The sequence below is a fragment of the Rahnella sp. NRRL B-41462 genome, assembly GCF_003263525.1.
Lineage (GTDB): Bacteria > Pseudomonadota > Gammaproteobacteria > Enterobacterales > Enterobacteriaceae > Rahnella > Rahnella aceris.
Map to the genome: position 1 here is coordinate 1 of NZ_JYDF01000081.1, position 57671 is coordinate 57671.

Below are 57671 nucleotides of genomic sequence, written 5' to 3' on the forward strand. Positions count from 1 at the left end.
ATTGGTGGGCCGTGCTGGATTGACTCGGCTCGAACTCATCCTGCACTGCTTCACTGCATTTTCCACTTTAAAAGTGGTGGGCCGTGCTGGATTCGAACCAGCGACCAATTGATTAAAAGTCAACTGCTCTACCAACTGAGCTAACGGCCCATCTAAACCTGCTGCATATTGCCTAAATCTCTGACAGCGTTAGCCGTTTGGAGTTGTCTGGGCAACGGCGGCATATATTACTTATTTAACTTTTCAGTGCAACTTTAATTTTCAGAAAGAGTGCTAACTGATGGTGTTTCACACACTCAAGCCCAGAAAATGCACGATATGTACATTTTCCGGACCTGAACGAGGAACTATTTTGCAGATAAACGTTTTTGAGCTTGTTTTGCCGCATCGGTATTTGGGTACTGTTTCACGACCTGTGCGAAGACGGCTTTGGCTTTATCAGCCTGCCCTTTCTCCTGCATGATCACCCCAACCTTGAACATTGCGTCAGAACTTTTTGGAGACTTAGGGTAGTTTTTGACCACAACCGCAAAATAATAGGCAGCATCGTCTTTTTTACCCTTGTTGTAATACAACTGTCCCAGCCAGTAATTGGCATTAGGCTGATAAGTTGAATCAGGATATTTTTTTACGAAACTCTGAAAAGCCGCGATGGCTTCATCATACTGTTTCTTTTCCAGCGCCAGTGAAACTGCAGCATTGTAGTCACTGTTCACGTCACCGGTGCTTGCCGGGGCTTGTGCAGCACCCGCATCAGGCGTTGTGGCAGCAGAACCGGAAGCGTCACCTGTGGCTGCTGCAGCACCCGTGCTGGCGGCTCCGGCAGAACTCTGGCTTAAGCTGTCCAGTTGATTAAAAATCTGCTTCTGGCGATCACCAAGCTGACTCAACTGATATTGGTTCTCCTGGATTTGACCACGAAGAGTATCCATATCACGTTGGGTATCAGAAAGTTGTTGCTGGAGTTGAGTTAATAGCTGGCTGTGAGCGTTAGAAATACGCTCCAGAGAGGTGACCCGATCTTCAATCGAGCCTGAGCCGACATTACTGATTGGCGCTTGGGCAGTAGCGGCCCATGGGACCGCTACGCCAACCAGTAACGACAGACTCAACAAGTGAGTTCTGAAGTTACTGCTCATACTACTCTCTTAGTATACCAGTACGGCACGACGGTTTTTAGCGTATGCCGCTTCGTCATGGCCCAGTACAGCTGGTTTTTCTTTACCGTAAGAAACGATAGAGATTTGGTCAGCAGAAACGCCTTTGCCTTGCAGGTACATTTTAACAGCAGTAGCACGACGTTCGCCCAGGGCGATGTTGTACTCTGGAGTACCACGTTCGTCAGCATGACCTTCTACAGTCACTTTGTAAGACGGGTTGCTACGCAGGAAAGCAGCGTGCGCGTCCAACATCTGAGCGAATTCAGAAGACACATCGTATTTGTCCAGGCCAAAGTAAACGATGTTGTTTTTCTGCAGTTCTTGCATCTGCAGACGAGCTTGCTCTTCTGAAGACATGTTTGCGTTTTCAGTGCCTGCGCCAGAGTTCAGACCCATACCGTTGGATTGGTCGTTGTCTGCGTTCTTGTGAGAACTACAAGCAGCTACTGCCAGTACAGGCAACGCCAGCATCAGCCCTTTCAGCACTTTATTCAGTTGCATCTATTCGATCCTTTTATAATTTTTTGCCATACATAGTTTTTCTATGCATTACAGATACGGCGACCAGGCAGGAAATTTGACCTGTCCATCAGTTGCCGGAAGACGCGCTTTGAAGCGCCCATCAGTCGATACCAACTGCAATACGGAACCCAGTCCTTGAGAGGAACTGTAAATTACCATGGTGCCATTTGGTGCGAGGCTAGGCGTTTCATCCAGGAACGTGTCCGTCAATGTTTGAACGGCTCCCGTTGCCAGATCTAGTTTAGCGATGTGCTGTGTACCGCTGGCGCTGCTCACCATAACCAGGAACTTGCCATCTGTACTTACATCAGAGTCCTGATTCTGCGAGCCTTCCCAGGTCAGACGCTGAGGCGCACCGCCATTAATGTTGACTTTATAAACCTGCGGACGACCGCCCTGATCCGACGTGAATGCCAGATTCTGGCTGTCCGGGAACCAGGTTGGTTCCGTATTGTTGCTACGTCCGTTAGTCACCTGACTAATCTGGCCAGAAGACAGATTCATCACATACAGGTTCAGGCTACCGTCTTTAGACAGTGCGAAAGCCAGTTTGCTGCCATCCGGAGAGAAAGCAGGTGCACCGTTGTGACGAGGGAATGAAGCAATCTGCTTGATTGCACCGTTTGCCAGCGTCTGAACCACCAATGCTGAACGACCGCTCTCAAAGGTGACGTAAGCCAGTTTGCTGCCGTCCGGAGACCAGGCCGGAGACATCAGAGGCTCAGGTGAACGGTGAACGACAAACTGATTGTATCCATCGTAATCCGCTACACGCAGTTCATACGGGAATTTCCCGCCGTTAGTCTGCACGATATAAGCGATACGGGTACGGAATGCGCCTTTAATACCGGTCAGCTTTTCAAACACTTCATCGCTGGCGGTATGGGCGGAATAACGCAACCATTGTTTGGTCACTTTGTACTGGTTTTGCGCCAGCACGGTACCTGGTGCGCCAGAGGTATCCACCAGTTGGTAAGACACCACATAGCTGCCATCGGCTGCAGGCTGAACCTGACCGATAACAACAGCATCAATACCCAGCGCGGTCCAGGCTGCAGGGGTCACTTCTGCGGCGGAGGTTGGCTGCTGAGGCATACGTGATGCATCAATAGGATTGAATTTGCCACTGTTACGTAAGTCAGCAGCAACGATACCACCCACATCTTCAGGTGGTGTACCCGGGCCAGCCCATTTGAATGGCACAACGCCAATCGGACGAGCTGTATCTACCCCTTGGGTAATTTCAATGCGAACTTCTGCATGAACCACAGATGCCCACATCATCAAAAGGCCGAACGCTACTCGAAATGCCTGCTTCATTGTATCTCCCTTATCTGGACGTATCTGCCCGCGATAATTTAGCAGAATTTTAACAAACCAACGCACACAAAACTAGAATTACACCCTGCAAACCATCGTAAAAATCTGAAAAGTTATCATTTTCATCTTTTATTGAGGTTTGAAATCTATCGGAGCATTTTTAAATACTTCATAGACGGCTTCAGAAGGCGGTTTCGGGAACTTCGCCTGTCGGGCTGCGGCAAGCGCCGCCTGACACAGTGCAGGATCCCCACCTTCTGCCGACACACTGATTAATGAGCCATCAGGGTTCATTTTAACGCGCAACGCACAGGTTTTGCCTGTATAAGATGACGCGTCATAGAATCTGCTCTCGATGGCAGCCTTAATCTGGCTACCATAGTTCGCAATATCAGCCCCGGATGCCCCCGCCTTTTTCTGAGTCCCCTTCCCTGAAGGAGCAGAAGCGCCGCCACCTGTTGCGCCTTTCGGTGCATTTTTGGAGTCGGCAAGGCCATCAAATAAGTTATTCGCATCAGCGGCTTCTTTGGCTGCTGCGGCGGCGGCAGCTTTTTTATCCGCTGCAGCTTTCTTGGCAGCAGCGGCAGCTTCCGCTTTTTTCTCTGCGGCAGCGGCAGCTTTTGCATCGGCGGCGGCTTTGGCATCGGCGTCAGCTTGTGCCTTCGCATCAGCCGCGGCCTGAGCTTTTGCCTCAGCAGCAGCCTGTTTTTTGGCTTCTGCGGCCGCTTCTTTCTTAGCGTCCGCTTCGGCTTGTTTCTTCGCTGCGGCAGCGGCGGCGGCAGCTTCAGCCTCTGCTTGTTTTTTAGCATCAGCTTGTGCTTTAGCCGCTTCTTTCGCAGCATCTGCTTTCGCCTGAGCGGCCGCTTTGGCCGCTTCAGCCTTCGCTTGTGCGGCAGCAGCTTCTGCCTGTTTCTGCTGTTCTTTCGCCTGCTCAGCGGCTTGTTCAGCCTGCTTCTGCTGCTGGGCCTGTTCCTGAGCCTGCTGCTTGGCATTTTCCTGCGCTTGCAGACGCTCTTTCTCAAGTTCTTTCAGGCGTTGCTGTTCTGCGGCCTGTTTCTGTTGCAGCTCTTCAGCCTGTTGTTCTGATTTTTTCTGACGCGCTGCGGCAGCACGTTGGGAATCAGCCTGTTGCTGCTGCTGACGGTTGTACTGATCGACCACGGCACTTGGATCAACCATTACGGCAGAGATATCGCTACCGCCACCGCCGCCACTCATGCTGGTATCTTCGTCCAGCGATCCCCAAATCAACAGGGCTATAATGATGATATGCAGAACGACCGAAACAATAACGGCGCGTTTGAGCTTATCGTTTTGTTCAGTTGCAGTTGCCTTTACCAAAATAGATTTCCCAAGACAGGATTACTAAAAACCCGGTTTCCTGTATTGCCTGTCATACTTTTAACAAGCCAGAGAATGCCGGGTTTCAAATAAGTGTTACAAATTACCTATCCTCAGATAGGTTGTGTCATCAATCCGACAGACTTCACGCCAGCCTGATGCAGCATGTTCAGCGCCTTAATAATTTCATCATAAGGCACATCTTTCGCACCACCGATCAGAAATACCGTCTTCGGATTGGCCTGAATACGGCTGGTCGCTTCCGCGATCACCTGCTGTTCAGGCAATTGTTCCATACGCTGATGGTCAACCACGATGGTGTATTGACCCACGCCAGACACTTCAACAATCACTGGCGGATTATCATCGCTGGACACCGTTTTAGAATCCGTTGCGTCAGGCAAATCAACTTCCACACTCTGGGTAATGATGGGCGCTGTTGCCATAAAAATCAGTAACAGAACCAGCAGTACGTCCAGCAGCGGAACGATATTGATCTCCGACTTACCTTCGCGACGGTTACGACGACCTCGTGAACGAGCCATACTCTCCCCCTTTAGTTACTGCTGGTTTCGCGAGAGAAAGCCTGACGGTGCAGGATAGCCGTGAATTCTTCCATGAAGTTATCGTAGTTTTGCTCAAGCTTGTTCACACGCTGGTTCAGGCGGTTGTACGCCATAACAGCAGGGATAGCGGCAAACAGACCAATCGCGGTGGCGATCAGTGCTTCTGCGATACCCGGAGCAACCATTTGCAACGTTGCCTGTTTCACAGAACCTAAACCGATAAAGGCGTGCATGATCCCCCAGACTGTACCGAACAGACCGATATAAGGGCTGATAGAACCGACAGTACCAAGGAACGGAATGTGAGTTTCAAGTGATTCGAGTTCACGGTTAAAAGAAATACGCATCGCACGTGAAGAACCTTCAATCACGGCTTCTGGCGCGTGGCTGTTGGCACGATGAAGACGGGCGAACTCTTTAAAACCGGAATGGAAGATCTGCTCTGCCCCGCTCAGGGTTTCGCGGCGGCCCTGACTTTCCTGATACAGACGGGAAAGTTCGATACCGGACCAGAATTTATCTTCGAACGCTTCTGCCTCGCGGGTGGCGGCATTCAGCACCTTGGTGCGTTGAATGATGATCGCCCAGGACGCGATAGAGAAGCACACCAGGACAAGCATAATCAGCTTGACCAGGATGCTGGCCTTCAAAAATAAATCAAGAATGTTCATGTCAGTCACTGCTTAAACTCCGCGACAATAGACTTAGGAAGCGCTCGGGGCTTCATTTGGTTTGGATCAATGCATGCGATCAACACTTCTGCAGAACTCAGAAGGTTTCCATGCGAATCAAGAATTCGTTGTGCAAAAGTAAGAGAAGCTCCGCGAATGGACGTAATCTCACTCTGAACATCCAGCAGGTCATCTAAGCGAGCTGGTGCAAAGTATTCGACCGTCATGCGGCGGACAGCAAAAGCGACGTGTTCACTCAGCAACTGCTGCTGGTGAAAATTGCGTTGGCGCAACATCTCTGTGCGAGCCCTTTCATAAAAGGCGACGTATCGGGCATGGTAGACCACACCTCCCGCGTCTGTGTCCTCAAAATAGACACGAACCGGCCATCGGAACAACGAATTACTCACTGTACATCCCGTAATGCAATTTGACGGCACTACTATACGCAAGAGAATTGGGGTTGGGAATGGGTAGGATTGCTGGAATGAAAATAATTATGGGCCAGCACGGCCCATAAGAAAATTACTGTAAATTTGTCTTTTTTTTATGCAAAAAATCAGCTGAAAAAGTAATAAAGTCCTGCAGCTAGCGCAATCATCGCCAGCAATGGCGAGAAGAAAGCCTTCCAGACTGATTTATTCGGGCGAAAACCCAGGCCGTGGATCACGCCACTGCACACAGCCCATATCAAAATGAGCCCATGCCAGACTTCAAGCTGACTGGTCGACGAGGCAAACATGCCCGGTTTCCAGAAAACGCAACCGGCCAGTGCCAGTGACATCACAAGCGAAAGGGCCCGCAAGGGGCCCTTGTCTGTGATGGCGTAGAGTTTATCCACGATCACACTCATTATTACTTCTCTTCTTTAGCCGCTTTATTGGCTTCGCTGTGTTCAAACGCCAGCGCGGTAATGATACCGAATGAGCAAGCCAGTAAGGTGCCGAGGATCCAGGCAAAATACCACATGGTGTTCTCCTTAATACAACGAATGCTTGTTGTTCTCGATGTAGTGTTTATCGAGGCGCCCGAACATCTTGTAATACGCCCATGAGGTGTAAATCAGGATGATTGGCACAAAGATACAAGCGACAACGGTCATCACTCTCAGCGTCAACAGCGTAGATGTTGCATCCCACATTGTCAGGCTGGCATTCGGTTCAGTGATAGAAGGCATCACGAACGGGAACATAGTGATACCGGCAGTCAGGATCACACAGGCGATAGTCAGTGAGTTACTGATGAACGCCAGCGCGGCTTTATTCATGCGCGAGAACAAAATGGTCAGCAGCGGCAAAATCACACCTAACGCAGGAATTGCCCACAGGCCCGGCGTCTTGTTGAAGTTCGCCAGCCATGCACCCGCTTCATGAGACACAGTTTTGCGCAGCGGGTTAGACGGACCCGCGTGATCCATAACGGATGTCACGGTGAAGCCATCAATCCCTTTCACTAACCAGATACCCGCCAGCAGGAAGCACACCATCATCACCAGCGCAGAAATCTGCGACGCGGTACGGGTACGCAGGTGCAGTTCACCCACAGTACGCATTTGCAGGTAGGTAGCGCCCTGGGTGATCAGCATAGTCAGGCTCACCAGACCGGCCAGAATGCCGTACGGGTTCAGCAAGCCCAGCAGATTACCGGTGTAGAACAGACGCAGGTCGCTGTCGATATGGAACGGCACCCCTAACAGAAGGTTACCGAAGGCCACACCGAACACCAGAGCGGGCACGAAGCTGCCGATAAAGATGCCCCAGTCCCACATGCCACGCCAGCGAGCGCTCTCGAGTTTTGAACGGTAATCAAAGCCCAGCGGACGGAAGAACAAGGCGCACAACACCAGCACCATCGCGGCATAGAAGCCGGAGAAAGCCGCTGCGTAGACCATCGGCCAGGCAGCGAACAATGCGCCACCGGCCGTAATCAGCCAGACCTGGTTGCCGTCCCAGTGCGGGGCGATGGCGTTAATCATCACGCGGCGGTCAGTATCGGTTTTACCGATAATGCGCACCAGGATGCCTACGCCCATATCAAATCCATCGGTGACGGCGAAGCCGATAAACAGCACGCCAATCAGCACCCACCAGATGAACCGTAAAACTTCATAATCAAACATAAGTGGACTCCCTATTACCGAGCTTGCTCAAGTGGCGCTGAAGTTTGTTCATAATGATAACGGCCAGTTTTCAGGCTGCTTGGGCCCAGGCGCGCATATTTGAACATCAGGAACATTTCAGCGACCAGGAACAGGGTGTACAGACCGCAGATGAGGATCATCGAGGACAGTACATCACCCACAGTCAGTGAAGAGTGTGCAACCGCAGTCGGTAACACTTCACCAATCGCCCAAGGCTGACGGCCATATTCAGCCACGAACCAGCCCGCTTCGACAGCAATCCACGGTAATGGCAGGCCGATGAATACCGCGCGGTGTAACCAGCGTTTCTGACCAATCTTGCCGCGCAGGACAGTATAGAAGGACAGCGCAATCAGGACGAACATCAGGATGCCGCAGGCAACCATGATACGGAATGCGAAGTACAGAGGCAGAACGCGTGGAATAGAATCTTTGGTCGCTTTCTGAATCTGTGCGTCAGTCGCTCCCGCCGGGTTGTCGGTATAGCGTTTGAGCAACATACCGTAGCCCAGATCCTGCTTAGCATTTTCAAAATCGCTGCGGACTTTCGGGTCAGTATTGCCCGAACGCAGTTCTTCCAGCAGGGTGTACGCTTTCATACCGTTGCGGATACGCACTTCATGTTGCGCCATCAGGTCTTTCAGACCAGTAACCGGCGTATCCACGGAACGCGTAGCAATCAGGCCGAGCAGGTAAGGAATTTGAATGGAATATTCATTTTCCATTTTGTCCTGATTAGGCATGCCGAACAGCGTGAAACTTGCCGGTGCAGGTTGGGTATCCCACTCTGCTTCGATAGCCGCCAGTTTGGTTTTCTGTACGTCACCCATTTCATAACCGGATTCATCACCCAGTACGATAACGGAGAGCACTGCGGCCAGACCGAAGCTTGCAGCGATAGCAAATGAACGCTTCGCAAAACCTACGTCGCGGCCTTTTAACAGGTAGTAAGAGCTGATAGCCAGAATGAACATCGCGCCAGTCACATAACCAGACGCTACGGTATGAACGAATTTAACCTGTGCGACCGGGTTCAGAACCAGCTCAGAGAAGCTGACCATTTCCATACGCATGGTTTCGTAGTTGAAGGTCGATGCAATCGGGTTTTGCATCCAGCCGTTCGCCACCAGGATCCACAGTGCTGACAAGTTTGAGCCAAGGGCAACAAACCAGGTCACTGTCATATGCTGAACTTTAGAAAGACGGTCCCATCCGAAGAAGAACAGGCCCACTAAAGTGGATTCCAGGAAGAACGCCATTAAACCTTCAATCGCCAGAGGCGCACCGAAGATATCACCGACGTAATGTGAGAAATATGACCAGTTAGTCCCGAACTGGAATTCCATGGTTAAACCGGTTGCAACGCCCAATGCAAAGTTAATTGCAAAAAGTTTGCCCCAGAATTTGGTCATATCTTTATAGATTTGTTTGCCGGAAAGCACATAAACCGTTTCCATAATTGCCAGTAAAAACGCCATACCCAGCGTTAATGGGACAAATAGGAAATGGTACATGGCTGTTAAAGCAAACTGTAAACGCGACAGTTCAACGATATCAAACATCTTGACCCCTTGCTCCTCGGAGGAAGACCCCAAATTGCGATCTCTGACGAACCGGTTGCCGGAACGCCTCATGACTACCAGTATTCAAATGTGTGCAGAACAGAGAGCCAGCATTCAGTGCGAGTAACGCTGTCAGCGGGACACTCTGAACCCGGAAAAAGCGCGATCAGCGGGCCTGTAACAGGCTGATGAACGGGCAAAATCACGGGAAAAATAATCATACAAAAAACGGATGGTTACAGGAGCATTATGTTACGCCAGTAATCCCACACATTAAATAGGTTTTTTAGTGACCCAAAGCGGATTTCCGTGTACAGGTCAATTTAAGAACAAAACAGTGATAATCGCTGTAATTGATCTGACGCAATTTAAGCCTATCTCATTGTTTATTTCTATAATGTCTTCATCAATTTCGAAAAAAATATTTCAGGATGTTAACCGTTGGTTTCATTGAGCTTTAAGGGTGGCCTTTATGTTAATTAATTGTGTTTATATGGTTATCGTTAATATTTATTTTGCTACCTGTTTAAACCTAATTATTAACCTTTTATTTCCAATGAACCTATCGTGCTGTGTTAATAAATATAGCTCAATTCAGCGAATGTTAACTATTTCGCTTAAAATAAAAAAGGCCACCCGAAGGTGGCCAACATGTCGAATCTTTTTCTTAAATAAAATGGCTTCACCCGCACCGTAATTTCACCGGTGCGGGTGGGGTAATACTTATTGCGGAAGCAATGATTTCACGGCTTCGCCGATATCGGCCAGGCTGCGAACGGTTTTCACGCCTGCCGCTTCCAGCGCTGCAAATTTCTCATCAGCAGTGCCTTTACCACCGGCAATGATGGCGCCTGCATGGCCCATACGTTTGCCTTTAGGCGCAGTCACACCCGCGATATAGCCCACAACCGGTTTGGTCACGTGTGCTTTGATGTACGCGGCAGCTTCTTCTTCCGCGTTACCACCGATTTCACCGATCATCACGATCACTTCAGTCTGTGGATCTTCCTGGAACAGCTTCAGGATATCGATGAAGTTAGAGCCCGGTATCGGGTCACCGCCGATACCGACGCAGGTAGACTGGCCGTAACCGTAATCAGTTGTCTGTTTAACGGCTTCATACGTCAGCGTACCGGAACGGGAAACGATGCCCACTTTGCCTGGCAGATGAATGTGGCCCGGCATGATGCCGATTTTGCATTCGCCCGGCGTGATAACACCCGGACAGTTTGGCCCGATCATCACTGCATCGCTCTGATCCAGTTTCACTTTAACCACCAGCATATCCAGCGTCGGAATGCCTTCAGTGATACAGATGATCAGTTTAATACCTGCATCCAGCGCTTCCAGAATAGAGTCTTTACAGAACGGTGCCGGCACATAAATCACAGACGCCGTTGCGCCGGTAGTTTCTACCGCTTCACGCACGGTATTGAACACTGGCAAGCCCAGATGCTCGGTGCCGCCTTTGCCTGGCGTAACGCCGCCAACCATTTTGGTGCCGTAAGCGATGGCTTGTTCGGAGTGGAAAGTCCCCTGGCTACCGGTGAAACCCTGGCAGATAACTTTGGTGTTCTTGTTGATTAAAATCGACATTATTTCCCCTCCACTGCCGCGACAACTTGTTGAGCCGCATTCGTCAGGCTGGTCGCTGCAATGATGTTCAAACCGCTGTCTGCCAGTTTTTTGGCACCCAGCTCGGCATTGTTACCTTCAAGACGCACCACAACCGGTACGCTGACGCCCACTTCTTCCACCGCGCCGATGATACCGTCGGCGATCAGGTCGCAACGAACGATACCGCCGAAGATGTTAACGAAGACAGCTTTGACTTTTTCATCGGACAGGATGATTTTGAAGGCTTCGGTCACGCGTTCTTTGGTTGCGCCACCGCCAACATCCAGGAAGTTAGCCGGTTCGCCACCGTGCAGTTTCACGATATCCATGGTACCCATTGCCAGACCGGCACCGTTCACCATGCAGCCGATGTTGCCGTCGAGTGCAACGTAGTTCAGTTCCCACTGCGCTGCCTGAGATTCACGGGCATCTTCCTGGCTGTAATCGCGCATTTCACGCAATTCTGGCTGACGGAACAAGGCGTTGCCGTCTGCACCCAGTTTGCCGTCGAGGCAGATCAGGTCGCCAGCGGTAGTCACCACCAGCGGGTTGATTTCGATCAGCGCCAGATCGCGCTCAAGGAAGATGTTCGCCAGACCCATGAAGATCTTGGTGAACTGCTGAACCTGCTTACCGGTCAGGCCCAGTTTGAAAGCCAGTTCGCGCCCCTGATAAGGCTGCGGACCTGCCAGCGGATCCAGTGCCACTTTATGGATCAGGTGTGGCGTCTCTTCTGCCACTTTCTCAATTTCCACGCCGCCTTCTGTAGACGCCATGAACACCACGCGACGGGAGCTGCGATCCACTACCGCACCGAGGTACAGTTCCTGATCGATATCCGTTGCCGCTTCAACCAGGATCTGGTTAACCGGCTGACCGCTGGCGTCTGTCTGGTAAGTGACCAGACGTTTACCCAGCCAGTGCTCAGCAAAAGCGCGGATCTCTTCTTTGCTTTTGACCACTTTCACGCCGCCCGCTTTACCGCGGCCACCGGCATGAACCTGACATTTCACCACCCACGGACCGGCACCGATTTTCGATGCAGCCTCTTCCGCTTCACGCGGGGTGGAACAGGCGAAGCCCGTCGGTGCTGGCAGGCCGTAGCGCAGGAACAGCTGTTTCGCCTGATACTCGTGTAAATTCATGATGTTCTATCCATTCTTAGTAGGAAGGCTTATCAGGGCACAGCGAACTGTGCCGCAGATTTTTCGATCTCTAATCTTTCGCAGTGCCGGGACTAGACGTCCAGCAGCAGACGAGCCGGATCTTCCAGCATCTCTTTAATGGTCACCAGGAAGCCGACCGATTCACGGCCATCAACCAGACGGTGATCGTAGGACAGCGCCAGATACATCATTGGCAAAATCACTACCTGACCATTGACCGCCATAGGACGATCTTTAATGGCATGCATGCCGAGGATCGCACTCTGTGGTGGGTTGATGATTGGCGTGGACATCAGGGAGCCGAAGACGCCGCCGTTGGTCACAGTAAAGTTACCGCCGGTCAGTTCTTCCACTTTCAGTTTGCCGTCACGACCTTTGATCGCCAGCTCTTTGATTTGCTTCTCGATATCCGCCATGCCCAGCGTATCGACATCACGCAGAACCGGGGTCACCAGGCCGCGTGGCGTGGATACCGCGATGCTGACATCGAAATAGTTGTGGTAAACCACATCCTCGCCGTCAATAGAGGCATTCACTTCCGGGTAGCGTTTCAGTGCTTCAACCACGGCTTTCAGATAGAAAGACATGAAGCCCAGACGCACGCCGTGACGTTTTTCGAAACCATCACCGTACTGCTTACGCAGATCCATGATTGGCTTCATGTTGATTTCGTTGAAGGTCGTCAGCATCGCAGTGCTGTTCTTCGCTTCAAGCAGACGCTCAGCAACACGCTTACGCAGACGGGTCATAGGCACACGTTTTTCGCTACGTGAACCCAGAGCCGGAGCGGCGCTGGTCGCTGCCGGAGCGGCGGCTGGCGCGGCTGCCGGTTTCGCGTCTTTGGCTTTCGCCAGATGCTGTTCGATATCTTCACGGGTCAGACGACCACCAACACCGCTGCCTTTAATCGCGCTGGCATCCAGAGAATGTTCAGCAATCAGGCGGCGGATAGCCGGGCTGAGTGCGTCGTTGTTCTCTTCTTCCAGTGCTGCTGTGTGGCGTGCCGCAGGAGTCGCTTCTTTATCGGAGCTTTTCTCAGTGCTTGGCTTACCGCTGCTGTTACCCGGACGAATACGCGCCAGGATCTGACGGGAAATGACCGTCGCACCTTCGTCTTCGATAATGCTGTCCAGGATACCGGCTTCACTCGCCGGGACTTCCAGAACCACTTTGTCGGTTTCAATTTCTACCAGTACATCGTCACGCTCAACACTGTCGCCCGGCTTTTTGTGCCAGGTGGCAACCGTCGCATCCGCAACGGATTCAGGAAGGTCAGGGACCAGAATATCTACGCTACTCATTATCAATCCTTCTTATGTTCCATATAGTTAACTGACACCGACGCGGTTATTTAACGTTCAGCGCATCGTTAACCAGATCTTGCTGTTGCTTCTGGTGAACGGACATGTAGCCCACTGCCGGAGAGGCAGAGGCCGGGCGTCCTGCGTAACGTAAAGAAGCCCCGAAAGGAATCACTTCACGGAAATTGTGCTGGCTGCAATACCACGCGCCCTGGTTCAGTGGCTCTTCCTGACACCAGACGAAATCATGAACGTGTGAGAATTTCTCAAGCACTTCCTGAATTGCCTTGTGCGGGAACGGGTAAAGCTGTTCGATGCGGACAATCGCCACATCGGTTTGCTCGTTTTTGCGACGTTGTTCCAGCAGGTCGTAATAAACCTTACCGGAGCACATCACCACGCGCTTAACCTGTTTCGGATCCAGTTCGTCGACTTCACCAATCGCTGGCAGGAAGCTGCCGTCAGCCAACTCCTCAAGCGTAGAAACCGCCAGAGGATGACGCAACAGAGACTTCGGTGACATCACGATCAGCGGACGGCGCATACCGCGCAGTGCCTGACGGCGGATCATGTGGTAAACCTGCGCCGGGGTAGACGGGATACATACCTGCATATTTTGCTCAGCGCAAAGTTGCAGATAACGTTCCAGACGCGCGGAGGAGTGCTCCGGCCCCTGCCCTTCGTAGCCGTGCGGCAGCAGCATCACCAGACCACACATGCGGCCCCATTTCTGTTCGCCGGAACTGATGAACTGGTCGATAACCACCTGTGCACCGTTGGCGAAGTCACCGAACTGCGCTTCCCAGATGGTCAGGGTGCGCGGTTCAGCGGTCGCGTAACCGTATTCAAAGGCCAGCACCGCTTCTTCGGAAAGCACGGAATCCCAGACATTGAATTCGCCCTGGCTGTTATGAATATTGGCCAGCGGCACGTACACGGAACCGTTTTTCTGGTTATGGATCACCGCATGGCGATGGAAGAAGGTGCCGCGGCCGGTATCTTCACCGGACAGACGAATCGGAATACCTTCATCTACCAGCGTAGCGTAGGCCAGATTTTCCGCGCCACCCCAGTCGAACTTCTTATTGCCTTCGGCCATCTCGTTACGGTCGCCGTAAATCTTGGCAACGCGGGATTGCATTTCGATAGCATCAGGCACATGGCTGACACGACGCGCCAGTTCCTGCAGGCGTTTCAGCTCGACCTTGTTCGGATAAGCCTCATCCCACTCATGATTCAGATACGGTGACCAGGTGAAAGTGTGCATGTCATTCTGACGCCACTCTTCCACCACGCATTCACCGGCATCCAGCGCATCGCGGTACAGGTTGACCATTTCCGTGGCATCTTCGAGGCTGGCTACGTTTTGCTCAGTCAGGACATCAGCGTAAATCTTGCGTGGCGTCGGGTGTTTCTTGATCTTGTTGTACATCAGCGGCTGGGTTGCGCTAGGTTCGTCGGCCTCGTTATGGCCGTGGCGACGGTAGCAAACCAGGTCGATCATGACGTCACGTTTAAAGGTGTTACGGAAATCCAATGCCAGGCGGGTCACGAAAGCCACCGCTTCAGGGTCATCGGCATTGACGTGGAAAATCGGTGCCTGCACCATTTTCGCGATATCGGTACAGTAATCGGTAGAACGCGCATCTTTCGGATTCGAGGTGGTGAAGCCCACCTGGTTATTGATGACGATACGCACGGTACCGCCCACTTCATAACCGCGTGCCAGCGACATGTTCAGGGTTTCCTGAACCACACCCTGACCGGTAATGGCCGCGTCACCGTGAATGGTGATTGGCAGAACCATGTTGCTGCGCGCTTCGTCCAGACGATCACGACGGGCACGAACAGAACCGATGACGACCGGGCTGACGATTTCCAGGTGCGACGGGTTAAACGCCAGCGCCAGGTGAACCATACCGCCTTCGGTTTCCACATCAGACGAATAACCCATGTGGTATTTCACATCACCGGTGCCCAGGTGTTCTTTATGCTTACCGGAGAATTCGTCGAACAGGTCCTGAGGTTTTTTGCCCAGCACGTTGATCAGCACGTTCAGACGACCGCGGTGCGCCATACCCAGCACGACTTCGCGGGTTCCGTTTTTGCCGGCATGACGGATCATTTCTTTCAGCATCGGAACCAGCGCATCGCCACCTTCGAGTGAGAAGCGTTTTGCACCCGGGAATTTCGCCCCCAGATAACGCTCCAGACCTTCTGCAGCGTCAGCTCTTTAAGAAACGTTTTCTTCTCATCATTGGTGAAACTCGCACGACCTGCCACGGATTCAATTCGCTGTTGGATCCAGCGTTTCTCTTCAGTGTTGGTAATGTGCATGTATTCCGCACCAATGGAACCGCAATAGGTTTGCTTCAGGGCTTTATACAGCTCGCCGAGCTGCATGGTTTCCTTGCCAATGGCAAATGAACCGACGTTGAAGGTTTCCTGGAAATCAGCTTCAGTCAGATGGTGGAACGCCGGGTCCAGATCAGGCACGGCGTCCAGCTTCCACAGGCCGAGGGGATCAAGGTTTGCGTTCTGATGACCACGGAAGCGGAAGGCGTTGATTAACTGCAGCACCTTGACTTGCTTGGCATCCGTTTCCGGATCGCTGATGGAGGAGTTATAACGTGACGCGTCTTTCGCCAGGCGGCGGAAGTAGTCCCGAGTTTGAGAATGGAGTTGCTCTGGTTTCACACCCACTGTTGGTAGCTGTTTAAAAATCGAACGCCAGCTATCGTCAACGGAACCAGGATCGGTTAAGTAGTCTTCATAGAGTTGCTCTATGTAAGACTGGTTTGCACCCGCCAGATAGGAGGAATCCAGCCAGGCCTTCATTGCGCCGTTCTGCATCGTGATCCCTTAAGCTTTGAAGCTTTAGTTTTCGCCGTGGTTAATAATAATGACCGTGATACACCGCGGTAAAACGGTTTTCCATACTAAAACAGTTCGTTGGTTGAGCGGTTGGCTCTTCAAGGAACCTTCAGAAATCCGCCATGCGCGTGACTGATTTTTGAAGTTACCCTGCTTATTTCTGCTGCCTTTCGGGGGATTTTTATCTCCCGGTTTTTGACCCGGCTATCTTACTCCAGTCAGGCGCAACTTTGTTGCACTTGTTGCTACTTTGTTATTAAAAAATTAATTATTTGCTATCCCCACCTCAGTTACCACATTTGTAACTAAAGAAAGCGAAAAACCGGTGGTAACTAAATAACAGCGGGAACCTGAGTTCCCGCTGTGCGTGGCTTATCAATCAGGCACCGCGTTGTAGCAGCATCGATTTAATATGGCCGATAGCCTTGGTCGGGTTCAGCCCCTTTGGACATACACTCACACAGTTCATGATGCTGTGGCAGCGGAATACGCTGAAAGCATCATTCAGATCGTCAAGGCGCGATTGAGTCTCGGTATCGCGGCTGTCGATCAGGAAACGGTAAGCGGCCAGAAGGCCTGCCGGACCGACAAACTTGTCGGGATTCCACCAGAAAGACGGGCAGGACGTTGAACAGCAGGCGCAGAGAATACATTCGTACAATCCGTCCAGCTTTTCGCGGTCATCCGGCATTTGCAAATGTTCACGCGCCGGAGGATTTTTCCCATCATTCAACAAGTAAGGCTTAATCTTCTCATACTGCTTATAGAATTGTCCCATGTCTACTACAAGGTCACGGACAACCGGTAACCCCGGCAACGGACGGATTACAATTTTCTTGCTGCCGTTACGCAACGTCGAGACTGGTGTGATACACGCCAGGCCGTTTTTGCCGTTCATGTTGACGCCATCTGACCCGCAAACACCTTCACGGCATGAGCGGCGGAAAGCCAGCGTCGGATCCTGTTCTTTCAGCAAAATCAGCGCGTCGAGCAACATCATATCGCGCCCTTCTTTAGCTTCCAGCACGTAATCTTTCATGTACGGCACGTCATCAACGTCCGGGTTGTAGCGATAAATCGAAAATTCAATTTTCATAATCTGTCTCCGCTCCGCCCTAGTAAGTACGCGCTTTCGGCGGGAACGCCGCGCGAAGCTTAGGCTGCATGTTCACCTCACGGCGGGTCATGCTTTCTGTTTCTGGCTGATACAACGTGTGGCACAACCAATTCGCATCATCACGCTCAGGGAAGTCGAAACGGCTGTGAGCACCACGGCTTTCAGTGCGGTAGTTTGCAGAGACAGCGGTGGAGAACGCAGTTTCCATCAGATTATCCAGTTCCAGACACTCAACGCGCTGGGTGTTGAACTCTGAGGACGTATCATCCAGACGGGCAGATTTCAGACGCTCGCGGATCACTTTCAGTTCTTCCAGACCTTTCGCCATCGCATCACCTTCACGGAATACCGAGAAGTTGTTCTGCATGCACGATTGCAGGTCTTTACGGATAGCCACCGGATCTTCACCTGAACGGGTGTTGTTCCAGCGGTTCAGACGCTCCAGAGATACATCAATGTCGTCCTGAGAAGCATCACGGCTTTCGCCCTGCTCAGTGATAGATTCCTGCAGATGCATACCCGCTGCACGACCAAACACCACCAGATCCAGCAGTGAGTTACCACCAAGGCGGTTAGCGCCGTGAACCGATACGCAGGCGATTTCGCCGACCGCGAACAGCCCAGGGATCACTTCATCCTGACCCTGCGCGTTCACACGCAGCGCCTGACCGGTCACTTTGGTCGGAATACCGCCCATCATGTAGTGGCAGGTTGGGATAACAGGGATCGGTTCTTTCACCGGATCGACGTGTGCGAAGGTACGCGACAGTTCAAGGATGCCCGGCAGGCGGGATTCCAGAACGTCTTTACCCAGATGATCGAGTTTCAGTTTAGCGTGCGGGCCCCACGACCTTCGCAGCCACGGCCTTCACGGATTTCGATCATGATGGAACGCGCCACCACGTCACGACCCGCCAGGTCTTTGGCATTCGGCGCATAACGTTCCATGAAACGTTCGCCGTCTTTATTGAGCAGATAACCGCCTTCACCACGGCAGCCTTCTGTCACCAGAACGCCTGCGCCGGCGATACCGGTCGGGTGGAACTGCCACATTTCCATGTCCTGCACCGGAACACCTGCACGTAACGCCATGCCAACACCGTCGCCAGTATTAATGTGGGCGTTGGTGGTGGACTGGTAAATACGGCCTGCGCCGCCGGTCGCCAGTACGGTGGCTTTGGCTTTGAAATACACCACTTCGCCGGTTTCAATACAGATTGCGGTACAGCCGACGATCGCGCCGTCCTGGTTTTTCACTAAATCCAGTGAATACCATTCAGAGAAAATCGTGGTGCCTTTTTTCAGGTTTTGCTGATACAGCGTGTGCAGCAAGGCGTGACCGGTACGGTCAGCGGCGGCCGCAGTACGTGCCGCCTGCTCGCCACCGAAGTTTTTCGACTGGCCGCCAAACGGACGCTGATAAATGCGGCCATCTTCAAGACGGGAGAAAGGCAGCCCCATGTGTTCGAGTTCCAGAATCGCTTCCGGCCCGGTTTTACACATATATTCAATGGCGTCCTGGTCACCGATATAGTCGGAACCTTTTACGGTGTCGTACATGTGCCATTCCCAGTCATCCTCATGGGTGTTACCCAGCGCGACGGTGATACCGCCCTGCGCGGACACCGTATGGGAGCGGGTCGGGAAGACTTTTGAAATCAGGGCGCAAGACAGCCCCATTTGTGAAATCTGTAACGCGGCACGCATACCGGCGCCACCTGCACCGATGACGACAGCATCAAACTCTCTGACTGGCAGATTCATTTACTACGCTCCCCAAACAACAATTGTTCCGTAAAGTAGGTAAACCACTAACACCACGACGATAGCCAGTTGCAGCATCAGCCGGACAGCCAGCGGTTTCACATAGTCCGTTAACACCTGCCACATGCCGATCCACGCGTGTATCAGAATTGAGAGCAGCGCCAGCAGTGTGAATACTTTGGTGATGGAGGAAGAGAAGAAGCCATGCCAGACATCAAATGTCAGTTCCTGAGCCAGAACCACGAAGCCCAGAATATAGAGGATATACAGGGTGAGGATAATTGCGGAAGCACGCAGTAACAGCCAGTCGTGCACACCATTACGCCCTAACGCAGAAACGTTGCTTACCATACGAGAACTCCAGCCAGAATTGACAGCACGACGGTCAGCCCGATTGCCACCTGGGCAGAACGGGTACCGGCAGCCAAACTCTCTTCGATATAGCCAAAATCCATCAGCAAATGGCGTACGCCACCGCAAACGTGATAGGCCAGCGCAGTGAGTATTCCCCAAAAGATGAATTTGACGAAGAAGCTATTCATGATGGCGGCAGCATGCGCAAACCCTTCAGGAGAAGAGAGAGACAGGCCTAACAGCCAGAGGAGGATACCGACGGCGACGAAGGTAATTACGCCAGAGACTCGGTGTAAGATGGACGCTATCGCAGTAACAGGAAACCGGATCGTTTGCAGATCCAGATTGACAGGTCTTTGTTTTTTCACGGTTTTGCCCACACAGCTCTTATTATTTTTCCTCCGGTCCGGAGCAGTATGTCAGACAGCACCCTTTCCTTCGTTCTTGTCGTTGTGGATGCGTTGACTTACCGCCTCCCCACAGAACCAATAACGTTGGAAAGCTGAGCTAAAAGCCCAACATTTCACGCGCTCAAACAACGACATCCGATGTGCTTAAACGGCGCAGAAATGTGTTTTCCTTTAAGTCCATTTTCATAAAATCTGAGACAAAAAAGAGAGTGCTGGGTGCTCCTACTTCGGATTGCCCGGAGACCTTGTAGGAGTATAGGTTGATCACATTCCTATTACAATTGCCCTACAAATGCTTTATTCACATTTCTCCGAAACAGTGAGTTAGCTCCCATTTTTCACAAAAGACACGAAATAAATTATCCAGTTTGACATTTGATCAACATTTCCATTACAAATGAACTATCCCTATAGGACTGTGATTCTGCGCACATACCGGCTTCGCCTTCACGCACCAAAATGGTGAAAGTTTCTGAAGAATCAGTGGATCACACAATCGCAATGCAGGGTCTTCCCTGACGGCTCAAGTTATGCAAAAGTGGTGATTGTGTAAATCCTCATACTCTTCACAGGTACTGAGCGACAGAACAGTAATGATTTACCGAATCGTTAACAACGATGAAACGCCGCTTGTTTGTCACAGAGCAGTCTGAGACTGCACTTCGACTCAGCTCTACGTTCCCTTCCCATTCGATCGCAGAGCTAAGGCTGACAATAATAATGACCTTACAAGGCGTCGCTTCCAGGCATTTCTGTTGTTACTGATTTTTAAAAATAAGGCGCTAAGGAGACTGTAAATGGCTGATAAGAAAGCGACACTTACCCTACAAGGTCACGACCCGATTGAACTAAACGTGCTGTCCGGCACACTGGGCCAGGATGAAGTGGATATCCGCACCCTCGGTTCTAAAGGTCTTTTCACTTATGACCCCGGTTTCACCTCTACTGCATCCTGCGAGTCCAAAATCACCTATATCGACGGTGACGAAGGCGTTCTGCTGCACCGTGGTTTCCCGATTGACCAGCTGGCACAGGAGTCCACTTTCCTTGAAGTGAGCTATTTGCTGCTGAACGGCGAAGTGCCGACTCAGAAACAGTACGATGAATTCAAAACCAATGTCACCCGTCACACCATGGTGCATGAGCAAATCACCCGTCTGTTCCACGGCTTCCGTCGCGACTCTCACCCGATGGCGGTCCTGTGTGGCGTCACCGGCGCGCTGGCCGCGTTTTATCACGACTCCATCGACGTAGAAAACGAACGTCACCGTGAAATCGCAGCTTACCGTCTGCTGTCTAAAATGCCGACCGTCGCTGCCATGTGTTACAAATATTCTATCGGCCAGCCGTTTGTATATCCGCGCAACGACCTGTCCTATGCAGGTAACTTCCTGCACATGATGTTCGCCACCCCATGTGAAGAATACAAAGTGAATCCGATTCTGGAACGCGCGATGGATCGTATTCTGATCCTGCACGCTGACCATGAGCAAAACGCCTCCACGTCCACCGTGCGTACCGCCGGTTCTTCTGGCGCTAACCCGTTCGCCTGTATTGCTGCCGGTATTGCGTCCTTGTGGGGACCGGCTCACGGCGGCGCGAACGAAGCTGCACTGAAAATGCTGGAAGAAATCAGCAGCGTTGATCACATCCCTGAATTTGTGAAACGTGCAAAAGACAAGAATGATTCTTTCCGCCTGATGGGCTTTGGTCACCGTGTTTACAAAAACTACGACCCGCGCGCAACCGTGATGCGTGAAACCTGTCATGAAGTGCTGAAAGAGTTGGATCTGAAAGACAACCTGCTGGAAGTAGCGATGGAGCTTGAACATATCGCACTGAACGACCCGTACTTCATCGAGAAGAAACTGTACCCGAACGTCGATTTCTACTCCGGCATCATCCTGAAAGCCATGGGTATTCCCTCTTCCATGTTCACCGTGATCTTCGCGATGGCGCGTACTGTTGGCTGGATTGCTCACTGGAGCGAAATGCATCAGGAAGGTATCAAAATTGCCCGTCCTCGCCAGCTTTATACCGGCTATGACAAACGCGATTTCCATTCTCAGCTGAAAAAATAATTCCCTCCTGTCCTAATATACAAGGCCGATGAATAATTCATTGGCCTTTTTATTTATTCAACCCAAAGAGACCTTAATTATATATTAAGCATAAATTAACGATTCAATATATCAGTACCAATATTTGACGCTTATCCTTCCGTGATATACCATCCCCCCGAAATTCATATGACAATAAACTCATAGTCATCAACAATATGATTCATTGCAATCCGCCAATTAAAAAAGCGTATTAATGAAACATGTAAGATAAACACGCCATTATTAAAACAAAGGACATTTTGACATGGAAGAATATCGGGAACACCCGCATTCATTTAAAAAAACATTATTATCGAGCGCCATCTTTAGTCTTTTATTACCGTCATCTATTGCACTTGCAACAACCACATTTTCAACGGGCATAACCCCTGCTGATGCCTTGAGTTTCGCTACGACGGGTACGGGCGATCACGCTTACACCATCACCGGCGCGGGTACAGAAGTTATTGTTGATGGTGAAATCACTATTCCCGGAATACCTTCGCCAGTGCCCGTTCAATCCGTGGTTTCCACGACCGGCAGCGAAGCTTATGCATTCAATATTATTAGCGGAGGTAAGTTAATCCTTAATTATGCTGATGTCAGCACAACAGATTCCAGCAAAACATTTAACATTATTACTGGCGCATCAGCCGAAATTAATAATACCGACATCCGTACGGGTAAAGATGACAGCAGTGTTATTTATGTCTCAGATGTCGGTTCAACATTAACAGGTAATGATATACGTATCACCAGTGATGCCGCTCAGGCACAGGGAATTAATATCCAGTCGGGTGCATCGGTGAACCTGAGTAATGTAAACATAGAATTAACTAACGCAAAACATGCGCTCACCGTTTCTGACGCCTCATTGAGCATTGAAAATCTCACGGTTAAACAAAACTCTGCAGGTTCCCAAAATGTCATTTATGCGTCAGGTTCCAGCGATGCCAAAAGAACTACCGTTGACATAATAAACGGCAACGTCGAAATGACCGGCACTGACGATATCATGGTGAATAGCAACGCCTATAGCGATGTGACGTTGACAGGCGGGACCTACACCACGACAGGCAATAATAACATCGGTTTTTTTGCCAGTCAGGGCGCAACGCTAACGGCCAAAAATATAGTGCTCAAGACCGAAGGTACCCGTTCAGCCGCTGCTTTAGCCACAGGCTCCGGGGCTATGGCACTTGATACCGCTGAGATCACCACAACCGGTACGGGAAGTAATCTGCTGGTTGCGATGAATGATTCTACCCTTGATGCCAATGCGGTTACGGGGATTTCTACCGGCGAAGGGGCTTCCGCTGTCCGTTCCTACGCCAACAGCCAGATGACCATCAGCAACAGCGAGTTATCGGCCTCCGGTGCATTCGCAAATGGCATCTATACGCAGGGTTTTGATGCAGATCATCAGGCTATCGTGACGCTGGGTAACAGCCTTGTCAGCAGCGCCACCAGTGAGGGAATACTGGCTGCAGGTGCCAATACCCGGATTAACGTGAACAACCGGTCAACCGTGCAAAGCGGAAACGGTATTCTGCTGAGAGCCGGAAGTTTCACAGATACTGATACGGGCGTTACCGCGCAAAGTCAGGTGAATTTATCTGCCAGTAATTCTTATATGGAAGGCGATATCATTGCCGATACCGGCAGTGTTGTGGATGTCTATCTTAACAGCGGCTCTGAATGGCAAGGCATCACCGCCAGTACCAACAGCATTAATATCGACGATTCCAGCCGGTGGACGCTGACCGGTGATTCCACGATTTCGCAGATGAACTCCGGTGGCACCACGTTCTTCACACATAACGGTAATGAATACTCTGAACTTACCGTGAACAGCAATATGACCGGCGACGGCACATACCGTATCAATACCTATCTGGATGACAGCAACTCGCCGACAGACAAGATCCACGTAACGGGCGACATTACCGGTCAAAATACCTTGTTTGTCACCAGCACAGGCGGCAACGGTAACTATACACAGGGCAACGGGATTGAAGTGGTTACCGTGGATGGAACCAATACACAGGGAACCAATGCCTTCACGCTGGGGAATTCTGTCTCAGCGGGTGCGTTCAACTACGGGCTGCGTAAAGGTGATATCACCACCGGTGAGGGTGAAAACTGGTATCTGAGCACCTGCGCTAATTATGATTGTTCAACGCCGATCCCTGCCCCTACGCCTGATCCAACGCCTGATCCAACGCCAGATGATAATCCGGACGCGAATCCGGACGCCAATCCGGATGTGAACCCAACTCCGACGCCATCCGACGACATCCAGCCGTGGCGTGAGGAAGTGCCGGGATATATCGCGGCACCGGCGCTGAATATGCAGTATGGCTTTGATGCGATTGGCACTTATCACCAGCGTACCGGCGGTGATGTGCTGCATAAAGACGGCGCATGGGGTCGGATTGTCGGTACTCACACCGAGAATGACGCAGGCCGTTACAGCTATGATACCGATACCTGGTATGCGCAGTTGGGTATGGATCTGATATGGGATAAAAACGAAGAAAACACCGAACGCAGTGCCGGTATTCTCGTGACACTCGGACGTCAGAATACCGACGCGGAAGACAGCCTTCGCAGCAATAACCCGATATATTCCGTACAAGCTGGCAGTGTAGACAGCGACATCTATAGCCTCGGCGGTTACTACACGCTAAAAGCGCAGGATGGCGGCTACATTGACGCGGTGGGTATGGGCAGCTGGTATAAAAACAGCTATGACAGCACGCATGATGCCGATCAGGACGGTTATGGCGTCGCGTTATCAGTGGAAGCCGGCAAACCCTTTACACTGCATGAAAATCTGAAAATTGAACCTCAGGCGCAGGTGATTTATCAGTATCTGAATCTGGAAGATTTCAACGATGGCATCAGCAATGTCTCCGGCGTATCAACCAGTAATGCGCAGGCACGCGGCGGTGTGCGGTTGTTCATGGATAATCCAACCTGGACGCCTTATCTGACGCTGGATGCCGTCACGACTATTGGCGATGAACCCGAAGTACAATTCGCGACTCAACGGCTTAAAGCGGAATTCAGCGACAACTGGTGGCAGACTGGCGCAGGGCTGGCGGGCAAACTCAGTGAAAACACCACAATTTATACAGACGTCCGCTACCAGAAAGGATTCGATTCAGATCTGGAAGGTTACAGCGGTAATCTGGGTATCAAAGTGAATTTCTGATTCTGAAAACACTGAGCAAGGGCACTCCGGTGCCCTTTTCTTTTTTATCTTTCAGACCTGGCACACCGGACACCAGAAGAATGGTCGCGATGACACACTGGTTTTCATGATCGGATCGCCGCAACGTTCACATGGCTGGCCTGTGCGGCCAAATACCTTAAAACGGAACAGCGCGCCGTGATGCACATTTTCATCCATCGTACCTCGCGTGGCGTACGACAACCGCGCAACAGACAAACAGGCATCGGCCAGCGCATCCCGTTCCGTGTCATTCAGCTCTTTCGGTTTATGATCCGGCAGCAGTTTCGCCAGCCAGAGAATTTCCGCCCGCAGATAATTCCCCAACCCGGCCAGAAAAGCCTGATCCAGCAACATTCCGCCTAACTGCCGGTTGCAGAATTTAGGTGAAAGTAACCGTTCACGTACCTGTGCGACCGTCAACGTCTCATCCAGCACGTCGGGGCCGATACGTTGCAGGAACGGATGCTTTTCGATTTCCGCCGTATCGTAAATACTGATTTCGGACGCGCTGTAGAGCAAAATCGCCGCTTCGGTGGTTTCCAGCTTTACCCGCAGCGAGCGTTTGGTTTCTTTCTCCACTTCACCGGCATTGACCACCCGCCAGACGCCGTAAAGCTGATTGTGGCTGTACAACGTCAGTCCGTTGGAAAAGTGCGTCAGCAGGGCTTTCCCCCGCGTTTCAATCGACGTGATTCTGGTTCCACGCAGCGCTGACTGATAAGGTTTCAGGGCCGGAAACGCAAACCAGACATCCGTCAGAGGCTTATTCACTACCGCCGTAGCCAGCACATCGGCCGCACGGCGAATTTCAGGACCTTCAGGCATCAGTGAGTCGCACCCCCGGCAATTTTCAAATCTTGTTCCGTGTGCAGCGCGATGGCGATCGTCAGCTCAAGGGCGTTCAGAACAGTATGTACTGACATACTTGGCGCCCCCAGATGATGCGCGGCCTGTTCAGGCAGATAAGGAATATGGATAAAACCGCCCTTCACCACCTTACAGGCAGGCTGCGCCAGACGATGCATCAGGCCGTACATCACGTGGTTACAAACGTAGGTACCGGCGGTTTGCGACACCGATGCAGGGATCCCCGACTCGCGTAATCCGTTGACAATTGTCTTGATCGGCAGAGTGGAAAAATACGCCGCCGGGCCGTCGCTGACAATCACCTCATCCACCGGCTGATTGCCGTCGTTATCGGCAATACGCGCGTCATCGACGTTGATCGCCACGCGTTCGATGCTGAAATCATTGCGGCCACCGGCCTGTCCGACGCAGATCACCATTTCCGGCAGCACTTCATCGATCGCCGCATTCAGCGCATCAATGGCTTTGCCGAACACGCACGGCAACTGACGAACCACAATCTGCGCGCCCGACAATTCCAGGTCACCCAGTTGCTTTACTACTTCCCATGATGGATTAACGCGCTCGCCGCCAAAAGGCTCAAAACCGGTGACTAAAACTTTACGCATAGAGGTACTCCTCAGATTCTGCAAAAATCAGCCTGCGCTGATCTGAATATCCTGTTCAGCAAACGCGTGCCTCAACCGGCGGGCAAACGTCAGCGCGTGCTCACCATCACCATGCAGACAGACAGTTTCCGCATTAACGGGCACCCAGACACCTTCGCGGCTGAGCACTTTTTGTTGCTGTATCATCGACAATGTCTGATCCAACGCCAGTTCGTCGCTTTCGATCATCGCATCCGGCTGAGTGCGCGGCACCAGTGATCCGTTGTTCTGATAACGCCGGTCAGCGAACACTTCCTGACGGGTTTGCAGGCCAAGGCGTTCGCCAGCACGAATTAATTCGCTGCCCGCCAGCCCGACCAGACGCAATGCCGGATCCACCGCATGTACCGCTCGGGCGATGGCATCCGCCAGCACGGCGTCGGTTGCTGCCTGGTTGTACAACATGCCGTGCGGCTTTACATGCACCATGTGTCCGCCTTCCGCACGGGTGATGGCAGCCAGCGCACCCAGCTGATACACCACCTGCGCATACACGGTTTCGGCAGGGAGTTGCATGGCGGTGCGGCCAAAATTTTCCCGATCAGGAAAACTCGGGTGCGCGCCAATCGCCACACCGTATTTCAGCGCCCGGCGCACGGATTGCTGCATGGTCTGCGCGTCACCGGCATGAAATCCGCAGGCGATATTGGCTGAACTGACGAGCTGCAACAGCGCCTCGTCATTCCCACAGCCTTCGCCTAAATCGGCGTTAAGATCAATAACCATGCAGCCCCCGTTTAATCTGTTCGATAAAGAGTGATTGCTCACGTAAGGCCTTCTGCGCGTCTTCCGGTGTGCATTTGACGAAATGAATCGGTTCGCCCAGGCGGATTTGCGCCAGATTATACAAATCCGCCTCAATAACACAGGCAATACGCGGATAGCCGCCAGTGGTCTGAGCATCGGCCATCAGAACAATCGGCTGGCCACCATGTGGCACCTGCACCACGCCCGGCAATAAGCCGTGCGACAGCATTTCACGGTCAGTTTCGCGTTTCAGGGTATGCCCGTGCAGACGGTATCCCATACGGTTACTTTGCGGGCTGAGCTGCCAGGCGGCGCGCCAGAATTCATCGCGCGACTTCTCGCTGAATTCCTGATACTCCGGCCCCGGCAATGCACGAATGCGGTTGCCAAACAGCAGTTGTTTAATGCCACCGGTTTTTTGCGGTTGCCGGAACGAATCACCGATGGGCAACATATCGCCATCCTGCAACGGACGCCCGTGGAAACCGCCGAATTTGGCTTTCAGATCGGTACTGCGTGATCCCATAACTTCCGGCACATCAATGCCGCCGGAAACTGCCAGATAGCTGCGCATGCCGCGGGTGGGCATTTTCAGAGTCAGCACCTGCCCCGGTTTCACTTCGTAACACCAGCCGGTCCACACCTCTTTACCATCAAGTTGTGCGTGACAACCGGCGCCGGTCAGCGCGATCCAGCCTTCGCGGTGAAACCCGGCACTGAACTGACCGAGGGTAATTTCCAGCGCAGCCGCATTTTCGTCATTGCCAACCAGCAGATTGGCAGACCGCAGCGCCGGGGCATCCAGCGCGCCGGACTGACTGACGCCCTGCTGGCGGTAACCATTGCGGCCTAAATCCTGCACCGTGGACAACATCCCGGCGCGTAAAACCTTCAGCATACGCCCTCCTTCTGTGGCACAAAACGCACGCTGTCGCCCGGCAGCAATAATGTCGGCTGTTCCCGCAGCGGATCAAACATCGCGATGAGCGACTGGCCGATCAGTTGCCAGCCCCCCGGGGTCTCAAGAGGATAAATACCTGTCTGACTGCCGCCAATGCCAACCGAACCCGCAGGCACTGACAGGCGCGGTTCGCCGTGACGTGGCGTGGCAAGTGTCGAAGGCATGCCGCCCAGATAAGGGAAACCGGGCTGGAAACCGAGAAAATAGACGATGTAATCAGCACCTGCGTGACATTCGACGACCTGACGCGGCGTCATGCCGGTATGACGCGCCACGTTGTCCAAATCCGGCCCCTGCGCCTTCCCGTAAATCACCGGAATTTCAATCAGCCGCGATTCAGGCTCAATGGCTTCGCTTTCTTCCCACCAGTTTTGCAGACGCTCAATGGCATCCAGCGCCGAACTTTGCGCCTCGGAGAGTAATACCGTCAGATTATTCATGCCGGGAATGACTTCACGCACGCCCGGATACGCGGCGCGATCCTGTAAACGTTGCGTCAGCCCCCAGATCCGTTGCTGGCTTACCAGTGATACCGGGGGTTCAAGTTCCAGCACTACCGCGCGTTCGCCCAGCAGGTAACATCGTGCTCGTTGCACTCAGGCACTCCTTAAAGAAGGGTTGTGGATCATTGGGTTATTCATCGAATCAATAGCGTGAGATTTGTTATCAGTTATGCGTGAAACAGAGTGCTGATGTCAACTCATCTGCCTCTTTGCGCAGGCGACGGAGGTTTCGCCCGCCGCCCGCAACTGCTACTCTCAGAAACGTTGCTGTTTTTTAGCGTTTGGATAACGCCTTCGTTACACAATAGGGATGGCCTGTGAGAAAACCATTAGCACTCTTTTTTCCGCTCTACACCACGACATTACTGATGTTACTGGGTTCCGGCCTGCTGACGACTTACATTTCCCTGCGTCTTTCCGCGATTCATGTCAGCGGCGCGATGATCGGGGCGATCATCGCAGCCAACTACATCGGGCTGGTGATCGGCGGCAAAGTCGGCCATATCCTGATCGCCCGCGTCGGCCATATTCGTGCCTACGTTTCCTGCTCCGGCATTATCACCGCCGCCGTGCTGGGCCATGGCCTGACTGACATCATCCCGGTCTGGGTGGTGCTGCGCCTGATCATCGGCTTATGCATGATGGTGCAATATATGGTGCTGGAAAGCTGGCTCAACGATCAGGCCGAAGCCAGTCAGCGCGGCGTGGTATTCGGCTTTTATATGGTGGCGTCTTATCTCGGGATGGCGCTTGGTCAGGTCGTACTGATGCTCAACAGCGATTTAGGCGTCAGTACGCTTATCGTTATTGCCTTGTGTTTTGCCCTGTGCCTGGTGCCGATTGCGCTGACTACACGCACCAACGTCGGCCATATGTCGCCAGCGCCGATGGAACTGAAATTCTTTATTGGTGCTATCCCCAAAGTGCTGGCTATCACGTTGCTGATTGGCATGGTCGTCGGTTCGTTCTACGGGCTGGCGCCGATTTACACCAGCCAGCAATCGCTGAGCACACAACAAACCGGTCTGTTTATGGCGCTGGCGATTTTCGCCGGGCTGCTGGCACAGTTCCCGCTCAGCTGGCTTTCCGACCGCTATAACCGCAACATGCTGATGCGCATAAACGCCATCCTGCTGGCCGTTACCGCCCTGCCGCTGGCGTTGTTCAGCCACATCTCATTCCCGCTGTTGCTCGCCATTGGTTTTGTCGTCAGCCTGATGCAGTTCACGTTGTACCCGCTGATCGTCGCACTCGCCAATGACATGATCGAACCGGAGCGTCGCGTCTCGCTTTCAGCCTGTCTGCTGATGGCTTTTGGCGTCGGCGCCTGTATCGGCCCGCTGGCGGTCGGCGCGCTGATCGAACCGCTGGGTGGCAATATCCTGTATGCGTTTTTTGCCCTGTGCGGTGCCGGGATTGTGGCACTGAGCCGGACGTCGAAAAAGGAAGAAGAAACACAGATGGCGGTCGATGCACCGGTTCCGCACATCGCCATGCCGGACAGCCTGAGCAGTTCCCCGCTCTCGCCTGCGCTAAACCCGGCGTTTGACGAACAGATGATTCAGGAAACCATGCCCGCACCGGAAAACGTGGTGGAACCGCAGGTTGAGGAAAGCGAAGCCGCAGAGGAAGAAGAAGAGGAAAGCAAGTATCCACCGCAGGGCGCAGACCCCGAAGTGGATACCGGATTACAGCGGGCGTTCACCCTGCTGGAAGACAACGTTTCTGAAGAGACGGTCGAAAAGAAAAATTAGGCAGGATTGTCGATGTCGATGAACATGACGTCTAACCCGTGTTCCGCTGCCAGCCATTCGCCCAGCGCTTTCACGCCATAACGTTCGGTGGCGTGATGGCCTGCGGCAAAGAAATGCAGGCCCATTTCACGGGCAATATGAATGGTTTGTTCAGACACTTCGCCGCTGATAAAGGCATCGACGCCAAATTCTGCGGCTTTCTGAATGTAGCCCTGACCGCCACCGGAACACCATGCCACGCGACGGATTTCGGCAGGTGCATTCTGTGAACTGTGCAGCACGTTGCGATCCAGCGTCACTTCAATGCGCTGGCGGAATGCTTCACCGGTCAGTGGTTTTTCCAGCTCGCCCCACGGCAACAGCAGGGCAATTTCCCCCTGCACGTCGATACCGAACAGTTTCGCCAGTTGCGCGTTATTCCCCAGCTCCGGATGGCCGTCCAGCGGCAGATGGTAGGCGTACATATTGGTATCCGTTGCCAGCAACGTCTTAAGACGGTTACGCTTCATGCCGCGGATTTCAGCCGGTTCGTCTTTCCAGAAATAACCGTGATGCACCAGAACCGCATCAGCTTCGACAGCAATCGCGGCATCCAGCAGATCCTGCGACGCCGTCACGCCGGTCACCACGCGCTGCACTTCACGACGCCCTTCAACCTGCAATCCGTTCGGCGCGTAATCTTTGTAATTGCTGATATCCAGTTTCTGATTAATCAGCTTTTCAAGCTGGAGATTATTCATGGCGTTTCTCGTTATTAATGGATGGTCTACTTGATCTCTAATTTATCACCCTGCGCCATCCTGACAAAATTCACGCCCAGATTATTCCCTTTTTCCAGCTGCGCCATGATCGCCTGTTCAGGATCTGCCCCGGCTTTCAGGCTGGGTTTAACGTGGCTGATAATCACCGTCAGGCCTTTCAGCGAACCTTCGCCACCGGCGTATTGTTGCAGCGTTCCCAGCTCTTTCAGCAACCAGTCCGGCGTCAGATGCCCAAACAGTTTGCTGTCGGGTACGCCATCGGGATACGACGTTTCGATAATCAGCCCTTTCAGCCGTTGTGCTTTCACTTCATCGCCCAGCACGCGCCACACGGTATCAAGATTTTTTGATTTCTCGACTTCATCCGGGCCGGTGTCGCCGAAGAAGGCAAAAGACTGTTTATTGCGGCTGACCAGGATCATGCTGGATGGCGTACCGCCGTGACTCAGAGGATAAATACTGCCGTCCAGACCGGTCAGTCCGAGAGAAAATCTCTGTGCCGGACGCTGCTGGTTGAGGCGATAGGTGCCGATACGTAAACCACTGCCGGAGTCGGTAAAGTTTGGCCAGACGCGACCATTGAAATAATGCTGACGCAGCGTGCCAATGGTATCGGCCATGCCGTAAATCGGTTTTTTGCTGTCTTCCGGCGAGCTGATAATCACCCCTGCAAGATGGTCGAGATGACCGTGACTGATAAAGTATCCGCCAATCAGGTTACGGAAAACCGCGCCCTGCGGGGTCAGCGGTGCGGCATTTTCGGCGGTAACCTGCGGAAAACTGCCTTTCTCCAGCGCCTTGCGGATGCCCGGTAAAACAGAACCGGCATCCAGTCCGAGATAGAGTTTTTGATCGTCACTTCGGATCAGATAGGAGGTGAGGTTACCTTCTTCGACGCCGCCGTTCACGCCGAGCGCCACAACATCAAATCCCGCGTTGGCCTGGCCCGCCCAGCATGCCAGCATCATCGCCAGCAGGTATTTTTTCATCACATCGCTCCTTGTCGTGGTGAGAGAGTAAAGTCAGTCTGACCGGTTTTTTGCCGCCTCAAACGCCGCGAGCGTGTCTTTTCTCGCCTGCGCGTGATCAATAACCGGCAGCGGGTAGTCTAGCACGCGATGATGTTTTTCCGCCCAGCGATGCGGTTGATGAATGTCTCTTTCCGGCACATCCGCGAGTTCAGGCACCCAGGCTTTGATAAAGCGTCCGGCTTTATCAAAACGTTCGCCCTGTGTCGTCGGATTGAAAATACGAAAATACGGCGCGGCGTCAGTACCCGTCGAAGCACCCCACTGCCAGCCGCCGTTGTTGGCGGCCAGATCACCATCCAGAAGTTGCGACATGAAATAGCGTTCGCCTTCACGCCAGTTGATCAGTAAATCCTTCACCAGAAAACTGGCGACAATCATACGCAGACGGTTATGCATCCAGCCCGTCGCATTCAGCTGACGCATAGCCGCATCTACAATCGGATAACCGGTTTTCCCGTCTTTCCACGCCTGCAAATCATCGGGCGCATGACGCCAGCGCACGTTGTCAGTCCATGCAACGAACGGCTGATGTTTGCAAAGTTTCGGCCAGGCGACGATCAGATGGCGGTAAAACTCGCGCCACACCAGCTCATTCAGCCAGCCGAACGCGCCGCCGTCGGTTTTCTCCAGCACGTCCGGGCATTCGGCGCGCAGACGGTTCAGACACTGGCGCGGCGAAAGCACGCCAATGGCCAGATACGGCGAAAGCGAACTGGTGCCGTCGACCGCCGGTAAATCACGTTGTTCGAGGTAATCCTGCACCTGTTCACGACAAAAACTGCGCAGCCGGTTGCGCGCGGCTTCCTCGCCAATCGCAAAATGATCGCCGATATCCGCCAGCGGATAATCGAACGGCATCAGCCGGTGTGTCACCACTTTTTCAGCATTTTCTCGCGCCTGCGGCGCTGGCAAAGAACGGCTGTCTGATTCGATCAGGCGGGATAAAAACGCGCGGCGAAAAGGCGTATAAACCTTGTACATTTCATTATTGCCGGTCATTACCGAACCCGGGGGCAGCAGCAGACTATCGTCAAAAGCGTGGCAGATTACCGATTCACTGACCGCGTTCTCCAGCGCCGCATCACGCTGACGCTCGTTGAACTCATACTGTTTGTTATAAAACAGCGCATCCACTTTTTCGGTTTTGCAGAAATCTTTCAGCCACGTCACGCTGTCGGCAAAATCATCACACTGGTGGTAATGCAGACCGATGCCACGCTCAGCCAGCGCATGCTGTAACGCCTGAAGATGTTGATAAATAAACATCGCCTGCCGCGGTGCCATTTCATGTCGTTTCCACTGTTCAGGCGTGGCAACAAATACGGCAATAACACGCGCCTGCGGGTCTTCACAGGCGGCATGCAACGCGCGATTGTCGGTTATCCGCAGGTCATTACGGAACCAGACTAAATGCGTGGTCATATTTTCCCTTTTATATCCGTATTAATGTCCGTATCGAAGTTTTAAAGCTTCCGGATAAGGCTCGAAATAACGCTGGTCAGCCAGATAGGCATCCGGGTATTCCGACATGTAATGTTTGAGCAAGGTGATCGGCGCCAGCAACGGCTGCATGCCCTGGCGATAGCGGTCGATCAGGCCCGCAAGTTCCTGACGCTGCGGCGAACTCAGCTGTTTGCGGAAATACCCCTGCACATGCATCAGCACGTTGGTGTGATTGCGGCGCGTGGCTTTGTGGAGCAACAGGTTCATCAGCCGTAACCGGTATTCAGTGAAGTAGTCCTCAAGGGAATCCCACTCTGCCATCGCAGCCACAAAGCGCCCCAGCTCACGATATTCCGGCTGAGAATGGGCCAGCAAAATGAGTTTATAACGGCTGTGAAATGCCATCAGTTTGCCGCGCGTCAGGCCACTTTCGCGAAGCTGGTTCAGTTCAAACAGCGCAAAAACGCGCTCAACAAAATTCTCCCGCAGCACCGGATCGTTTAACCGCCCATCTTCTTCCACCGGCAACCACGGATGCTGTTTCATCAGCTCGGCGGTATACATCCCGATACCGGCTTTTTTGGCATCTTTACCGTTAGCGCTGTACACCCGCACCCGCTCCATCCCGCAGCTCGGGGATTTTGCACAGACGATATAACCGCAAAGGCCGGTCAGCGGCGCTACGCGTTTTTCGGCGTAACTCTGCATCTTTTCGGTGACGTCGATGCTCTCGTCATTGCTGAAACGCATCACGATACTGTCATCCATTTTCACCAGACGCAGCGCCGGACGCGGCGTCGGTAAGCCTATCGCCATTTCCGGGCAGATCGGCTCGAACCGCACATAAGGCGCCAGTTGCTCTACGGCAAACGCCAGACGCTTATGCCCGCCATCAAAGCGGACATTTTCACCCAGCAGGCATGCACTGATACCAATCGGAATTGTTTTCGTCATTGTTGGCGCCTTGTGTCCCAGAAAGGAAAGTAAGAGGTGGCATTGATTCATCACCCTTATGTATAACTTTAGCACAAGTTATACATAAAAATAATATTGTACAAGTTTATCGACAGGCAATAAAAAACCCCGCGGGGAACGGGGTTTCTGGCTCCTCCCCTTCGCAGGGGAGAGAGCTAAATCAGTAAAAGTCTTGGGTCGCCATCTCGGCATGACTCAGCCATACCGGCTTATCGCTGGTTTTCATCCAGACACGGTGTAAATAGCTGTAAAAACGGGCGCGGTCAGCGCGGAACAGCATGACCGGCAGGGCCAGAACACCGGCAGCGATAACAAAAGCGCGGCGGGCCAGTATGCGGGTCATTGTGTATGGCGTGTAATCATTCATCGCGTTGCTCCTGTGCAATTTGGAAAGTTTTCGGAAACTGTAAGTTGTGAAAAATATACTGCAATTGATGAAATTTTACTACTCATCTGACCACTTTAAAGTGTAAATTTTCGCCAATTTTGGCCTGTTGCTGTAATTGAGTTACAAAATGGTTAAATAAATACGTAACCCAGGTTAACCACCAATTCCTAAGTCATTGGAGTAACAGCAAGGCAGCAGGCGAAAGCATCCCGATGAGCGGACTCAGGTCAGTGATTCGGGTTAGTGAGCGCAGGTAACGCCGCTGTGGCTTTAAGGACGAAGGAATTTTTATACTTTTTTTACACGCAGGAACGCTTTCTTTTCAGGATCTTTTCCCGCCTTTCCTTATTCTCGCCACAACATAAAAACACACCTGTGGAGGTGGATTGTGAGTGTTGGCGTAATCTGCGGCGCATTACTGGTTCTTCTGCTGCTCGGCTATCTGGTTTATGCCCTGCTGAATGCGGAGGATTTTTAAATGGCTGCAACCGGATTCTTACTGATTGCCAGTTTTATGCTGGTGCTTTTGCTGCTGGCAAAACCACTGGGTAACTTTATTGCTCAACTGATTGAAGGACAGCCCGGCGCATTTATTCAGCGCATAGAAAACGGTGTTTTACGCACGTCTGGCAGCAGCAATGCTGAAATGAACTGGTGGCAGTATGCACTGGCGATCATGGTATTTAACATTCTGGGCGTTATCGTGCTGATGGCGCTGCTGATGGCGCAAGGCGTATTGCCGATGAACCCGCAGCATTTCGGCGGATTGTCATGGGATCTGGCCTTTAATACCGCAGTGAGTTTCGTGACCAATACCAACTGGCAGGCTTACAGCGGCGAAAGCACGTTGAGCTATCTCAGCCAGATGGTCGGGCTGACTGTGCAAAACTTCCTCTCCGCAGCGACCGGTATCGCCGTGGCGTTTGCCCTGATCCGCGCCTTTGCACGCCCTTCAGCACACACCATCGGCAATGCCTGGACGGATTTATGGCGCATCACACTGTATCTGCTGCTGCCGGTGGCTTTCCTGCTGGCACTGTTTTTCGTCAGTCAGGGTGTACTGCAAAACTTCGAAGCGTACCAGCACATCACCACACTGGAAGGCCTGCAACAGACCTTACCTATGGGGCCGGTGGCTTCGCAGGAAGCGATCAAAATGCTCGGCACCAACGGCGGTGGCTTCTTTGGTGCTAACTCTGCCCATCCGTTTGAGAACCCGACCGCACTGACCAACATGGTGCAGATGCTGGCGATCTTCATTATCCCTTGTGCCTTGTGCTTCGCTTTTGGCCGCGTGGTCGGCGATAACCGTCAGGGGCACGCGCTGGTCTGGGCGATGTCGGTGATTTTCGTGGTGTCGGTCGTGGTAGTGATGTACGCCGAGCTTAAAGGCAATCCGCACTTCATAGCACTTGGTGCCAGCAGCAATTTTAATATGGAAGGTAAGGAAAGCCGCTTCGGCATTCTGGCCTCCAGCCTGTACGCCGTCGTCACTACGGCGGCCTCGTGCGGTGCGGTCAACGCCATGCACGATTCCTTTACGGCACTCGGCGGTATGGTGCCGATGTGGCTGATGCAGATTGGCGAAGTGGTGTTCGGCGGCGTGGGTTCCGGTCTGTACGGCATGCTGCTGTTTGTACTGCTGACGGTGTTTATCGCCGGGCTGATGATTGGCCGTACACCGGAATATCTCGGTAAGAAAATCGACGTTTACGATATGAAGATGACCGCGCTGGCAATCCTGGTGACACCGACGCTGGTGCTGCTCGGCACGGCACTGGCGCTGGTCACCGACGCCGGTCGCGCAGGCATTTTAAACCCCGGCGCGCACGGATTCAGTGAAGTGCTGTATGCGGTGTCTTCCGCCGCCAATAACAACGGCAGTGCGTTTGCCGGGCTGAGCGTCAATACGCCGTTCTACAACCTGTTGCTGGCAGCCTGTATGTTCTTCGGCCGCTTCGGCGTCATCATTCCGGTGCTGGCGATTGCCGGTTCTCTGGTGATGAAAAAACGCCAGCAGGCAGGCAACGGCACGTTGCCGACATCCGGCCCGCTGTTCATCGGTCTGCTGGTCGGTACCGTGTTGTTAGTCGGTGCACTGACCTTTATTCCGGCGCTGGCGCTGGGACCGGTGGCAGAACATTTGCAGGTCTGGTCAGCACAGTAATGCTGCGTAACTCGTTGAACTGATGAATATAGAGACTAAAAAGATGAGTCGTAAACAACGTGCGTTATTTGAACCCCGTCTGATCCGCACTGCCCTGCTGGATTCGGTGAAAAAACTGGATCCCCGTGTTCAGTGGCGCAATCCGGTGATGTTCGTGGTGTATCTGGGCAGCATTCTGACCACACTGATCTGGCTGGCAATTCTGCTGCACCGGACCGACGGCAGCGCGGCTTTTACCGGCAGCGTGTCGCTTTGGCTGTGGTTTACCGTGCTGTTCGCCAACTTCGCCGAAGCACTGGCGGAAGGCCGCAGCAAGGCGCAGGCGCAGAGCCTGAAAGGCGTGCAGAAAACCAGTTGGGCGAAAAAAATCTACGAACCACGCCCTGAATCGCCGGTGATTAAAGTCGCCGCCGATACCCTGCGCAAAGGCGATTACGTGCTGATCGAAGCAGGCGATACCGTGCCATGCGACGGTGAAGTGCTGATCGGCGGTGCGTCGGTGGATGAAAGCGCCATTACCGGTGAATCTGCGCCGGTGATCCGCGAATCCGGCGGCGACTTCTCCTCGGTCACCGGCGGGACGCGCGTCTTGTCAGACTGGCTGGTGGTCGAATGTTCGGCGAACCCTGGCGATACCTTCCTCGACCGTATGATTGCGATGGTCGAAGGTGCAAAACGCCGCAAGACGCCAAACGAAGTGGCGCTGACGATTTTGCTGGTGGCGCTGACGCTGGTGTTCGTGCTGGCTACCGCCACGCTGTATCCGTTCTCGCTGTTCAGCGTTGACGCCAGTCACGCCGGTATTCCGGTCACGGTCACCGTGCTGGTCGCCCTGCTGGTGTGTCTGATCCCGACCACCATCGGCGGTTTGCTGTCGGCGATTGGCGTGGCGGGTATGAGCCGCATGCTGGAAGCGAACGTCATCGCCACCAGCGGCCGTGCGGTGGAAGCCGCCGGTGACGTGGATGTGCTGCTGCTGGATAAAACCGGCACCATCACGCTCGGTAACCGCCAGGCATCGCAGTTCCTGCCCGCGCCGCAGGTGACGGAACAGGAACTGGCCGATGCCGCGCAGTTATCCTCTCTGGCTGATGAAACGCCGGAAGGCCGCAGTATTGTGGTGCTGGCGAAGCAGCGCTTTAACCTGCGTGAACGCGATATTCATTCGCTGAATGCAACCTTCGTGCCCTTCTCCGCGCAAACCCGCATGAGCGGCGTCAACGTCGGTGACCGCAGCATCCGTAAAGGTGCGGTTGACGCTATCCGTCGCCATGTGGAATCCAACGGCGGTACCTTCCCGAAAGCCGTCGAGGGGCTGGTGGAAACCGTGGCGCGTAAAGGCGGCACGCCGCTGGTGGTAGCAGAAGGCGCTAAAGTACTGGGCGTGGTTGAGCTGAAAGATATTGTCAAAGGCGGTATCAAGGAACGCTTTGCCGAGCTGCGCAAAATGGGCATTAAAACGGTGATGATCACCGGGGATAACCGCCTGACCGCCGCCGCGATTGCCGCCGAAGCGGGCGTGGATGATTTTCTGGCGGAAGCCACACCGGAAGCCAAACTGGCATTGATTCGTCAGTATCAGTCAGAAGGTCGTCTGGTGGCGATGACCGGCGATGGTACCAACGATGCGCCGGCGCTGGCACAGGCCGATGTCGCGGTGGCGATGAACTCCGGGACGCAGGCAGCGAAGGAAGCCGGGAACATGGTCGATCTCGACTCCAACCCGACCAAGCTGATTGAAGTGGTGCATATCGGTAAACAAATGCTGATGACACGCGGCTCGCTGACCACCTTCAGTATTGCCAACGACGTGGCGAAGTATTTCGCCATTATCCCGGCGGCGTTCGCGGCAACCTATCCGCAACTCAATGCGCTGAACGTGATGCACCTGACGTCGCCGTCTTCGGCCATTATGTCGGCGGTCATTTTCAACGCCCTGGTGATTGTGTTCCTGATCCCGCTGGCGCTGAAAGGGGTGAGCTATAAAGCCATGAGTGCAGCCGCCCTGTTGCGCCGTAACCTGTGGATTTATGGTGCGGGCGGGCTGCTGGTGCCGTTTGTGGGCATCAAGCTGATAGACGTGATCCTGACCGTTTTACATCTGAGCTGATTTTTAAGGAAGACCATTATGTCCGTTACAAGAATGTCCTATGTGCGTCCGGCTCTGGTGATGACAGTTCTGCTGACGCTGGCGACCGGCGTCGTTTATCCACTGCTGACCACCGGCGTTTCAGAGCTGGTATTTCGCCCGCAGGCGATGGGTTCGCTGATTAAAGACAGCGGCAATAAAGTGATTGGCTCAGAACTGATCGGGCAGAATTTTACCCGCAATGATTACTTCTGGGGCCGTCCGTCCGTCACCTCCGATTCGCCGTATAACCCGATGGCGTCGGCAGGGAGTAATCTGGCGGCCAGTAACCCGGCGCTGGATCAGGCAGTGAAAGACCGCGTGGCAGCGCTGCGCAAAGCCAATCCGCAAAGCCCGGCAACGGTGCCGGTGGATCTGGTGACCAGCAGCGGCAGCGGACTGGATCCGCAGATATCAGTGGAAGCGGCACAATGGCAGGCTCCGCGCATTGCTGCCGCACGCGGGCTGCCACTGGCGCAAGTGAATAAATTGATTGATGATAATACATCATCACCGCTGATTGGTTACCTTGGCCCCGACGTCGTTAATGTGCTCGGCCTGAATCAGGCGCTGGATGAACTGAAAACCCATTAACCAACCTCACAGGATGATATGACAGAAGATCGCCCCGATCCCGACAGCCTGCTGGCGCTCGCCAACGAGAAGCCACGCGGGCAACTGAAAGTCTTTTTCGGTGCCTGCGCGGGCGTCGGTAAAACTTTTGCCATGTTGCAGGAGGCGCAGCGCCTGCGCGCCACCGGCCTCGACGTGCTGGTTGGCGTGGTGGAAACCCACGGCAGGCAGGAAACACAGGCGCTGTTGCCGGGGCTTTCTCTGTTACCGCCGAAACGCATTCAACACCGCGGACGTCAGGTGCAGGAGTTTGACCTCGATGCTGCGCTGGCCCGCCGCCCTGCCCTGATCCTGATGGACGAACTGGCGCACAGTAATGCTGCCGGTTCGCGCCATCCGAAACGCTGGCAGGATGTCGAAGAGTTACTCGATGCCGGTATCGACGTATTTACCACCGTGAACGTTCAGCATCTGGAAAGCCTGAACGATGTGGTCAGCGGCGTCACCGGCATCATTATTCGTGAAACGGTTCCCGACCGTCTGTTTGATGGCGCCAGCGAAGTCGTGCTGGTGGATTTACCCCCCGATTCCCTGCGTCAGCGCCTGAAAGAAGGCAAAGTTTATATTCCCGGTCAGGCCGAACGCGCCATCGAACACTTCTTCCGCAAAGGCAATCTGATTGCCCTGCGCGAGCTGTCCCTGCGTCGTACCGCCGACCGGGTGGACGACCAGATGCGCGAATACCGCGATGATCAGGGCATCAGCCGTGTCTGGCATACCCGCGATGCGCTGTTGCTGTGTATCGGTCACGGTGGCGGCAATGAGAAATTAGTCCGCGTCGCCTCGCGCCTGGCAGCGCGCCTCGGTTGCGTCTGGCACGCGGTGTATGTCGAAACCCCGCGTCTGCACCGTTTACCTGAAGGTCAGCGTCGCGCCATTTTGCGCTCCCTGAAACTGGCGCAGGAACTGGGGGCAGAAACTGCCACGCTCTCCGATCCGCAGGAGGAACAGGCGATTTTGCGTTACGCCCGCGAACATCGTTTGGGCAAAATCATGACCGGCAGACGCCGTGAAAAGCGCTGGAAATTCAGCGCCAGTTTTGCTGATAAGCTGGCGGAAATCGCGCCCGATCTCGATTTAATCGTCGTCGGGCTGGAAGATGCACCGGTCACATCCCTGCGCAAAGAGCAGGATTCGCGCACGTTTGCTGATCGCTTCAGTCGCCAGTTATGGGGCTGTGCACTGGCCGTGGCGCTGTGCGCGGTGATCACCGTGATGTCGCAATGGCTGGTGCCGACGTTCGATCAGGCCAATCTGGTGATGGTGTATCTGCTCGGTGTGGTGATTGTCGCGCTGTTTTATGGCCGCTGGCCGTCTGTGCTGGCGGCGGTGATTAACGTCATCAGCTTTGATCTGTTTTTCGTGCAACCCCGTGGCTCGCTGGCGGTGACTGACGCGCAATATCTGGTGACTTTCGGCGTGATGCTGACTGTCGGCATACTGATCGGGAACCTGACAGCAGGGGTGCGTTATCAGGCGCGTATCGCCCGTCACCGTGAAAAGCGTGCGCAGCATCTGTATGAAATGTCCAAAGGGCTGAGTCAGTCGCTGACGCCGGAAGCCATCGCACAGACCAGCCGCCACTTTATTTCTTCCAGTCTGAATGCCAAAACCGCCATTTTGCTGCCGCAGGAGAACGGTGAACTGGCGCAGCCTGCGGGTGAAATCACCTCGATTGTGGTGGATGACGCTATCGCCCGCTGGAGTTTCGACAAAAAACTGCCAGCCGGTGCGGGCACGGATACCCTGCCTGGCGTGCCGTACCAGCTTCTGCCGCTGATTGCATCCGGCGAATCACGCGGCCTGCTGGCGGTCGAACCGCCGAATATCCGTCAGTTGTTAGTGCCTGAACAGCAGCGTCTGTTGCAGACCTTTACCGTGCTGATTGCCAATGCGCTTGAACGTCTGCATCTGGCTGCCAGCGCGGAAACGGCACGGCTGGAAACCGAACGCGAACAATTGCGCAACTCGCTGCTTTCAGCGCTTTCCCACGATTTACGTACCCCACTGACGGTGCTTTTCGGGCAGGCGGAAATCCTTACGCTGGATCTGGCATCGGAGGGCTCGAAGCACGCACCGCAGGCCAGCCAGATCCGCCAGCAGGTGCTGAGCACCACGCGGCTGGTGAATAATCTGCTGGATATGGCGCGCATTCAGTCCGGCGGATTTAATTTGCGCAAAGAGTGGCAGTCAGTGGAAGAAATCACCGGCAGCGCATTGCGGATGCTCGAACCCGTACTGGCGCACGACAACATCGAAATTGATTTGCCGAAGGAAATGGTGTTGGTTAACTGCGATGCCAGCCTGATTGAACGGGTGCTGATCAATTTGCTGGAAAATGCCCATAAATATGCCGGAACCGGTGCGACAATTGGCATTAAAGCCACGCCGCTGGATGAATGGCTGGAGATGGAAGTCTGGGATAACGGCCCTGGTATTCCGGCTGGCGCCGAGCACACCATTTTCGAAAAATTCGCCCGCGGTAATAAAGAATCCGCCATTCCGGGTGTGGGGTTGGGATTAGCGATTTGTCGTGCCATTATTGAGGTGCACGACGGACGGATCTGGGCGGAAAATGGCCCGAACTGCGGTGCGCGTTTTCGTTTCAGGCTGCCGCTCGAGGCGTCGCCGGAGATGGAAAGTGACATGGAATCAGACATCGACGAGGTATCGTGAGCGCATCCCCGATAAATATTTTAATTGTTGAAGACGAAAAAGAGATCCGCCGCTTTGTGCGTACGGCACTGGAAGCGGAAGGCCTGCGGGTGTTTGAAAGTGAAACGCTGCAACGCGGGCTGATTGAGGCCGGCACGCGTAAACCGGATCTGGTTATTCTCGACCTCGGTTTACCAGACGGTGACGGCCTGACCTATATTCGTGATTTGCGCCACTGGAGCGCCATCCCGATTATTGTGCTGTCGGCACGCACCCGTGAGGAAGACAAAATTGCCGCGCTGGATGCCGGTGCCGATGATTTTCTCACCAAGCCGTTTGGCGTGGGTGAACTGCTGGCGCGGGTTCGTGTGGCCCTGCGCCGCCATACGGGCAGCGCGCAGGAAAGCCCGCTGGTGACGTTTTCTGATGTGACGGTAGATTTGATCAACCGGCGCGTACAGCGTAACGGTGATGATTGTCATCTGACGCCGATTGAGTTTCGTCTGCTGGCCGAACTGCTGGCGAACAGCGGCAAAGTCATTACTCAGCGTCAGTTACTGAGCCACGTGTGGGGCCCGAATTACGTCGAACACAGCCATTATCTGCGCATCTACATGGGGCATTTGCGCCAGAAACTGGAAGCCGACGCCACCCGGCCACGTCATTTACTGACCGAAACCGGCGTGGGCTATCGCTTTATGCCTTAGGTTCGTCAGTCTGCGGTTTGGTTTCGGCAAATTCGGCTTCCAGACTTTCTGCAGCCTGCTGCAAAATCGCACTCACCCGCACCACCTGTTCCGGCGTTAAATCCGCACGCATCATGTTACCGCGCAGTGCATGCCTCAGGCGGTGCATCGACTCATGAATGCCCTCTGCCAGGTTGTTTTCACGCGGACGCTGCGCGCCAGCCAGACGGGCAAAAATCACATCAACCACCGCCTGATGTTGCGCCAGTTCCACTTTACCGGCTTCGGTGATCTGATAACTTTTCCGGCCATTGCCGGTGGCGACAGGCTCGAGGAAATCCTGCTCTTCCAGCAGCGTCAGCGTCGGATAAATCACGCCAGGGCTTGGTACGTAAAGACCTGACGATGCCTCTTCAATCGCTTTGATCAACTCATAACCATGGCTCGGTTTTTTCGCCACCAGCGCCAGCAGGACGCGGCGTAAATCACCGTGTTCGAACAGACGATGTACACCGCGCTCGCCACGACCACCCCGACGACCATCGCCACGCCCGCGATGTTCACGCCCTTCCTCACCCCTGTCTTCCCCACGATGACGACCATCACGGCGTAACATATGACGCTCGCTGTGATCACTGCGTTCTGATTCATGACGGCAATGGCCGCGATGCCCTTCTTCCCGGCTACCGTGACCGCGATGGCGGCCTTCAAACATTTTGCTAAACATAATTTATTTCCCATTTAGATATATCGAATTATTTCGATATATCTAAACTAGATCGGTTTTCAGAAACTGGCAAGCCGAAAAACGCATTTAGATAACTCTTTTTGATGTCTGAACTTCCGGCAAAAAATGGACAAAAAAAAAAGCGCTGAATAATCAGCGCCTTTGATGAGAAGCAGAGAACGGCTTATTTAGCGTCGGCAAGCACTTTGCTGACGATTTCTACCGCTTCTTTCTCGATTTGCTCACGGTGTTCAGCACCGAGGAAGCTTTCACAATAAATCTTGTAAGCTTCTTCTGTACCGGACGGACGGGCCGCGAACCAGCCGTTTTTGGTCATCACTTTCAGGCCGCCGATGGACGCGCCGTTGCCCGGTGCGTTGGTCAGACGGGCGGTGATCGGGTCACCGGCCAGCGTGTCGGCTTTCACCTGTTCAGGAGAAAGTTTAGACAACGCGGCTTTCTGCGCATGAGTCGCAGGTGCCTGAATACGGTTGTAGCTTGGTGCGCCAAAGCGGGCAGCCAGCTCATTGTAATGTTCCTGCGGGTTCTTACCGGTAACGGCAGTAATTTCCGCCGCCAGCAGGCACATGATGATGCCGTCTTTGTCGGTAGACCACGGCGTGCCGTCGAAACGCAGGAAAGAAGCCCCTGCACTTTCTTCGCCACCAAAACCGAAGCTGCCGTCAAACAAACCATCAACGAACCATTTGAAACCAACCGGCACTTCCACCAGTTTACGGCCCAAATCTTCCACCACGCGGTCGATCATCGCACTTGAGACCAGCGTTTTACCGACGGCAACGTCTTTGCCCCACTGCGGACGGTGCTGGAACAGATACTGAATCGCCACCGCCAGATAATGGTTCGGGTTCATCAGACCCGCAGGCGTCACGATACCGTGACGGTCATAGTCAGGATCATTAGCAAAGGCCAGATCGAATTTATCGCGCAGCGCCAGCAGACCCGCCATTGCGGATTCGGACGAGCAGTCCATACGGATCACGCCGTCGTGGTCGAGATGCATGAAACGGAAAGTCTGATCGACTTCATCGTTCACCAGCGTCAGATCCAGTTTGTAATGCTCCGCGATGCGTTTCCAGTATTCGATACCGGAACCGCCGAGGGGATCCACACCCAGTTTCAGACCCGCTTTCTGAATCGCAGCCATATCAACGATGTCGGTCAGCCCTTCGATAAACGGCTGAACCAAATCTTTCGCTGTCAGATGACCACTTTTCCACGCCAGATCCAGAGACTGACGTTTCACACCTGTCAGTTTCGCGGCCAGCAATGCGTTAGCACGTTTCTCAATCACGGAGGTCAGGTTGGTATCCGCCGGACCGCCGTTGGTCGGGTTATATTTGATGCCGCCATCTTCCGGTGGGTTGTGCGAAGGCGTGATGACGATGCCATCCGCCAGCGCGCCGCCGTTACGGTTATGCGTCAGAATGGCGTGAGACACAGCCGGTGTCGGCGTAAACCCGTTGTTTTCCTGAACAATGACATCAACGCCATTGGCGGTCAGCACTTCCAGCACGGAAATAAACGCCGGTTCAGACAACGCGTGCGTGTCTTTACCCACGTAGCATGGCCCGGTGGTGCCCTGCTCTTTACGCACTTCGGCAATCGCCTGAGCAATCGCCAGAATATGCGCTCCATTAAAGCTGTGACGCAACGCGCTACCGCGATGGCCGGACGTGCCGAATTTCACAGCATGCGCCGTGTTTGCCGGATCCGGTTGCAGAACGTAGTACTGTGACGTTAACTGCGCCACATTGATCAAATCGCTTTGCTGAGCAGGTTGCCCTGCACGGGGGTGATTAGCCACTGGCGCTTCTCCCTTACGCTGAAATTAAAGGGTGCCGCAAACTTTGTCAGTCAGTTCCGTCGGGAACTGCATGAGCTGCATGATGTGTTCAATCATGCTGCGTTTGCGACCTGTGTTGGTATTCGTAATAACCCAATACGGCGTTCCGGGAACGTGTTTAGGCTTGGTATGAATGCCGTTTTGCAGCAAGGTTTGCTGGTCACCGGCAAAGTAAGTCCGCGTGCGCCCGGTCAGAGAGTCGGTCGCCGTCGCAAATTCTTTAGGGTTCAGGGTATACAAGGTCGAGAGGATCAGCATAAAACGGTTAACCGCTTTAGTCTGTTCTGCGTATTCGTCGGACAGCAACAGTTCACGAACGGCGCGGACTTTATCACGCGACGTCGGTGCGGCGGCGGCGGCAGGTTTTTCCTGCGCGACAGTTCCGGCGATAACAGAAGTGGTCACTGGTACGGCAGGAGCGGTCTGACCGGCAGTAAACTTCAACATACGGCGTAAAATATCAGACGCACTTTCACCGATTGCTTGCGTGTGGCTGGCAATGTAGCGGTAGAGTTCTTCGTCAACCTCAATAGTTTTCATCTTTATCCAGTACTGTTTTTCTACTTAATTCATTCGAAAGGATTATACAAATTTCTACGCAGTAACAAACAGAGGAATTGCGCCGCGAAGTAAAATCCAGACAACTTCCCGATTTTGCTGCATGCAGGCTCCGGCCCGTTCTGCTCCTGGTAGTCAAATCCCGCTCAGGCATCTGGCAGAAACTTTCTGTTTTAAAAAATTATCCGCAAGTCATGATAACCTAATGAGATTGTTTATCTGTATGAACTTCTCTATGAAATTACATTATCGCCTGCAAGAATCTGAAGTCGCTGACAGCACTGCACTGCCGGTTTTGCTCATCCACGGATTGTTCGGCACCCTTGATAATCTGGGCATTCTGGCCCGGGACCTGAGACAACAGCATAACGTGTTACAGGTGGATTTGCGTAATCACGGCCAGTCAGGACGTTCTGATGAAATGTCTTACGCCGCCATGGCGCAGGATTTAGTGGAAACGCTGGATGCTGTTGGTTTCCAAAAAGTCATTGTGATCGGCCATTCAATGGGTGGGAAAGCGGCGATGGCGTTGACGGCACTGATCCCCGACCGTATCGAAAAGTTGATCGCCATTGATGTCGCGCCGGTGGATTATCACGTGCGTCGCCATGATGAGATTTTTGCGGCGATTAATGCCGTGACCGAGGCAGGACTCCGCGACCGTACCTCCGCTACCGAATGCATGCGCACGTATATAAAGGAAGACGGCGTGATCCAGTTCCTGCTCAAATCATTCCAGCAGGGAGAATGGCGCTTTAACGTGCCGGTGCTGCTCAGTGAATACAAAACTATTACCGGCTGGGAAGACGTGCCTCCGTGGGATCATCCGGCGCTGTTTATCCGTGGCGGGCTATCGCCGTATGTGCAGGATGAATATCGCGACGCGATTGCCCGACAATTTCCGCAGGCCAAAGCGCATGTGGTGGCGGGAGCCGGTCATTGGGTGCACGCGGAAAAACCCGATGCAGTACTGCGCGCGGTGCACCGTTTCATCGATGCGGCCTGAGGTTTAACATCCTGGGGATAAATTGTGCAAAAAGTCTGCACAACTTAAGAAGTTATCATGAAATCAGGGTAATCAGGCGTTGTGAACCCCTGGTGCGCCAGTGTATGATTGCGCGCTATAATTTTGCCGCCCCGTTTACTCACAGTGAGTCGCGGGAGGTGAATTGGGTCAGGGTTTCTTAGCCCGAAATGTGTGAAACGCTCGTCAGGAACCGGCTTGCGGTTTTCCGATGTAAAAACTTCCCTGGTTGTACCGCTACCTATGGCAAAAGAACAACTGGATCGCACGACGATTGATCTGTTCGCAGATGACCGTCGTCCGGGGCGTCCAAAAACAAATCCGCTATCCCGTGATGAACAGCTCAGGATCAATAAGCGCAACCAGTTACGCCGCGATAAAGCGAGCGGCCTGCGTCGTGTGGAGCTGAAAATGAATGCCGATGCTGTTGATATGCTCAATAAGCTGGCAGAAGAACGCAATATCAGTCGTAGCGAATTGATTGAAGAGATGCTGCTGTCGCATCTTAACGGTCATGAAGGCTGATTGAAAAGCGGGTAACCCTCTCAGGCTACCCGTTTGTTTTTTCTTACTTATTCCATATTAATTCACGTCTTCCTGCTCAGAACGTTTCCCAGTTTTCAGCACTTTTCGCCGAAAGCATGCTGGTATCCGGACGCAATAACGGTGCGGAAATTGACTTCCCCGGACGTGAACCGACGCTCGTCACGCTATCTTTAAGTTTGAACGTAGCAACGGCATTGTTCAGCAATGAAGCCTGCTCTTCCAGTGATACTGCAGCCTGCGACGCCTGTTCTACCAGCGCGGCGTTCTGCTGTGTGACGCTGTCCATTTCTGTGACGGCAACCGCCACCTGACTGATTCCTTTGCTTTGCTCATCGGATGCAGAGGCGATTTCCGCCATGATGTCAGTGACATGCGTAATTGAGCGCACCACTTCATTCATCGTCTGACCGGCGTTTTCAACCAATTTCGAACCGCTGTCGACGCGGGAAACCGATTCGCTGATGAGCTGCTCGATTTCTTTCGCCGCCTGCGCACTGCGTTGTGCAAGATTGCGCACTTCGCTGGCAACCACTGCAAAACCGCGCCCCTGCTCGCCCGCACGTGCCGCTTCGACGGCAGCATTCAGCGCCAGAATGTTGGTCTGGAAAGCGATGCTGTTAATCACAGAAGTGATTTCAGCAATTTTCTTCGAGCTGCCGGAGATATCTTTCATGGTGCTGACCACGTCTGCCACGATGTTGCCGCCCTTCTGCGCGGTGGTGGAAGCCTCCATCACCAGCTGGCTGGCGTGATGCGCGTTATCGGCATTGTGTTTAACGGTAGCCGTCAGTTCTTCCATGCTGGCAGCGGTTTCTTCCAGCGCCGACGCCTGTTCTTCCGTACGGGAAGACAAATCGTTGTTCCCGGCTGAAATTTCTGACGCGCCCTGATAGATGTGATTGGTGCAGTTGCGGATGGTCTGAACGGTATTGACCAGGCTCAACTGCATCTCGTTCAGCAACGGAATCAGCTTACCGGCGCAGTTTTTACCGAATTCTTCCAGATAAAACGTCAGATCGCCGCTGGCGATCACCGCGAAGTGACCGCGGATTTTATCCAGCGGCTTCACCAGCGCCATCACCAGATAACGGTCAGTCAGCAATAAAATCACCAGCCCGATACCAAATGCCGTCAGCAGAATCACTTTGCTAAATGACGTCAGATGGGTGGATTGCCGTTGTGCCGCATCAAAATCGACAGCGATCTGACCGCTGACTTTCTCCATCGATGAGCCAAAGCTGCGGCTCAGTGCAGGTACGGTGGAATTGGCTAGCTGGTTATAGGACTCCGTATTTTTGCTGCGGGCTGCGTCGAACAATGGCGTGACGCCCTGCGTGATCAGATTTTCCCAACTGGTGATTAATTCCTGCACGGAGGAATCTTCCAGCCCCGGATGCGGTGCCGCTTTAAAACTGGCCAGTGCCTGCGTCAGCCCGCTGAGTGATTGTTTGGCGGTATCAAAAATTTCCGGACCTTTTGACGGATCGGCCTGAAGCTGTGCCACGGCGCGGCTCAGGCGCGTCACGGTACGAAAATACTGATCATTTCCTTTATTGATCAGCGCCATATTGTTGACCAGCTCGGTACTATTTTTGGTATTTTGGGTCAGTGTGTCCAGTGAGGTGACGGTGTAAAGGGAAACACCTGCCCACATGACGCAAAAGATGCCAAGAATGGTTAATAAAGCGGCCCTGATGGTGATATTTTTTAAAAACTGCACGATATGCCTCTCTCGAAACATGTCTGTTTCTGGCCTGAGGATTGACGGGGATGCGGAGAATCAAGACAGGTAACCAGCAGGCAAGTGCCCCAGGACATGTTTGAACACCTCTCCGGGCATCGATTTCTTTATTATGTTGAGATTGCTCCCGAATCATCTATCGGCGGAATGTTCTCGAAATTTAGTATTGTGACGACTTATTTCTCAAACTTGCTTTTGACCTTATTAAGCCTGAGGTTAATTCGCCGCAGGTGAAAGCACACAAAGGCGATAACACATAAAAATATTGCCCGATAAACTTATTTCCCAGTTAAGAAGGCGAGCAGAAGCATATTCTCCGCCGCACGAGTTTGCTATCATCTGCATTATTATTGCCTGCGTTGCAGAGCACTTCATTGAGAACAAGAGGTTAGGTAATCTTATGGCCGTTGTAGGTATCTTCTTTGGATCCGATACAGGTAACACCGAAAACATCGCAAAAATGATCCAGAAGCAATTGGGTAAAGATGTTGCAGAGGTGCATGACATTGCGAAGAGCAGCAAAGAGGATCTGGAAAAATTCGATATTTTGCTTATCGGCATTCCAACCTGGTATTACGGTGAAGCGCAGTGTGACTGGGACGACTTTTTCCCAACGCTGGAAGAGATAGATTTCGAAGGTAAGCTGGTGGCACTGTTTGGTTGCGGTGACCAGGAAGACTACGCCGAATATTTCTGCGATGCGCTGGGCACCGTGCGCGATATCATTGAGCCACGCGGCGCAGTGATTGTCGGACATTGGCCTACCGAAGGTTACCACTTTGAAGCATCTAAAGGCCTGGCGGATGATAAGCACTTCATAGGACTGGCAATTGACGAAGATCGTCAGCCCGAACTGACCAGCGAACGTGTTGATGCCTGGGTGAAACAGATCACAGAAGAACTTAGCCTTTCTGAAATTATTGGCTAAAAACCCTGTTGGCCCTGAGGATTTATTCTACAATTGAAGGGCCAAACTATTACTGAAATTAACAATTTAACTGCTACAAAATTGTAACTTTCGGTCGTATCAAGGTACACTGAGTTCCTCTGTTTTTTCTATTGATCAAGTCGTTGCATTCCAAATGTGACCGGCAATTTGTGATCTTTATTAACAGGCTGTCGTTGACGAGAATTGGCACATTGCGTTAAACGAAGAGACTAAACGAATAATTTTGTGCCGCCGATGCCACAGGCTGCATGCCTCAACTTGATTAGCACATAGTAACAGGACTGAATCCGCATGACTGACAACAACACCGCACTGAAGAAAGCCGGCTTAAAAGTCACGCTTCCGCGCCTCAAAATCCTGGAAGTGCTGCAAGCGCCGGAAGGTCATCACGTTAGTGCGGAAGATCTTTACAAGCAACTGATTGATATGGGTGAAGAAATTGGCCTGGCGACGGTTTACCGCGTTCTGAACCAGTTTGACGACGCCGGTATTGTCACCCGTCATAACTTCGAAGGCGGCAAGTCCGTATTCGAACTGACCCAGCAACATCACCATGACCACCTGATCTGTCTGGATTGCGGTCGTGTGATCGAATTCCGTGACGAATATATTGAAGGTCGTCAGCGTGAGATTGCTAAGAAACACGGTATCAAGCTCACCAACCACAGCCTGTATTTGTACGGTCACTGTGAAGCAGGCGATTGCCGCGAAGATGACTCTTTGCACAACGATAAACCTGCGCAGTAATCTGCACAGGCTTTGACTAAATTAACCGCTGAAAAGCGGTTTTTTTATGTCTGATATCGACGCAGATTGAGCCCGGATAGCAGGCATAAAAAACCCCGGCAAGCCGGGGTATGTTTCGCTGCTGAGATTCACGACTTAGGTGAATTGTTCGTTTTTATTTCCTGCCAGATTTTCCCGCAATCAGCAGCATATGCCTGACCGTCGCCAGTTTTACGCGCCGTCAGACATCGCTGGTAATCCAACACACGTACCGTTTCTTGTTCCGCAAATTGCTGGTGGGCTTTTTCCTGTTTCAGTTTATTCAGTAACACCTCGCAGGATGCCAGTTTGTCCGGATTGCCTTCTGACGTATTGATACAGGCACGGTAATCTTCCCGCGTTTGGGATATTTGTGCCTGATCGGCGGTGGGTGCACAACCGGCCAGCAAAACAGCCGAAACCATGATCATCAGTAATTTATTCATCGACATAGCGACCTCAGAAAATAGTAAATGGAGCGATAACGATGAATTTCACGTCTTTTTCATCCTGGAAAATGTTGCCGTAACCGCCGCCCCAGCTCGGTATGTCCGAATGGTTGTCGTACTGGGTGTAATGCAGTTTGAACAACGTCCCTTTGGCGCGCCCTTCCTGAATGGTGTACAGCGCATCCAGGCTCCATGCGCTTTCTTTCAGACGCTGGCTCTGGTCATAAGCGGCGTTGGTGCTCGGTTTGGCATCCCACGCATAGACGTACGAACCACCGACCGCGAACCCCGGCAGGTCCCATTTCGCCAGATCATAAAGCACGCCGGCATATACTGCTTTTTCACCGTTGGCGTTGAAGTCCGAGCGGTTGTCCCACCACACATCAAGACGGCCGTTTGAGGAAGAATAAGTCGGGGTCATGCGCTGCAGGAAGTAGCCCTGATTCCCTTCCGCTTTCACCATCGTCCCTTCCAGACGCCAGTTAAACTGCCCGGTGGTATAGCCAAAGGTCAGTGCCTGCAACCATGCCAGACCGTCATACAGACTGTTCGGATCATTCTTGTCACTGATGCGGTCTTCTGCACCATAGAACTGATAGCTGGTGGTCAGCGGATTGCCCAGCAGATCCATTTTGTACGAGGCCTTAGCAAAGTACTGATCGACATAACTTTCAGCCTGGCCAAATGCGCCTTCCAGTACGAAGTCATTTTTAAAATCATATTTCGCACCGAGCGAATGAATATAAGAAACGCCGGTTTTCTTGTCATTCTGGCGGAAATCATCCATTTCCAGATGCCACGGCGATTTATATTCATCAGCCCACATATAGGAGAAACTCAGTTCACCCGGGTCACCGAAATCGTGTTTATAACCGGCTTCCGCACCGCGATACGTACCCGGCATAAAGCTCCAGTGCGGTGCGATCAGCGTCTGTCCGGTAGGCTGAATATACCCTGCGTGCCCCCAGAATCCGCCATATTTGAATTTACCGGCTGCCTTATAAAGACTGACCCCACTTTTATCCCCGGAGTAATCTTCGTCGTAGGCGCGGTTGCTGTTAGAAAAGGCGATTTCGTTGGGATGGCCGCTCTCGCTGCTCTCAGCCATTTCAATCGCCGTAAAGGCTGCGATATCAATACCAAACATGTCCCAGGCATAGCCGGAAGAAAAATCGAGGTTCAGGTTAGCGGTAGAATGCGAAAGGTTGGTTGTATAGTCTTTGTAGTGGTCACTCGCCGGATCCATGTCCTTGCGGTCACGTTCACGCTGCCAGTAGTACACACCGCCGGTCAGTGTGGAATCATCAATAAAACCGGCTGCTTTGGTCTCTTGTGAAAACATCATTCCGCCACCCAGTAAGGTGCCGGCGAGAGAATACATGGCAGGTTTCAGGTAAGCCGATCCCCTGCCCCTGTTACGGCGCTTGTGCATAGAGATTCCTCATGTTGACTAAAAAAACGAGCAAAACCCAAACGGGTATAAAAAGCGGTCGCCAGAGGCGTAACCGGTTAAATCAACATCAAGAGTATTTTTCGCGACGCGAATTATCAATGAGTAATTAATCATTAATTATCGAAATATGACAAAGTGCACATAAAGATGAAAAAGCATTACAGAGGTATGCAGGAAAGGATTAAAGCAATGGACTATAATAATATATAATTAAAACATACGATTAAACAAAATCATCTTACAGTTTAAACGTTTCAGCAATATGAACGGCTGTGGCACAACGTTTTAAAAGTAAGCATAGGAAATACATTAATTCGCGACGAAAAACAAAAGGCATCTCTGACAAGAATAACAGGCGAAAAAAAACGCAGCCTGAACTGCGTTTTTATTACCTCATACTGAGGGCTTACGCGACGGGTTTGCTTTCCCAGGTATCACGCAGGCCAACGGTACGGTTAAACACCAGATGTTCAGCACTTGAGTAGCGATTGTCGGCACAGAAGTAACCTTCACGCTCAAACTGCAGGCTGATTTCAGCCTGTGCAGCCACCAGTGATGGCTCCACGAAACCGTGGGAAATCACCAGGGAATCCGGGTTGATGGTGGTCAGGAAGTCTTCCGCCTGGCCCGGGTTTGCGACGCTGAACAGACGGTCATACAGGCGGAACTCAGCCGGTTTACCTTCAGACGCGGACACCCAGTGGATCACGCCTTTCACCTTGCGGCCATCGGCAGGATCTTTGCTCAGCGTGTCGATATCGTAAGAACAGAAGATAGTGGTGATATTCCCTTCCTCGTCTTTCTCGATACGTTCTGCTTTGATCACATACGCATTACGCAGGCGCACTTCTTTGCCCAACACCAGACGTTTGTACTGCTTGTTGGCTTCTTCGCGGAAATCAGCCTGATCGATGTAAATCTCACGGGTAAACGGCACTTCGCGGGTGCCCATTTCCGGTTTGCCCGGATGATTCGGCATCTTCACCATCTGCACATCATCACCGGTAAAGTTTTCAATGATCACTTTAACCGGATTGATAACCGCCATGGCGCGCGGTGCGTTCTCGTTGAGATCGTCACGGATGCAAGATTCCAGCGCCATCATTTCAACGTTGTTATCCTGCTTGGTAACGCCGATACGACGGCAGAATTCACGGATAGACGCCGCGGTATAGCCCCGGCGACGCAGACCTGAAACGGTCGGCATGCGCGGGTCATCCCAGCCTTCAACAATCTTCTCGGTCACCAGCAGGTTCAGCTTGCGCTTGGACATGATGGAGTATTCGAGATTCAGACGGGAGAATTCGTACTGACGCGGGTGACATGGAATAGAAATATTATCCAGAACCCAGTCGTACAGACGACGGTTATCCTGGAATTCCAGCGTACACAGCGAATGGGTGATCCCTTCCAGCGCATCGGAAATGCAGTGGGTGAAATCGTACATCGGATAGATGCACCATTTTTTACCGGTCTGGTGATGTTCTGCGAATTTAATACGGTACAGAACCGGATCACGCATGACAAAGAATGGCGAGGCCATATCGATTTTTGCACGCAGACACGCAGCGCCTTCGGCGAACTCACCGTTACGCATTTTTTCAAATAACGCAATGTTCTCTTCCACGGTGCGATCGCGGTACGGGCTGTTTTTACCCGGCGACGTCAGGGAGCCGCGATATTCACGGATCTGGTCAGGAGACAGTTCATCAACATACGCCAGACCTTTGTTGATCAGTTCAAGCGCATAAGCATGCAGTTGATCAAAATAGTCCGAGGAGTAATGAATATCGCCGCTCCAGTCGAAACCTAACCACTGAACGTCGCGTTTGATTGACTCAACGAATTCGATGTCTTCTTTTGCCGGGTTGGTATCGTCAAAACGCAGATTACACTGGCCCTGATAGTCTTGCGCGATGCCGAAATTCAGGCAGATAGATTTCGCATGACCGATGTGCAGATAACCATTAGGCTCAGGTGGGAAACGGGTGTGAACGGTATTGTGCTTCCCGGTCGCCAGATCTTCATCAATAATCTGACGGATAAAATTTGTTGGGCGGGCTTCAGCCTCACTCATTGTGCAATTCCTCTACGCAACATTGACTCTACGGATAACCGCTTATGTTCCAACAAGCCACGCCGGGAAACAACCGTTAGTTGCATTAAATCGTGGTTATCTCTGGTGCCTCTGTCCTCAGACAATAAAAAACGGGAAGAGATCGCTCTCTTCCCGCTGTCACTACGTCGACCTGTTACATCATCCGCAGGGTTATTTGCCCTGGATATCGAACAGTTTCGTTTGACCGGCAACCACTGAACCGCTGGCCAGTGACGTCACACCGGTATAATCATCAATATTGCTGACGACTACCGGGCTGATCATTGAGCGCGCATTGGCATTCAGATAATCCAGATCCAGTTCCAGTACAGGCTGACCGGCTGTGACTGTTGCCCCTTCTTCAACCAGGCGGGTAAAGCCCTGGCCGTTCAGTGCAACAGTATCAATCCCCATATGCACCACGATTTCAGCACCGGAAATCGTTTCCAGGCAGAACGCATGATTGGTATTGAAGATTTTCACCACCGTGCCCGCAGCCGGCGACACAACGATTTTATCGGTAGGACGGATGGCAACACCATCACCCACCGCTTTGCTGGCAAAGGCTTCATCAGGCACCTGATCCAGCGCCACAATGTCACCGGTAACCGGAGACACTAAGGTTTCCACTACCGTTTTCACGCTGTTTGGCACTGCCTGAGGTTTGATTTCAGACAGTGGCGCAGCCGGAGTCACGGTAGCCGCAGCAATCGGGCCTGCATTCAGTGCGGTACGCATCGCACCGGCAATGATTTCGGCACGGGTACCGACAATCACCTGCACGCTTTGTTTATTCAGACGGATAACTCCTGAAGCGCCCAGACGTTTCGCCAGTCCGTCGTTGACCAGTGCGGAGTCTTTCACGTTCAGGCGCAGACGGGTGATACAGGCATCAATGCCGGTCAGGTTTTCTGAACCGCCGATGGCACTGATATAACGACGTGCCAGAGCAACGGTTTCGTCACCTTTGTTGCCAGCAGATTCCACATCAACGTCGTAACCGTCCGCTTCGTCACCGGCCACTGCCAGTTCACGTCCCGGGGTCAGCAGGTTGAATTTCTGGATGGTGAAACGGAACACCACATAGTAAATCACGAAGAACACCAGACCCTGAGGGATCAGCATGTACCAGTGAGTCGCCAGCGGGTTACGGGAAGACAGCACCATATCCACCAAACCTGCGCTGAAGCCGAAACCGGCAATCCAGTGCATGCTTGCTGCGATGAAGACCGAAATCCCGGTCAGTACGGCGTGAATCACATACAACACCGGCGCAACGAACATGAAGGAGAATTCCAGCGGTTCGGTGATACCGGTAAAGAAGGAAGCGAAAGCAGCAGCCAGCATGATACCAGCAACTTTTGCTTTGTTTTCAGGACGTGCGCAGTGGTAAATCGCCAGTGCCGCGCCCGGAAGACCAAACATCATGATCGGGAAGAAACCTGCCTGATAACGACCGGTGATACCCACCACCGCTTTACCTGACTGGATAGATTCCTGACCACCGAGGAAGTTAGGGATATCGTTAATACCTGCAACATCAAACCAGAACACGGAGTTCAGTGCATGATGCAGACCGACCGGGATCAGTAAACGGTTGAAGAAGGCATAGATACCGGCACCGGCAGAACCCAGTTGCTGGATATGCTCACCGAAGGTCACCAGACCGTTGAAAATCAGAGGCCATACATACATCAGGATGAAGGCAACGATGATCATCAGGAAAGAAGTCAGGATCGGAACCAGACGACGACCACTGAAGAATGACAGCGCTTTCGGCAACTCGACGTGGCTGAAACGGTTGTACAACTCAGCAGAAATGATACCGACTAAGATACCGACAAACTGGTTATTGATTTTACCAAATGCCGCCGGCACCTGGTCTAACGGGATCTTCTGAATCATGGACACGGCTGCAGGCGA

48 protein-coding genes, 1 tRNA gene and 2 pseudogenes (1 of these 51 running past the window's edge) are annotated in these 57671 nt (G+C 52.8%); 13 read left to right on the plus strand and 38 right to left on the minus strand.

Annotated elements, in window-relative coordinates; translation table 11 throughout:
* Window positions 1-74: 74 nt before the first annotated feature.
* From UC14_RS18285 to sdhC, 20 genes and pseudogenes are all read right to left on the minus strand, one after another.
* Window positions 75-150 (minus strand) — tRNA-Lys (locus UC14_RS18285).
* A gap of 197 nt (window positions 151-347) precedes the next feature.
* Window positions 348-1139 (minus strand): cell division protein CpoB, encoded by a 792-nt coding sequence (cpoB, locus tag UC14_RS18290; protein ID WP_013576425.1) that lies wholly within the window; start codon window positions 1137-1139, stop codon window positions 348-350.
* Between the two features lie 9 nt (window positions 1140-1148).
* Window positions 1149-1661 carry a peptidoglycan-associated lipoprotein Pal gene (pal, locus tag UC14_RS18295; RefSeq protein WP_013576426.1) on the minus strand — a complete coding sequence of 171 codons (513 nt, stop codon included), beginning with the start codon at window positions 1659-1661 and terminating at the stop codon, window positions 1149-1151.
* A 48-nt stretch (window positions 1662-1709) separates the two neighbouring features.
* Window positions 1710-3002 carry a Tol-Pal system beta propeller repeat protein TolB gene (tolB, locus tag UC14_RS18300; RefSeq protein ID WP_013576427.1) on the minus strand — a complete coding sequence of 431 codons (1293 nt, stop codon included), beginning with the start codon at window positions 3000-3002 and terminating at the stop codon, window positions 1710-1712.
* A gap of 129 nt (window positions 3003-3131) precedes the next feature.
* Window positions 3132-4343: a cell envelope integrity protein TolA gene (gene tolA / locus UC14_RS18305; RefSeq protein ID WP_013576428.1), complete on the minus strand. Its 1212-nt coding sequence runs from the start codon at window positions 4341-4343 to the stop codon at window positions 3132-3134.
* 113 nt (window positions 4344-4456) lie between these two features.
* Window positions 4457-4888: a colicin uptake protein TolR gene (gene tolR / locus UC14_RS18310; protein WP_013576429.1), complete on the minus strand. Its 432-nt coding sequence runs from the start codon at window positions 4886-4888 to the stop codon at window positions 4457-4459.
* A gap of 11 nt (window positions 4889-4899) precedes the next feature.
* On the minus strand, window positions 4900-5589 hold the full coding sequence (gene tolQ / locus UC14_RS18315) for a Tol-Pal system protein TolQ (RefSeq protein WP_013576430.1): 690 nt from the start codon (window positions 5587-5589) through the stop codon (window positions 4900-4902).
* Window positions 5586-5990, minus strand: a complete 405-nt coding sequence (ybgC, locus tag UC14_RS18320; RefSeq protein ID WP_013576431.1) for a tol-pal system-associated acyl-CoA thioesterase — start codon at window positions 5988-5990, stop codon at window positions 5586-5588. Before ybgC ends, tolQ begins: the two co-directional genes overlap by 4 nt.
* A 149-nt stretch (window positions 5991-6139) precedes the next feature.
* Window positions 6140-6433: a cyd operon protein YbgE gene (ybgE, locus tag UC14_RS18325; protein WP_013576432.1), complete on the minus strand. Its 294-nt coding sequence runs from the start codon at window positions 6431-6433 to the stop codon at window positions 6140-6142.
* A gap of 2 nt (window positions 6434-6435) precedes the next feature.
* Window positions 6436-6549 carry a cytochrome bd-I oxidase subunit CydX gene (gene cydX / locus UC14_RS18330; protein ID WP_013576433.1) on the minus strand — a complete coding sequence of 38 codons (114 nt, stop codon included), beginning with the start codon at window positions 6547-6549 and terminating at the stop codon, window positions 6436-6438.
* 10 nt (window positions 6550-6559) lie between these two features.
* Window positions 6560-7699: a cytochrome d ubiquinol oxidase subunit II gene (cydB, locus tag UC14_RS18335; protein ID WP_013576434.1), complete on the minus strand. Its 1140-nt coding sequence runs from the start codon at window positions 7697-7699 to the stop codon at window positions 6560-6562.
* 14 nt (window positions 7700-7713) lie between these two features.
* A complete protein-coding gene (cydA, locus tag UC14_RS18340; protein WP_013576435.1) occupies window positions 7714-9282 on the minus strand; it encodes a cytochrome ubiquinol oxidase subunit I in 1569 nt (522 codons plus the stop codon).
* A 723-nt stretch (window positions 9283-10005) separates the two neighbouring features.
* Complete coding sequence (gene sucD, locus UC14_RS18345) at window positions 10006-10878, minus strand: succinate--CoA ligase subunit alpha (RefSeq protein ID WP_013576436.1); 873 nt, start codon at window positions 10876-10878, stop codon at window positions 10006-10008.
* Window positions 10878-12044, minus strand: a complete 1167-nt coding sequence (gene sucC / locus UC14_RS18350; protein WP_013576437.1) for an ADP-forming succinate--CoA ligase subunit beta — start codon at window positions 12042-12044, stop codon at window positions 10878-10880. Before sucC ends, sucD begins: the two co-directional genes overlap by 1 nt.
* Window positions 12045-12136: 92 nt before the next feature.
* Window positions 12137-13366, minus strand: a complete 1230-nt coding sequence (gene odhB / locus UC14_RS18355; protein WP_013576438.1) for a 2-oxoglutarate dehydrogenase complex dihydrolipoyllysine-residue succinyltransferase — start codon at window positions 13364-13366, stop codon at window positions 12137-12139.
* 46 nt (window positions 13367-13412) lie between these two features.
* Window positions 13413-16219 (minus strand): annotated as a pseudogene (gene sucA / locus UC14_RS18360) (2-oxoglutarate dehydrogenase E1 component).
* Window positions 16220-16619: 400 nt separating this feature from the next.
* Window positions 16620-17336 carry a succinate dehydrogenase iron-sulfur subunit gene (locus tag UC14_RS18365; protein WP_013576440.1) on the minus strand — a complete coding sequence of 239 codons (717 nt, stop codon included), beginning with the start codon at window positions 17334-17336 and terminating at the stop codon, window positions 16620-16622.
* Window positions 17337-17355: 19 nt separating this feature from the next.
* A pseudogene (gene sdhA, locus UC14_RS18370) lies at window positions 17356-19121 on the minus strand (succinate dehydrogenase flavoprotein subunit).
* A 3-nt stretch (window positions 19122-19124) separates the two neighbouring features.
* Entirely contained in the window at window positions 19125-19472 is a 348-nt protein-coding gene (sdhD, locus tag UC14_RS18375) for a succinate dehydrogenase membrane anchor subunit (RefSeq protein WP_013576442.1), read from the minus strand.
* Window positions 19466-19855 carry a succinate dehydrogenase cytochrome b556 subunit gene (gene sdhC / locus UC14_RS18380; RefSeq protein WP_013576443.1) on the minus strand — a complete coding sequence of 130 codons (390 nt, stop codon included), beginning with the start codon at window positions 19853-19855 and terminating at the stop codon, window positions 19466-19468. Before sdhC ends, sdhD begins: the two co-directional genes overlap by 7 nt.
* An 827-nt stretch (window positions 19856-20682) precedes the next feature.
* Between sdhC and UC14_RS18385 the strand changes: the two genes are divergently transcribed.
* Together UC14_RS18385 and UC14_RS18390 are read left to right on the plus strand one after the other, a co-directional pair.
* Window positions 20683-21966: a citrate synthase gene (locus tag UC14_RS18385; RefSeq protein WP_013576444.1), complete on the plus strand. Its 1284-nt coding sequence runs from the start codon at window positions 20683-20685 to the stop codon at window positions 21964-21966.
* A 421-nt stretch (window positions 21967-22387) separates the two neighbouring features.
* Complete coding sequence (locus tag UC14_RS18390) at window positions 22388-25204, plus strand: autotransporter outer membrane beta-barrel domain-containing protein (protein WP_232829704.1); 2817 nt, start codon at window positions 22388-22390, stop codon at window positions 25202-25204.
* A 51-nt stretch (window positions 25205-25255) separates the two neighbouring features.
* Here the strand turns inward: UC14_RS18390 and nei are convergent, their stop codons facing one another.
* The 5 genes from nei to pxpB are packed head-to-tail and all read right to left on the minus strand — an operon-like array spanning window position 25256 to window position 29043.
* Window positions 25256-26050, minus strand: a complete 795-nt coding sequence (gene nei / locus UC14_RS18395) for an endonuclease VIII (protein WP_112151668.1) — start codon at window positions 26048-26050, stop codon at window positions 25256-25258.
* The gene (gene pcp / locus UC14_RS18400; protein WP_112198159.1) at window positions 26050-26700 is read right to left on the minus strand and encodes a pyroglutamyl-peptidase I; all 651 of its coding nucleotides are present in this window, start codon (window positions 26698-26700) and stop codon (window positions 26050-26052) included. The genes nei and pcp overlap by 1 nt, the downstream gene beginning before the upstream one ends.
* A 27-nt stretch (window positions 26701-26727) precedes the next feature.
* Window positions 26728-27465: a 5-oxoprolinase subunit PxpA gene (gene pxpA / locus UC14_RS18405; protein ID WP_112198160.1), complete on the minus strand. Its 738-nt coding sequence runs from the start codon at window positions 27463-27465 to the stop codon at window positions 26728-26730.
* Window positions 27455-28384, minus strand: coding sequence for a 5-oxoprolinase subunit PxpC (gene pxpC, locus UC14_RS18410; protein WP_112198161.1), 930 nt, complete (start codon window positions 28382-28384; stop codon window positions 27455-27457). The genes pxpA and pxpC overlap by 11 nt, the downstream gene beginning before the upstream one ends.
* The gene (gene pxpB, locus UC14_RS18415; RefSeq protein ID WP_112198162.1) at window positions 28378-29043 is read right to left on the minus strand and encodes a 5-oxoprolinase subunit PxpB; all 666 of its coding nucleotides are present in this window, start codon (window positions 29041-29043) and stop codon (window positions 28378-28380) included. Before pxpB ends, pxpC begins: the two co-directional genes overlap by 7 nt.
* A 275-nt stretch (window positions 29044-29318) precedes the next feature.
* Between pxpB and UC14_RS18420 the strand changes: the two genes are divergently transcribed.
* The gene (locus UC14_RS18420) at window positions 29319-30704 is read left to right on the plus strand and encodes an MFS transporter (protein WP_254309119.1); all 1386 of its coding nucleotides are present in this window, start codon (window positions 29319-29321) and stop codon (window positions 30702-30704) included.
* On the opposite strand, the gene UC14_RS18425 is transcribed toward UC14_RS18420, so the two are convergent.
* The 5 genes from UC14_RS18425 to UC14_RS18445 form a co-directional block, all read right to left on the minus strand.
* A complete protein-coding gene (locus tag UC14_RS18425; RefSeq protein WP_013576452.1) occupies window positions 30701-31444 on the minus strand; it encodes a type 2 GTP cyclohydrolase I in 744 nt (247 codons plus the stop codon). The two genes, UC14_RS18420 and UC14_RS18425, sit on opposite strands and share 4 nt — an antisense overlap.
* Before the next feature lie 26 nt (window positions 31445-31470).
* Window positions 31471-32454, minus strand: coding sequence for an MBL fold metallo-hydrolase (locus UC14_RS18430; RefSeq protein ID WP_112198163.1), 984 nt, complete (start codon window positions 32452-32454; stop codon window positions 31471-31473).
* 33 nt (window positions 32455-32487) lie between these two features.
* Window positions 32488-33918, minus strand: coding sequence for a deoxyribodipyrimidine photo-lyase (gene phrB / locus UC14_RS18435; protein WP_112198164.1), 1431 nt, complete (start codon window positions 33916-33918; stop codon window positions 32488-32490).
* A gap of 21 nt (window positions 33919-33939) precedes the next feature.
* Window positions 33940-34893, minus strand: a complete 954-nt coding sequence (locus UC14_RS18440) for a DUF523 and DUF1722 domain-containing protein (RefSeq protein WP_112151674.1) — start codon at window positions 34891-34893, stop codon at window positions 33940-33942.
* Window positions 34894-35074: 181 nt separating this feature from the next.
* Window positions 35075-35281 (minus strand): YbfA family protein, encoded by a 207-nt coding sequence (locus UC14_RS18445; protein WP_013576456.1) that lies wholly within the window; start codon window positions 35279-35281, stop codon window positions 35075-35077.
* 409 nt (window positions 35282-35690) lie between these two features.
* Here UC14_RS18445 and UC14_RS18450 point away from each other — a divergent pair, with 409 nt between their 5' ends.
* The 6 genes from UC14_RS18450 to kdpE are packed head-to-tail and all read left to right on the plus strand — an operon-like array spanning window position 35691 to window position 43592.
* Complete coding sequence (locus UC14_RS18450; RefSeq protein WP_071823630.1) at window positions 35691-35780, plus strand: K(+)-transporting ATPase subunit F; 90 nt, start codon at window positions 35691-35693, stop codon at window positions 35778-35780.
* Window positions 35781-37469, plus strand: coding sequence for a potassium-transporting ATPase subunit KdpA (gene kdpA, locus UC14_RS18455; RefSeq protein WP_112198165.1), 1689 nt, complete (start codon window positions 35781-35783; stop codon window positions 37467-37469).
* Window positions 37470-37512: 43 nt separating this feature from the next.
* Window positions 37513-39579 (plus strand): potassium-transporting ATPase subunit KdpB, encoded by a 2067-nt coding sequence (gene kdpB / locus UC14_RS18460; RefSeq protein WP_013576458.1) that lies wholly within the window; start codon window positions 37513-37515, stop codon window positions 39577-39579.
* Window positions 39580-39612: 33 nt separating this feature from the next.
* Complete coding sequence (gene kdpC / locus UC14_RS18465; RefSeq protein ID WP_173362110.1) at window positions 39613-40191, plus strand: potassium-transporting ATPase subunit KdpC; 579 nt, start codon at window positions 39613-39615, stop codon at window positions 40189-40191.
* An 18-nt stretch (window positions 40192-40209) separates the two neighbouring features.
* Window positions 40210-42906 (plus strand): two-component system sensor histidine kinase KdpD, encoded by a 2697-nt coding sequence (gene kdpD / locus UC14_RS18470; RefSeq protein ID WP_112198166.1) that lies wholly within the window; start codon window positions 40210-40212, stop codon window positions 42904-42906.
* Complete coding sequence (gene kdpE / locus UC14_RS18475; RefSeq protein ID WP_013576461.1) at window positions 42903-43592, plus strand: two-component system response regulator KdpE; 690 nt, start codon at window positions 42903-42905, stop codon at window positions 43590-43592. The genes kdpD and kdpE overlap by 4 nt, the downstream gene beginning before the upstream one ends.
* Here kdpE and UC14_RS18480 read toward each other — a convergent pair.
* The 3 genes from UC14_RS18480 to seqA form a co-directional block, all read right to left on the minus strand.
* The gene (locus UC14_RS18480; RefSeq protein WP_013576462.1) at window positions 43582-44298 is read right to left on the minus strand and encodes a PadR family transcriptional regulator; all 717 of its coding nucleotides are present in this window, start codon (window positions 44296-44298) and stop codon (window positions 43582-43584) included. The genes kdpE and UC14_RS18480 overlap by 11 nt on opposite strands.
* Window positions 44299-44482: 184 nt before the next feature.
* Window positions 44483-46126, minus strand: coding sequence for a phosphoglucomutase (alpha-D-glucose-1,6-bisphosphate-dependent) (gene pgm, locus UC14_RS18485; protein WP_112198167.1), 1644 nt, complete (start codon window positions 46124-46126; stop codon window positions 44483-44485).
* A 24-nt stretch (window positions 46127-46150) separates the two neighbouring features.
* Window positions 46151-46705: a replication initiation negative regulator SeqA gene (gene seqA, locus UC14_RS18490; RefSeq protein ID WP_037037064.1), complete on the minus strand. Its 555-nt coding sequence runs from the start codon at window positions 46703-46705 to the stop codon at window positions 46151-46153.
* A gap of 241 nt (window positions 46706-46946) precedes the next feature.
* Between seqA and ybfF the strand changes: the two genes are divergently transcribed.
* Window positions 46947-47729, plus strand: coding sequence for an esterase (gene ybfF / locus UC14_RS18495; protein ID WP_112198168.1), 783 nt, complete (start codon window positions 46947-46949; stop codon window positions 47727-47729).
* Between the two features lie 261 nt (window positions 47730-47990).
* Window positions 47991-48272, plus strand: coding sequence for a LexA regulated protein (gene ybfE, locus UC14_RS18500; protein WP_015690259.1), 282 nt, complete (start codon window positions 47991-47993; stop codon window positions 48270-48272).
* A gap of 76 nt (window positions 48273-48348) precedes the next feature.
* On the opposite strand, the gene UC14_RS18505 is transcribed toward ybfE, so the two are convergent.
* Window positions 48349-50013, minus strand: a complete 1665-nt coding sequence (locus tag UC14_RS18505; RefSeq protein ID WP_015690260.1) for a methyl-accepting chemotaxis protein — start codon at window positions 50011-50013, stop codon at window positions 48349-48351.
* A gap of 421 nt (window positions 50014-50434) precedes the next feature.
* Here UC14_RS18505 and fldA point away from each other — a divergent pair, with 421 nt between their 5' ends.
* Both fldA and fur read left to right on the plus strand, forming a co-directional pair.
* A complete protein-coding gene (fldA, locus tag UC14_RS18510) occupies window positions 50435-50962 on the plus strand; it encodes a flavodoxin FldA (RefSeq protein ID WP_013576468.1) in 528 nt (175 codons plus the stop codon).
* 312 nt (window positions 50963-51274) lie between these two features.
* Window positions 51275-51730 carry a ferric iron uptake transcriptional regulator gene (fur, locus tag UC14_RS18515; RefSeq protein ID WP_013576469.1) on the plus strand — a complete coding sequence of 152 codons (456 nt, stop codon included), beginning with the start codon at window positions 51275-51277 and terminating at the stop codon, window positions 51728-51730.
* Window positions 51731-51858: 128 nt separating this feature from the next.
* Here the strand turns inward: fur and chiQ are convergent, their stop codons facing one another.
* The 4 genes from chiQ to nagE all read right to left on the minus strand — a co-directional run.
* Complete coding sequence (gene chiQ / locus UC14_RS18520; RefSeq protein ID WP_198670089.1) at window positions 51859-52194, minus strand: ChiQ/YbfN family lipoprotein; 336 nt, start codon at window positions 52192-52194, stop codon at window positions 51859-51861.
* Between the two features lie 13 nt (window positions 52195-52207).
* On the minus strand, window positions 52208-53578 hold the full coding sequence (locus UC14_RS18525; RefSeq protein WP_223509244.1) for an OprD family outer membrane porin: 1371 nt from the start codon (window positions 53576-53578) through the stop codon (window positions 52208-52210).
* Between the two features lie 478 nt (window positions 53579-54056).
* Window positions 54057-55727, minus strand: coding sequence for a glutamine--tRNA ligase (gene glnS, locus UC14_RS18530; RefSeq protein ID WP_015690263.1), 1671 nt, complete (start codon window positions 55725-55727; stop codon window positions 54057-54059).
* A gap of 192 nt (window positions 55728-55919) precedes the next feature.
* Window positions 55920-57671, minus strand: the 3' portion of a protein-coding gene (gene nagE, locus UC14_RS18535) for an N-acetylglucosamine-specific PTS transporter subunit IIBC (protein ID WP_112198176.1). Its footprint extends 285 nt past the window's final position; the window shows 1752 of its 2037 coding nt (coding positions 286-2037); the start codon falls outside the window, past its right edge — the gene reads right to left on this strand; the stop codon is at window positions 55920-55922.

Excerpts from the sequence above, each read along its gene's own strand:
- pal (WP_013576426.1), bottom strand. The coding sequence starts at position 1,661 with ATGCAACTGAATAAAGTGCTGAAAGGGCTGATGCTGGCGTTGCCTGTA.
- UC14_RS18425 (WP_013576452.1), bottom strand. The coding sequence starts at position 31,444 with ATGAATAATCTCCAGCTTGAAAAGCTGATTAATCAGAAACTGGATATC.
- kdpB (WP_013576458.1), top strand. The coding sequence starts at position 37,513 with ATGAGTCGTAAACAACGTGCGTTATTTGAACCCCGTCTGATCCGCACT.
- UC14_RS18430 (WP_112198163.1), bottom strand. The coding sequence starts at position 32,454 with ATGAAAAAATACCTGCTGGCGATGATGCTGGCATGCTGGGCGGGCCAG.
- pcp (WP_112198159.1), bottom strand. The coding sequence starts at position 26,700 with ATGCGTAAAGTTTTAGTCACCGGTTTTGAGCCTTTTGGCGGCGAGCGC.
- sucD (WP_013576436.1), bottom strand. The coding sequence starts at position 10,878 with ATGTCGATTTTAATCAACAAGAACACCAAAGTTATCTGCCAGGGTTTC.
- nei (WP_112151668.1), bottom strand. The coding sequence starts at position 26,050 with ATGCCTGAAGGTCCTGAAATTCGCCGTGCGGCCGATGTGCTGGCTACG.
- UC14_RS18385 (WP_013576444.1), top strand. The coding sequence starts at position 20,683 with ATGGCTGATAAGAAAGCGACACTTACCCTACAAGGTCACGACCCGATT.
- pxpA (WP_112198160.1), bottom strand. The coding sequence starts at position 27,465 with ATGGTTATTGATCTTAACGCCGATTTAGGCGAAGGCTGTGGGAATGAC.
- UC14_RS18445 (WP_013576456.1), bottom strand. The coding sequence starts at position 35,281 with ATGAATGATTACACGCCATACACAATGACCCGCATACTGGCCCGCCGC.
- kdpA (WP_112198165.1), top strand. The coding sequence starts at position 35,781 with ATGGCTGCAACCGGATTCTTACTGATTGCCAGTTTTATGCTGGTGCTT.
- ybfE (WP_015690259.1), top strand. The coding sequence starts at position 47,991 with ATGGCAAAAGAACAACTGGATCGCACGACGATTGATCTGTTCGCAGAT.
- cpoB (WP_013576425.1), bottom strand. The coding sequence starts at position 1,139 with ATGAGCAGTAACTTCAGAACTCACTTGTTGAGTCTGTCGTTACTGGTT.
- sucC (WP_013576437.1), bottom strand. The coding sequence starts at position 12,044 with ATGAATTTACACGAGTATCAGGCGAAACAGCTGTTCCTGCGCTACGGC.
- UC14_RS18525 (WP_223509244.1), bottom strand. The coding sequence starts at position 53,578 with ATGTATTCTCTCGCCGGCACCTTACTGGGTGGCGGAATGATGTTTTCA.
- sdhD (WP_013576442.1), bottom strand. The coding sequence starts at position 19,472 with ATGGTAAGCAACGTTTCTGCGTTAGGGCGTAATGGTGTGCACGACTGG.
- kdpD (WP_112198166.1), top strand. The coding sequence starts at position 40,210 with ATGACAGAAGATCGCCCCGATCCCGACAGCCTGCTGGCGCTCGCCAAC.
- UC14_RS18480 (WP_013576462.1), bottom strand. The coding sequence starts at position 44,298 with ATGTTTAGCAAAATGTTTGAAGGCCGCCATCGCGGTCACGGTAGCCGG.
- ybfF (WP_112198168.1), top strand. The coding sequence starts at position 46,947 with ATGAACTTCTCTATGAAATTACATTATCGCCTGCAAGAATCTGAAGTC.
- cydB (WP_013576434.1), bottom strand. The coding sequence starts at position 7,699 with ATGTTTGATTATGAAGTTTTACGGTTCATCTGGTGGGTGCTGATTGGC.
- UC14_RS18420 (WP_254309119.1), top strand. The coding sequence starts at position 29,319 with ATGTTACTGGGTTCCGGCCTGCTGACGACTTACATTTCCCTGCGTCTT.
- fldA (WP_013576468.1), top strand. The coding sequence starts at position 50,435 with ATGGCCGTTGTAGGTATCTTCTTTGGATCCGATACAGGTAACACCGAA.
- chiQ (WP_198670089.1), bottom strand. The coding sequence starts at position 52,194 with ATGAATAAATTACTGATGATCATGGTTTCGGCTGTTTTGCTGGCCGGT.
- pxpC (WP_112198161.1), bottom strand. The coding sequence starts at position 28,384 with ATGCTGAAGGTTTTACGCGCCGGGATGTTGTCCACGGTGCAGGATTTA.
- phrB (WP_112198164.1), bottom strand. The coding sequence starts at position 33,918 with ATGACCACGCATTTAGTCTGGTTCCGTAATGACCTGCGGATAACCGAC.
- UC14_RS18365 (WP_013576440.1), bottom strand. The coding sequence starts at position 17,336 with ATGAAAATTGAATTTTCGATTTATCGCTACAACCCGGACGTTGATGAC.
- ybgE (WP_013576432.1), bottom strand. The coding sequence starts at position 6,433 with ATGAGTGTGATCGTGGATAAACTCTACGCCATCACAGACAAGGGCCCC.
- tolB (WP_013576427.1), bottom strand. The coding sequence starts at position 3,002 with ATGAAGCAGGCATTTCGAGTAGCGTTCGGCCTTTTGATGATGTGGGCA.
- UC14_RS18440 (WP_112151674.1), bottom strand. The coding sequence starts at position 34,893 with ATGACGAAAACAATTCCGATTGGTATCAGTGCATGCCTGCTGGGTGAA.
- tolR (WP_013576429.1), bottom strand. The coding sequence starts at position 4,888 with ATGGCTCGTTCACGAGGTCGTCGTAACCGTCGCGAAGGTAAGTCGGAG.
- seqA (WP_037037064.1), bottom strand. The coding sequence starts at position 46,705 with ATGAAAACTATTGAGGTTGACGAAGAACTCTACCGCTACATTGCCAGC.
- cydA (WP_013576435.1), bottom strand. The coding sequence starts at position 9,282 with ATGTTTGATATCGTTGAACTGTCGCGTTTACAGTTTGCTTTAACAGCC.
- cydX (WP_013576433.1), bottom strand. The coding sequence starts at position 6,549 with ATGTGGTATTTTGCCTGGATCCTCGGCACCTTACTGGCTTGCTCATTC.
- kdpC (WP_173362110.1), top strand. The coding sequence starts at position 39,613 with ATGTCCTATGTGCGTCCGGCTCTGGTGATGACAGTTCTGCTGACGCTG.
- fur (WP_013576469.1), top strand. The coding sequence starts at position 51,275 with ATGACTGACAACAACACCGCACTGAAGAAAGCCGGCTTAAAAGTCACG.
- glnS (WP_015690263.1), bottom strand. The coding sequence starts at position 55,727 with ATGAGTGAGGCTGAAGCCCGCCCAACAAATTTTATCCGTCAGATTATT.
- odhB (WP_013576438.1), bottom strand. The coding sequence starts at position 13,366 with ATGAGTAGCGTAGATATTCTGGTCCCTGACCTTCCTGAATCCGTTGCG.